Consider the following 57,671-nt stretch of genomic DNA (forward strand, 5'->3'; position numbering starts at 1 on the left):
TTGACGCGTTTTCTTCACGCGAACCGGTATCCACTTCGCTCGAAAACGCGCTAGACAATGTGCCAGCCGGGATCGACGGTGCCTGCGGCGGCGATGACGTGCGCATTCGCAATGTTGCCATTGTCCCAGATCGACGCCGACCCGTTGTCGTTGCGCCACACGATGTCGCTGTGGCCATTGCCGTCGAAGTCGCCGGTGCCGGCAATATGCCAGCTGCCGTCGACGACGCCCGCGGCGGCCACGACATGCGCGCTGGCGATCGCGCCATTATCCCAGATCGACACCGATCCATTGTCGTTCTGCCAGAGAATGTCGCTCTGGGTGTTGCCATCGAAATCGCCGACCCCTGCGATGTGCCAACTGCTCGCTACCACCCCGGCCGCGGCGATGACATGCGCCTTGCTGATGTCGCCATTGTCCCAGATCGAAACCATGCCGTTGTCGTTGCGCCAGAGAATATCGCTTTGGCCGTTGCCGTCGAAATCGCCGACGCCGGCGATGTGCCAGCTGCTGTCGACCGTCCCTGCGCCGGCGATGACGCGGGCGCCGTTGATGTCGCCATTATTCCAGATCGACACGGACCCGTTGGTGTTCTGCCAGAGGATATCGGTGCGGCTGTTGCCATCGAAATCCCCGGTTCCGACGATGCTCCAGCTCGGCGCCACGACGCCGGCGCCAGCGACCACATGGGCGCTCGCCATCGCGCCGTTGTCCCAGATGCTTACCGTGCCGTTGTCGTTGTGCCAGAGGATGTCGCTCTGGCCATTGCCGTCGAAATCGCCCGAACCTGCGATGTGGTAGCCGCTCGGAATGCTGCCGGCCGATGCGATGACGTGCGCCTGGTTGATCTGGCCGTTGTTCCAGATCGACACCATGCCGTTGTCGTTCTGCCACAACAGGTCGCTGTGGGCGTTGCCGTCGAAATCGGCCTTCTGTCGCGCCAGGATGAAATCGGCGGCCGTCAGCGTGGTCTTGTCGACGTTGTACAGCGTCAGCGAGTCCGCCCCCAGCGTGAGCGTCGCAGGCGAACCGGGATGGGTGTTGTTCAGCACGTCATTGAAGCTGTGCAGCGAAAAAAAGTTGGCGAGATAGATCCTGTCCTCACCATGGGTAAAATCGAGGATCGTGTCGGCCGAGCTGCCCGGACTGAAGACGAAGGTGTCGGGGCCGTGGCCGCCGGTGAACACGTCCGACAGCGAGTCACCCCGCAGCGTTTCGTTGACGCCGTTGGTCCCGATGGTCTCCCGCACCAGCCCATCGATCTGCATCCCGATGTGCGACCCGCCCGGATCGGTATTGCCGTCGGCGATGGCGGTGTTCAGGTCGGTCCATGCGGTCGCAAATTGTCCGCCGGCAAGCGCGGTCACCGCCGGCTGGTACTGCGTCCCGTCCTGTGTCTCGAGGTCGGCGCCTGCCACCTTGGTCATGGCGGTGGGATCGAAGATCGCAGCCGATATGTTGTCGTTCGCATCCCGCGTGCCGGCAAGCGTGCTGCTGACCCAGGTCAGGTCGAGAAAGCCGTTGGACAGGAGGGAGAGTGCCGGGTCGATGTGGTTACTGGTGTAAACCGTCCCGACCGTCTGATCACCGCGAAGCGCGCCGGTTGCAGTGTAGAAAGCGAGATGAAGATTGGCAGCGGACCCGCTTGCCGGCTGCACGTAGGCGATAGCGAAGCCACCGTCCTTCAGCGCGACGATATTCGAGTTGGAAAGGCCGCCGAGGTTGTTCAGCGCTGTCGGTGCGAGAACTCTTGCGCCGCTTGCGGTGTCGATTTCCATGAAGGCGTTATGCGCGCCATTCTGGTTGGATTCCGTAAAGGTCGTGACAATGTTGCCACCGCTGAGAACGGCAAAATTCAGCGAGGTCGGATCGATGTAGCCCGCGCCATCCCCGACCTGCCAGTGCGTCACCAAACTGAAATTGTAGGCGCTATCATAACCAACGATCGAAATCTGGGCTGGACCGTCCTCGGCCGTCAGGACAGCAAGCTTGTTGCCGGGCAACGCGGCGAGACGATCGGATGAATTAGAACCGGTCGCGACAGGCAGTATGCCCTCTTTGCTGAAAACGTGGTCGTAGCCCGCGCTACCTGTCCCCGACGGCGTGTAAATACCGAAGCCGGTATAACTGCCCGACAAGTCGCTCATCCAAACGGCAATGTAGTTGTTCGTCCCCGGCAGACTGAGGAGTGCCGGATTGAAGGAATACGAACTGATGTCGCTGCCACCGTAGCCGGCCGCTTGCGAGCCGTCGGAATTGAAGCGATTGACGAAAATGCTGTTCAGGATGGTTTCGAACGACGCCGGGTAGTAGCCATAGCCGAGGGCAATCGAGCCGTCGCCAAGCGTCGCCAGCGACGGCGCCACCTCCGATCCCTGGAAGACGTTGGCATTGATCGAACCGTCGAACTCCGATTTGACGTTCGCGATGTAATAGGAAACCGTGGTCATCCCAATTCTCCACGCAGTCGGAAATCGCCGGTGCGGCAAAGCCAGGCAATGAGCCGCCAATGAAGCGGCATTCAAGATGCGCGGACATGCGATGTCATCACCCGGGCGGGTGACGACGGGCGCGCAGGTGACCGCGGCTAGTGCGGTGCGGCAGCCGCCATCACAGCATCGGCTCTGATGCGATCAGAACCGACGTGCCGGCAGGTTTGGTAAGGATGGAAAGCTTCGTCAGTGCGCCGCCGGCTTCGCCGACTTCTTCGGCTTGCGCGGCTTGACGACCCTGTGCCTCTCCGCAACCGGTCGCCGCGCAGGACGCTCGACGACTTCGCGCGGTTCGGGCCCAAAGAACGCCCTGCACTGCGGCGACAACAGCGCCTTGTTCCTGATCATGCAGGCCGTGACACGATCGACGTCGGGGATATCAGAGTTGCAAAGCCGGAACGCATCCGGCGTGCACGCCTGCTGCTGATCGGCCGTGTAGGCTTGTGACGTGCCCGGCAGCAGCGCGATGCCGGCTGCCAGCGAAAGCGTCAACGCAAACGAAAATGTCCTCGAACCCGATATCCCCATGCGCGTCCCCCAACACGTCGTTTCGCGGGGAGTGTGGGTGAAGGGAGGGAGAAGTGCAAGCGGGCGAGATGACACGCGTGACGTGCCGCGAGCGGCGTGTCGGCCGGTGCTTTGGATGGTACAGTTGGGTGGGCTCGAACCACCGACCTCCTGTTCCACAGACACAACAAGGGCTCCGCCGGTGCTACGCTACTCTCGCCAATAATACGAAAATAGCAGCACTATCAACGAATAAGCTCGCCGTCCCCCGCCTTGCCCGCGCTGCAATTGGCGCTATGGTGGTAGCTACGTGGTAGCTACAGAGGCGATCAATGGCGGTTTCGAGTATAACGATCCGAGCAGTGCAAGCCCTCAAGCCGGGCCAGATTATTTGGGACGCAGACCATCGTGAAGCGGTCCGGGGCTTTGGCGTTCGGCGTCAGCGCGACCAGGCGACTTACGTCCTCAAGTACCGAGTGTTCGGTCGGCAGCGCTTCGTCACCATCGGTCCTCACGGTGCTCCGTGGACGCCCGAGCTGGCACGCAAGGAGGCCAAGCGGCTTTTGGGCCTGGTGGCCAATGGCAAAGACCCGGCGGACGAGAAAGCCAAGGCGCGCCTGCAGGCAGCTGACACGCTCCGGACAATCGCGGATCAATATCTCCGGAGTGCCCAACAAAGATTGAAACCCACGACCCATTCAGAAATTAAACGATACCTATTGGTCAGTTGGAAACCCCTGCATTCGATCTCCGTTTTCCAGATCACCCGGCGTCATATCGCGGCTCGTGTCGCTGGCCTCTCATCAGGTCATGGAACGGTTTCAGCAGCACGCGCCCGCACAGCCCTGTCGTCAATGTTCAACTGGGCTATTCGCGAAGGTCTCGACATTCCCGCTAATCCCGTTCTCGGCACTAATCGACCCGCCCAGCCGGGAAGCCGCGAACGGGTCCTCACGGAGACGGAGCTATCTGCAGTCTGGCGGGCCTGTGGCGACGACGATTACGGTCGCATTGTGCGCTTGTTGCTGCTCACAGCCCAACGCCGTGATGAGGTAGGCAGTATGCAATGGGCCGAACTTGATACCAGTTCGGGGCTCTGGACACTGCCAGGCGCCAGGACCAAGAACCATCGCGAGCACTTGCTGCCATTGGTTCCCGCCGCATTGGCCCTGCTCCCACCCCGCCGGGACGGCCGTGACTTCCTATTTGGTGACGGTCCCCGACGCATCGGTGACCCGCATCGTGGGTTCTCCGGCTGGTCGAAGTCGAAGACGGCGCTTGATGCGCGCATCGCGGAAGCCTTGGGCGAACCTCTGGCTCATTGGACAGTTCACGATCTTCGGAGATCTGCGTCCACGGTGATGGCCGACCGGCTTGGCGTGTTGCCACACATCGTGGAGGCGATCCTAAACCACGTCAGCGGCCACCGGGCGGGCGTTGCCGGGGTGTATAACCGCGCCCGGTATGCGGCCGAGATGCGCGAAGCGCTTAAACGCTGGGCAGAACACGTCGCAGCATTACCAGCCCAAAAGCCTGGACGTGCTGACACTGTGATAGCCGGCGCCGGCCTCTCTCATCCTGGTTTCTCCCAAGAGGCTACCGGGGTCCATTCTTAGTTCAAGGCCGGCCCGCGAGCGGTCGGGGGTTCGAGTCAGGAGACCGCTACAGTCCAAAACCCACTTTTGGGGATAGTGGGTCACGCATGGTAGCGGGGGACCGCTACATTGTTAGACCCACTATCTTGGATGCCCTGTTTTCCTATCGGCGGGCAGCCTAAGGCGCGAATCAGCCTGTTGACAGCTCGTCAAAGGCCGCCATCCACGCGCAATTCTTCGCCCCCAGAATAGTGCTCGAATAGTTCAAATCCCAGAGACGCAACCACCGATGCCGACATTCGCTGATGGTAGCCATTTGAGCCGTGAAGGCCGCACCGCTACGAGGAGCCGAACCGAATGGCGGAATCAAAACCTGCTTGATTTTCAATGATTTCAAAGCGCATTTGGAAAAACTGACGGAATTGGTATCCAATGATATCAATAGCCTAGCGGCCATTTCCAAATGAAGGTTCGCCACCCATGACCAGCCAGCGAAGCGTTCGGTCACGGTCCGTCCCTTGCGGACACATCGACAGGCGTAGTCAGCGCGAAGCGGTAGTGGAGCGCGGACAACCGGGCTTAAGGCTCTGCCGATTGATCAACGCCTTTGCAGTCAGCGCTCACGCGGCGGCGCGTTCATGCCGGGAGCCAGTCCGGGAATGATCTGCTCGGCGGACTTTGCCTCCGGCGCGACTTCGACAGGAATGGTTGCTGGTTGCGCCAGTTCCGGGGTTGTAACGGGCAGGCAATTTGGACGGGGCTGCGCCCCGGTGAAGAGATCGGCGACTTGATCCTCGGCGTTGTGCAGCAAGCGGCCGATCCAGTATGGGTGAATTCCCTCTGTTTCCTGCCCAACCGTGATGGTCGCGGTCATTCCGGAAACCAATGGGACGCCAGGCGGAATCCGATCGATGGCGATCCGAACGGGCACGCGTTGAGCGAGCCGTACCCAGGTGTAGACCGGATCCACATTTGGCAATCCTTGCGCCCCCGACGCCGCGTTCGATGCGCTGATGCCTCGAGTGACGGTGCTGACATGGCCAATGATCGGCTGAGCATAACCCATCAACTTCGCCTCGGCATGATCGCCAACACAAACCAGCGCCATCTTGGTCTCTTCGAAATAGCCATCGATCCAGAAGCTGTCCGCGTCGATGACCGAGATATTGCTCGTTCCCGCGTGCGCGAAATCGCCGACCCGCATCAGCATATTGGTGACATAGCCGTTCACGGGACTTAACACTTTGGTTCTTCGCAAATTGATCTCGGCTTGCGCGAGCTGCTGTTGCGCGACATCAAGCGCAGCTTTAGCCTGAACGGCATTGCCAGCATAAATCTGCTGTTCCTCCGGCGTGGTCGCCAGATCAGTCAGGTGCTGGCGGCGCTCGGACTGGAGCTGCTTGACCTGGAGGTCGGCTGCTCGCTGCCGCAGGGTTGCAGCGCCAGTAAGCCGGGCGACTTCAAAGTCGAACGGGTCGACGGTGTAGAGTACATCGCCCTTGTGAACGAACTGATTGTCGGCGACCCGTATGTCGACGATCTGTCCCGATATCTGTGGCGCGATATTGGCGACTTGCACGCGCACCGTGCCGTCGCGCGTCCAGGGAGCCATCACATATCGCTGCCACGTCAGAAGCGCCACAAGGATCGCCGCACGCGACCCTCAGCGTCGTGCAATGGTTCGCCACGCACGTTGAACCATCGATAGGCACCATCTGCGCCTCGAAATCGGCAATTGGCGGCGTGCGACGCCGTGGCTTCGAGGTTGCGCAACCAGGTTTCTACCTTGAACGCGATGTCGTCCGGATGAACCTTGTCCATCCACCCCCAACCGATGATCTCCTCGACGGGTGATCCAAGGTATTCGAGCAAACCTCTGCTGACGTAGTCGATGTCGCCGTCCGGCCTCGCTCTCCAAACAAGGGCAGGTATCGTCTGAATGGTTTCACGGAGCGTTAGCTCACTCTGCCGCAGTGCATCCTCGGCATGCCTGCGTTCCGTTACGTCGGTTGCAGTGCCGATGAACTCGATGAGCTCGCCGTCGTCACTGAGAACCGGATGACCTGAGGCATTAACGTGCCTGACTGTTCCGTCTGGCAGACGAACCCTGTACTCGGCGAAGGAATCGACTCTCTCGCGAAGCGCCTTCTCAAATCTCTCCTTTACCCAATCGCGATCCTCGGGGTGGATTTGCTGTCGAAAATTGTCTCGAGATGGTACGCTCTCCCGCGGATCCAATCCGAAAAGTCGGAACATTTCCTCGGAGCAGGACCTTTTCGGAGCGCGGATCCCAAGCCCAACTGCCCGTATGCGTCAGCTTCTGCGCTTCGGACAAGTAGGCCTCACTTCGCATCAGAGCATGCTCTGCGCGTTTGAGCTCTTCGATATCCAGGTTCACCCCGACCCATTGCAGCAAGGTCCCGTCGCTGGCCCGGAGCGGCTCGGCGCGACTGAGAAACCAGCGGTAGCCCCCCTGCGCGTTGCGAGCTCGGAAACTTACTTCACCTGCTTCGCCTGTGCGCAGGCAGGTTGACCAGACCTTGCGGGTTTCGTCGTGATCATCAGGATGCAAGAACGGGATATGGGCGTCCCACGCCGCGCCGGTATCGATGCCGAAGCGCAAGGCATGATCTTGCGGAAGACCAAGGTAGTCCGCCGTCCGCTTGTTCACAAAGGTAAGCCCGCCGGACGAGGTCGCGTACCATGTGTACGCTGGAATCACATTCAGCGTGGCTCGCAGTTGTTCCGGATCCGCAAGTACTCTGTTGTCACTGTTTGACATAGGTCTCTCGATGCCCGAACCCAACGTCGATCCTAGCAGGCGGCTTCATTCGGGCAGACCCGCACGCCTCATTGCGTCTTCGTATCGCAGTAGATCCTCCTGCCGATAGGGGCCGAGCACCTCTTTCAGATTCGATATGCGAAGTGTTGGGTTGACATGGCGCAACAGGGCCACCGCTTCGCGTGCCTCCTCTGTTCTTCCGGCCAGCACGTTGCTGGCCGCTTTGATCCGCAAGACCGCTTGATTGCTGGTACCGTCCTGGAAGGCCAAGGCCGACCAAGCGATCGCTTCGTCGTAGCGGTCCAGATAGAAGTAGCAATGCGCCATCCCGGCCTTGGCTATCGCGGTCAGCGGATCCAAGGGGCTTAGCCGGACCGCGCGCACGAACCGCTCGAGTGCGGCTTCACGCTCGCCCAACCAGTTCTTTATCCATCCGCCATAGTGCCAGGAATCCGCCAGGTTGGAATTCATCGCAAGTGCGCGATCAATCAAGCTTGAACCCGACTGCAGGTCGCCCGCACCGTATGCGAGCGCCCATCCGCTAAGGGACAGGGCCATCGCATCGTCTTTGCCCAGCACGACCGCCCGTTGGCTGAACTGCTTCACCTCGACGATCTCGTCCGAGGGTTCGGCGCTCCAGCCAAAAGCTTTTGCGCTCACATGACACAAAGCCACTCGTCCGTGCGCCGTGGCGAAATCCGGATCGACGTCGATGGCGCTCTTGAACAAGCGCAGCGCCTCGCTATTCGCGTGTCTGCTGAATTCGTAAAACTTCGCCAACCCTCGCAAATAAAGGGAGTAAGCGTCAAGACTTTCAGTCGGCTTGCGCCTGGCGCGGTCAATTTCGGCCTTCTCGATCGCAGGGGCGATAGCTCCGACGACACGCTCTGTCACCCGGTCCTGCAGCTCGAAAATGTCAGCGACGTCACCGTCGAACCGGTCGGCCCAAAGATGAGAGCCCGTTGCTGCATCAATGAGCTGTCCTGTGATTCGCAGTCGGCTTGCCGCTTTTCGGACGCTGCCCTCCAGGACATAGCGCACGCCCAATTCGCGTCCCACCTGCTTCACATCGACGGCACGTCCCTTGTAGGTGAAGCTCGAATTACGGGCGATCACGAACAGCGCCTTGAAATGGGAAAGAGCCGTTGTGATATCCTCTACGATACCGTCCGCAATGTATTCCTGTTCGGGATCGGCGCTCATGTTTTGAAACGGCAGTACCGCAATCGAAGGCTTGTCGGGCAATTGCAGCGATCTGCTGTATCGGTCCGACGATTGGATACTCTCCGCCGTCGAGGATGTAGATAAACGCGCGGCATAGATGCGCACCGGTCGATCGATGTTCTTCAGCCATTGTTCGCCGAGATCATCGAAAGCGAACGTCGTCTTGCCACGTACCTGTCGATACGCATCGTCCGAAAGGCACACCTTTCCGGGCTCGCATTCAGTCTCAACGCGCGCCGCGATGTTGACGCCGTCGCCATAAATGTCGTCGAGATCGACAATGATATCGCCGACGTTTATTCCAATCCGGAATTGGATACGCGGTCCCTCCTCTTTGGCTACTCGCTCGGCCATCTTCTCCTGGACCGCCATCGCGCACGTCACAGCATCGATCGCGCTGGCGAACTCAACCAGCATGCCGTCACCGGTGGTTTTGACGATGCGGCCATGGTGTTGGACAATGGACGGATCGACCACTTCGCGGCGGTGCGCTTTCAGAGCGGCAAGCGTTCCGACCTCATCGGCGCCCATGAGGCGCGAGTAGCCTGCGACATCAGCAGCAAGTACCGCCGCCAGTCGACGTTCGATGCGCTCCTTTGCCATAGAGGTCACCCAAACTCAGGTCAGCGCAGCATAGCCGCAAGTTCGAATTTTAGTGGCCGTGTTCGGCATCACTAATTCGCTTGACATTCTTCACTCCGAGCCGATCCGGTTCGGCATCACAGTAGTCGAGCTTGTTGAACTTCCGCAACGCCTCTATTGACGAAAAGCCGCAACAGGGAAAATTCAACCGCCGCACTCCCCGTTCATGAGCGATCGGAATCACCGCGGATATCACTCGGAGACTTGTTCGTCCACCGGTGGAACGCGCGCCTGAAATTCGCTGCATCGCTGAAACCGAGAGCCAGCGCGATATCTTCGTTGGCCAGCGCGGTGCTGCGGAGATATTTCAGCGCGATCTGCGTTCGCAGTTCGTCTCGCAGTCCGCGAAAGGAGAAGCCCTGCTGACGAAGCTGGCGCCGCAGCGATCGTTCGTTCATGCCGAGCAGCTTCGCGACGGCCTCAAAGCTCGGCGGGTTGGCGATATCGCGGAGCAGGAGCGCTCGGACCCGTCCGGCCACCCCCATCCGCAGCCTGAGGTCCCCAAGCAGGTCGTCGCATAGGGCCACGATGGTCGGGTACGTCGTCTTGTTGCCGAGATCCGCGCTCCGATCCAGCCATTGCGCCTCAAACACGATCTGGTTGGCCGACTGATCGAAGCGCACCGGGCATCCGACGATATCAAGCGGAAGATCGAAGTCCGGCGCCTGCGGATAGGCGAGCCTGATCTCGGAAGGCGTAAAAGTCGGCCCCATGATATCGCGCATCAGCGATATGTGGATGCCGATCTGCATTTCGGCGATGAACCGATAGAGCGCGGAATCGGCAAGCGCGTGCAGATTCGGTTCGATGGTCCATCGCGCGGACGTCTTGTCCTCCTGGAACTCGATCGTCGTCAGCGGCGCGGCGAGTGCGTGGCAGCGCATCGCGAATTCCATCGCCTTGCGAAAGTCGGGGCAGCAGAGCAAAGCGTAGCCGTACATTCCATAGGTCGAGATGTGGATCGATCCGCCGATCCGATAGGGCAAATGGCGATCCGTGGACAGGCGCAGCGCATTTCGACAGACGGCAATGAGCTGCGTCAGGGAAATCCGCGCATCCGGTGAATGGACGTCCGCGGCCGGGATATTCACGTCGCGCAGGATGTCGTCGGCCGGGACGCCATGATTCACCAGCATGTCGAAGACCGCGCCCAGCTTGGTGGTCTCATAGACCTTGTCGCTCGCGCCGACAGTCAGGATGTCGCTGCGGGAGCCCAAAGATGTCTTCAATTGCGTGGTTCGTCGCAAAGTGAACCAGCCTTTCGTCCAGTCCGGACACACGACACAACAGCACTCCAACCAAACCGTTCGCGAATACCGACGAACATAGCCGGTTCGCGGAACAACCCAAGGCATATCAACGAACCATTCTTGCTGCGAAGCAACAAGAGAACCTGCGACCAAGAACGCCAAATGGCAAAAGAGAGCAATCTCGGTAAAGACCGTTGCCCTCGATGAGAGCAGTCTGACCGGTTCAGACCCGGTCGCCGTCCGTTTCGGACCTTCACAAATCTCGGGCATCACGCGACGCTTCGGACTAATGTCGCGCGGTGGGACCGTCGTGAGACAGGACGGCAGACAGGCGATCCGCTCCGGACGCTGCCACGCCCGGGGAGTGACAAGTCGAGGGAGGCCGCCATGGTCGGAAGGCTGATTCAAACCACCAAATCTGCGTATCAGTATCCACTGATCTTCAAGCAGCTCTGGCACACGCCGCGCGTGCAGGCGCCGGACCAGGAGGTCGTCTACCGCGACCAGAAGCGCTTCACCTATCGCCAGACCAAGGAGCGGATCGGCCGGCTCGCCTCGACGCTGCGCAAGGCAGGCGTCGAGCCCGGCGACACCGTCGGCGTGCTCGAGTGGGACAGTCACCGGTTTCTTGAAGCTTTCTTCGCGATCCCGATGATGGCGGCCGTGCTGCAGACGGTGAATGTCCGTCTCTCGCCGGAGCAGATCGCCTACACGATCGGCCACGCTGGTGCCACGACGCTGCTCGTCAACGAGGAGTTCGTGGGATTGCTCGAGGGGATGAAGGGCCAACTGCCCAAGGTCAAGCGGATGATCGTGATGTCGGATAAGCCGACGCCGCAGACCGGCAGCCTGTGCTTCATCGGCGAATATGAGAGCCTGCTCGCCGCGGCCTCGCCGGACTACGACTTCCCCGACTTCGACGAGAACACCCAGGCGACCACCTTCTACACAACAGGCACAACTGGATTGCCCAAGGGGGTCTATTACAGCCACCGCCAGCTCGTGCTGCATTCGATCGCGGGGTTGGCGCTGTTCGGCATGGCGGGCTCGCAGGGCCGCTTCTCGCGGGACGACGTCTACATGCCGATCACGCCGATGTTCCACGTTCACGCCTGGGGTTTTCCGTGGTCGGCGACGCTCGCCGGCGTCAAGCAGGTCTATCCCGGCCGCTACGAGCCGGCGATGCTGGTCAAGCTGATCAAGAGCGAGGGCGTCACCTTCACCCACGGCGTGCCGACCATCTTGCAGATGCTGCTCAACGCCGCCGCCGCGGCCAATGTCGATCTGAACGGCCTCAAGATGGTGATCGGCGGCTCCGCCCTGCCGAAAGCGCTGGCCAAGCAGGCACTCGAGGCCGGCATCGACATCTTCGCGGGCTACGGCATGTCGGAGACCGGTCCGCTGGCCGCGGTATCGCACGTCATGTCCAAGGATCTCACTGGTGATCCCGACGGAGAGGTCGAATTCCGCGCCAGGGCCGGCATCGCAGGTCCCCTCGTCGACCTGCGCATCGTCGACCCCGACATGAACGACGTGCCGCATGACGGCAAGTCCGCCGGCGAGATCGTGCTGCGCGCGCCCTGGCTCACCCAGGGCTACTACAACAATCCCGAAGGCTCCGAGCAGCTCTGGGCCGGCGGCTATCTGCACACCAGCGATATCGCAGTGGTCAGCCCGGGCGGCTATGTCCACATCACCGACCGTATCAAGGACGTGATCAAGACCGGCGGCGAGTGGGTCTCCTCGCTGCAGATCGAGGACCTGATCACGCAATGCGCCGGCGTTGCGGAAGCCGCCGTGATCGGCGTCAAGGACGAGAAATGGGGCGAGCGGCCGGTGGCGCTGGTGGTCAAGAAGCCATCCGCCGCCGAGGGCCTCAGCGACGCTGCCATCAAGGACCACCTCAAGACCTTCGCCGACAAGGGCGTAATCTCGAAATACGGCATCCCCGGGACGATCCTCTTCATCGACAGCATCCCCAAGACCAGTGTCGGCAAGATCAACAAGAAGGAGCTGCGCGAGCAGTACGGCGACATGTGACGCCTCGGGCGCAACCACGACGAGAACGCGGAGGACGACGACATGAGCAACCTCACAATGGCTGGCCTGGGTGAGCGCGTCGGACAGGAGCTTGGCACCTCCGACTGGGTCACGGTCGACCAGCCGCGCATCGACACCTTTGCGGCCTGCACTGGCGACAACCAGTGGATCCATGTCGACATTGAACGGGCGAAGCGGGAGAGCCCGTTCCGCGGTCCGATCGCGCACGGCTATCTGACGCTCGCCATGGTGGCGCCGCTGTCGATGCAGGTCGGCGTCATCCCGCGCGATGCCGCGGCCGGGTTGAACTACGGCATCGACAAGGTGCGCTTTCTCGCGCCGGTGCCGGCCGGTGCGCGCGTGCGGCTGCGCGTCGTGCTTGCCGCGATCGAGCCCAGGGAAGGCGGCCAGGTGATCATGAAGACCCAGAACACGCTGGAGGTCGAGGGGTCGGAGAAGCCCGCCTTGATCGCCGAAACGCTTGCGCTTCTGATTCCCGCGACGGGAGCACGGCAATGACCACGCAAGATCCGGCTTCCCCGGCAACTGAGATGTCCGAGGAAGCATCGCGAACCACGCTGGCGCTCAATCCGCTGGTCGGCATCCAGAGCCAGGACCTGGTCGAGAGCGCCAACATCCTGTTCAAAGCCGTGATGAACGAGCCGAAGGTCGCCACCGAGCAGTGGCTGTCCTTTGTCGGCGAGCTCGGTTCGATTATGGCCGGCAAATCCGAACGCGCGCCGAGGGCGGGCGACAAGCGGTTTTCGGATCAGACCTGGAAGGAGAGCTCGCTGCACTCTGGCCTGCTCAAGGCCTATCTGGCGTGGGGGGAGGCGGTCAGCGGCCTGGTCGACAAGACCAGCCTCAGCGACGTCGACAAGCAGCGCGCGCACCTGGTCACCGACATCCTGATCGACGCCGTCGCGCCGACCAACACGATGCTCACCAATCCGGCTGCGGTCCGCAAGTTCATCGACACCGGCGGACAGAGCCTATGGAGCGGCTTGAAGAACTACATGGACGACCTGACGCGCAACCGCGGCATGCCGTCGATGGTCGACACCAGCGCGTTCAAGGTCGGCGAGAATCTGGCGACCACCCCGGGTGCGGTGATCTTCCGCAACGAGCTGCTCGAGCTGATCCAGTACACGCCGATGACGGCGACCGTGCGGAAGCGGCCGCTCGTGATCACGCCACCGCAGATCAACAAGTTCTACTCGCTCGATTTGTCGCCGGACAAGAGCATGATCCGCTTCCTGCTCGAGAGCGGATTCCAGATCTTCGCCATCAGCTGGCGCAACCCGACGGGAGCCCATCGCGATTGGGGACTGGACACCTACGTCGCGGCGGTCGACGAGGCGGTCGACGCGGCGCGCGAGATTTCCGGCAGCGAGGACATCTCGATGATGGGGGCCTGCTCCGGCGGCATCACCTCGACAGCCTATTTCGCGACGCTCGGCAGCACGAAGATCAAGAACCTGGTGCTGGCGGTCTGCCTACTCGATCCCAATTCCGCCGACGAGAGCGCGTTCGGCTGCCTGATGACGCCCGAGACCATGCGCGCGGCAAAAGCGTCGTCGCAGCTGCGCGGCATCGTCGACGGCCACGACCTGGCGCGGATGTTCGCCTGGATGCGACCGAACGATCTGATCTGGAACTACTGGGTCAACAACTATCTGCTTGGCAACCAGCCGCCTGCGTTCGACATCCTGTACTGGAACGCCGACACCACTCGCCTCCCTGCGGCGCTGCATGGCGACTATCTCGACCTCTATTTCTCAAACCCGTTCGTGAATGCCGACAAGCTGACACTCAATGACAAGATGGTCGACATGAGCAAGGTCAAGGCCGACAGCTATGTCGTCGCCGGGGTCACCGACCACATCACGCCGTGGAAGGGGGTCTACAAAACGGCGCAACTCATGGGCGATGGCACCACCTTCGTGCTTTCGAACAGCGGGCATCTGCAAAGCCTGCTCAATCCGCCGAGCAATCCCAAGTCGTCCTTCATGATCGGTCCGGTCGGCAGCGACAAGCCCGACGCCTTCGTCGCCACGGCCGAGAAACGCAAGGGCAGCTGGTGGCTCGATTGGCGCGACTGGCTGCAAGCCCGTTCGGGCGACGAGGTGACCGCATCCGCCTCGCTCGGCAGCGCGCACCATCCGAGCCTTGCTGCTGCACCGGGGACCTATGTCTTTGACTGAGCACCTCACCAGCGCGGATCAGGCGAGGCCGGTCCCGGACGGCAAGCGCGGCACGATCGAGGCGCGCCAGATCACGATTGACGGTCAGCCGCTTGAGGTCGCGATCAGATATGGCGACGGCAGCGGGCCGCCGCTGCTGCTGTTCAACGGGGTCGGCGCCAACTGGGAGCTGGCAAAGCCGTTCCTTGAGGCGCTCACCAGCACGACCGCTGTCATCTTCGACGTCCCCGGCGTTGGCGGATCGCCGCGACCGGGATGGCCCTATCGCCCGTCGACGTTGGCGCGGTTGGCAGCCGATCTCGTTGCCGAGCTTGGTTACGCGGAGGTCGACGTCGCCGGCGTGTCCTGGGGCGGCGGCATCGCGCAGCAATTCGCGCACCAGTTTCCCAAGCGCTGCCGGCGGCTGGTGCTCGCCGCGACCGCACCCGGCTTCACCATGGTGCCGGCAAGCCCTTCGGTGTTGTGGAAGATGGCGACGCCGCGCCGCTACACCGACAAGGCCTATATGGACCGGGTCGCGGCCGACATCTATGGCGGCGCGTTTCGCCGCGACCCGTCGCTGATCGGTCGGCATGCGGCCGGGATGCATGGTGCGCGCAACATGGGCTATTTCTATCAGTTGCTCGCGATGGCCGGCTGGACCAGCCTGCCGTGGCTATGGTCGCTGCCGCAGCCGACGCTGGTCTTGATGGGCAGCGACGATCCGCTGGTGCCGCCGATCAACGGTCACATCCTGGCCGGGCTGATTCCGAAGGCCGAGCTGCACATGATCGACGACGGGCACCTGTTCCTGGTGACGCGGCCGCAGGAAACCGCTGGCCTGATCGAGGCGTTCCTGACCAGCGAGAGCCGCGAGGCCGCGCCGTCGTCGCTGCTGTCGCGAACGGCCGGCCGTCTCAAGGATCTCGTTCCGATGTCCGGAGGCGAGCGGGAGAAGTCTTAAAACACGGCAACAAGGGAGGATATCATGGCAGACAACACCTCATACATCGAGATGCTTCGCAAGTTTGGCAGCGATCTCGGCCTGCCGAAGCTGAATGTGGAAGAGCTGCTGCAGGCCCAGAAGAAGAATCTCGAAGCGCTCGGCCAGAGCGCGAAGGTCGCAGCGCAAGGCGCGCAATCGGTTGCGCAGAAGCAGCGCGAGGTGGTGGAGGCTGGATTGCGCGAGGCCGCGACCTTGGCGCGCGAATACAAGCCCCTCAAGATCCAGGAGAACCTCGCGCTGCAGACCGAGTTTGCCCGCAAGATGTTCGACATCGCGGTGAAGGGCGCGCAGGACAGCGCGTCGACGGCACGGCAGTCGACCACCGATGCGGTCAAGATCATGCAGGACCGCATGAAGGAGAGCTTTGAAGAGTTTCGTGCGAGCGTCCGCCCGAACAAATCGTCCTGATATCGCACGCCGCGACGCCGCAACGAGATTGATCGGCCTCGGCAACCAAGCCCTGCCGGGGCCGCGACATGGCAAAGGCGAAACATCGCCACGCATCAGGGAAGAAACCATGGCGAACCCCGCACGGGCTACCAAGCCGGACTATGCGCCGCCGCCGATCAACGGCGATTTCTACAGCATTGCCAACGTCCTGAACGAGCAGGAACGCGCGCTGCTGCGGCGTGTGCGCGAGTTCACGGAAGGCGTGGTCGCGCCCGTGATCGAGGACTATTGGGCGCGCGATGAGTTTCCGTTCGCAATCATTCCTGACATGGCCGGGGTCGGCATCGGCGGCGTCGGCTACCAGGGCTATGGTGCGGCCGGCGGCAGCTGGCTCCTGAACGGCTTCGTCGCCATGGAGCTGGCGCGGGTTGATTCGTCGATTGCGACCTTCTGGGGCGTGCACACCGGGTTGTCGGCTGGCTCGATCTATCTGTGCGGCGACGACGCGCAGAAGCAGCGCTGGCTGCCCCAGATGATGCGCTTCGAGACAATCGGTTCGTTCGGCCTGACGGAACCGTTGGTCGGCTCCGCCACATCGGGCGGGATGCTGACGACCTGCCGGCGCGAGGGCGATGCTTGGATCCTCAACGGCCAGAAGAAGTGGATTGGCAATGCCACTTTCGCCGACATCAATGTGATCTGGGCCCGCGAAGAGAGCTCGAACCAGGTCAAGGCCTTCGTCGTCGGGAAAGACAATCCGGGCTTCGCAGTCGAGAAGGTCAAGACCAAGATGGCGCTGCGCGTGGTGCAGAACGGATTGATCACCCTGAAGGACTGCCGCGTGCCGGAGGCGGACCGCCTACAGAACGCCAACACGTTCAAGGACACCGCCAAGGTGCTGCGAATGACCCGCACCGGCGTGGCGTGGTTCGCCGTCGGCTGCCAGATGGGTGCCTATGAGCATGCGCTGCGTTACGCGACCGAGCGCAAACAGTTCGGTAGGCCGATCGGCGGCTTCCAGCTCGTTCAGGATCTGCTGGTCAGGATGCTCGGCAATGTTACGTCGACGCAGGCGATGATGCTGCGGCTTGCGCAGCTGCAGGACGAGGACGTGATGCTGGACGAGCACGCCTCGCTAGCGAAAGCGTTCTGCACCGTCAAATGCCGCGAGACGGTCGGCTATGCGCGCGAGCTGCTCGGCGGCAACGGCATCCTGCTCGAGAACCACATCGGCCGCTTCGTGGCTGACGCCGAGGCGATCTATTCCTATGAGGGCACAAGGGAGATGAACACCCTGATCGTCGGCAAGTCGATCACGGGATTGAGTGCTTTCGTCTGAAAAATCACACGACGGAGAAGTGGCATGAACGGCGCGGAAAGTCTTTTGCGAACGCTGGTCGAATCGGGTGTCGAGGTCTGTTTCGGCAATCCCGGCACGTCGGAGATGCACTTCGTCGCCGCCCTCGACAGAGTCGAGGGCATGCGGACCGTGCTCGGCTTGTTCGAAGGCGCGGTGACCGGCATGGCCGACGGTTATGGTCGCATGGCCGAGAAGCCGGCCGCAACGCTGCTGCATCTCGGACCGGGACTGGCGAATGGACTGGCCAATCTCCACAACGCGCGTCGGGCCGGGACGCCGGTCGTCAATATCGTCGGCGACCACGCGACCTATCACGCGCAATATGACGCGCCGCTCACGTCCGACGTCCACGGCTTCGCGCGGCCAGTTTCCGCCTGGGTGCATTCGTCAGCCAGTGCCCGGACTGTCGCCGCTGACGGCGCTCTCGCGGTACAGGCAGCGTTGCAATATCCAGGTCAGATTGCGACCTTGATCCTGCCCGCCGACACCGCTTGGTTGGAAGCGGATCGCCCGGCGCCGGCGTTACCGAAACCAATGCCGGCGGAGGTTTCCGCTGACGCGATCGACCACGCTGCGGCTGCGCTCCGGTCGGGCAAGAAAACCATGATCCTGATCCGCGGGGCCGGGCTGAAGGAGCGCGGGCTCAACGCCGCTGGTCGCATCGCCAGAGCGACCGGCGCACGAATCGCCTGCGATACCTTCGCGCCGCGTTGCCAGCGCGGCGCCGGCCGCGTGCCGATCGAACGCATTCCCTATTTCGCCGAGCAGATCGTGGAGTTCATGCACGGGACGGAGCAGCTCATCCTGGTCGGTGCCAAGCCTCCCGTCAGCTTCTTCGCCTATCCGAACAAGCCATCCTGGTGCACGCCGGAGGATTGCAGGATTCTCTATCTCGCCCACGAGCACGAGGACGGCACAGGCGCCCTGGACACTCTTGCCGAGGCCGTGAAGGCCCCGGGTCAGCCGGAGCAGGTCGGCGTCTTGAACAGGCCGGACCTTCCGACCGGATCGCTCGATGCGCGGTCGGCCGGCCAGGTCATCGCCCATTATCTTCCGACTGGGACCATCATCTCCGATGAAGGCGCCACGGCCGGAGGCGGCGTGCATCGATTTGCCGCCAGTATCGAGCCACACGACCACCTGGCACTGGCCGGCGGTGCGATCGGACAGGGTATCCCCCTCGCGACAGGCGCCGCCGTGGCGTGTCCGGACCGCAAGATCGTCTGTCTCCACGGTGATGGCGGGGCGATGTATACGCTGCAAGCGCTATGGACGCAGGCGCGGGAGGCGCTCGACGTCACCACGGTGATCTTTGCCAACCGCTCCTACGCGATCCTGAACATTGAGCTCGGGCGCGTCGGGGCCGGCAACGCCGGCCCCAAGGCCTTTTCAATGCTCGATCTCCATAACCCCGAACTCGATTGGGTCAAGCTGGCGTCCGGCATGGGCGTCGAAGCAACCCGCGCTACCTCAATTGAGGAATTCGCGAGCCAGTTCGGCAGCGCGATGAACAATCGCGGTCCTCGCCTGATCGAAGTCGTTCTATAGTTGCCTACGTCCAATCGAGAGAAATCGTCAGTTTCGTTGGGCAGTCCAGTAGCTTTGCGGAATTGACCTCCAATGATATCAATAGCCTAGCGGCCATTTCCAAATGAAAGCTAGCTACCCACGACCAGCCAGCGAAGCATTTGGTCAGGGTCCGTCCCTTTGCGGGTACATCGACAGGCGCAGTCAGCGCGAAGCCGTACTGGGGCGCGGACAACTGGGCTTAAGGCTCCGCCGATTGATCAACGCCTCAGCGGCCAGCGCTCACGCGGCGGCGCGTTCATGCCGGGAGCCGGTCCGGGAATGGTCTGCTCGGCGGACTTTGCCTCCGGTGCGACCTCGACAAATGTGGTTACTGTCTGCGCCAGTTCCGGGGTTGTGACGGGCAGGCAATTTGGACGGGGCTGCGCCCCAGCGAAGAGATCGGCGACTTGATCCGCGAGCTTGACGCAACAGCAGGATCTGGCCAAATCCCTATATTAGAGACGGTGCGCTTCTGGCCCCGTTCTCTACTGCTCTCATGATCCATCCGTCTCGGTGAGAAAAGCAAACCAATACGAGGCTTCGTGACCCATGCACTTGCGCCCGACAAATAAGCCACCGAGATTGGTGTCGCCCTATTCCTCTATCGAGGTTGCGATGGCGATAGGAATTTCACTAGATACCTTCTATCGCACACGCCGAGTTCGGCACCTGCGCGACGGTTTGCCTGCACCGATCAGCGAACGCGGTCCACTTAAATGGGAGCGCACCGGCTTCGACGCCTGGCTAACTCGCCACCACCCCATGCGCGCCAAAGACACATTCGCACCACCGCCTGCAGCAAGCGATGAAGAACATCGTGAGCGCCTGAGAACGGCCTACGGCCATCTCGGCGTTCGATAGCCGCGATCGCGCTAGAGTCCAATCGATGTCGCCTTAATGCTGTACTGAGCGCCGCTCGTCGGATCCGCGCCACGACCGGCCCGGATCGTGATTCCGTCGAGTTCGGCCTCGATGATCCCGGCACCCGCCTTGGCCTTGCAGCGCAGCGCTTTGCGCTCCCGGCCAACAGCAGGCGTCGGCGCCACGGCATCCACCACCGCTGGCACAAACTGCACTTCTTCCGCTTCGGAATGACCGCTCGCTGCTTCTCGCAACTGACGTCGCCAGCCAAACAACTGCTGCGGCGACAATCCATGCCGTTCTGCTACCGAACAGACCGAGTCACCGCTGGCAATGATCTCAGCAACAATCTGCGCTTTGTCCTGTCGCTCCACTTCCGTCGACGACCGGCTCTGGTGAAGACCTCAAGCCGCCGCACTGGCTCCGTGATAGCAGTATGCACTGTGTCCATTCTAAGCCCGCAGGTCACCCCGTCATTCGGTAGGTGACCCTTGAACAGCGCTTACCATCGCACGGTGTGCGGCCACGAAAAACGTCGCACGAGCGCAATTTGTTCGATCGGCCAAAATGTAAGAAGCCCCGCAGGGCCAATCTCTTGAGGGTAGTTGCGCACCAGGGCTCGAACCAGGGACCCGCTGATTAAGAGACAGCCCCGGGTTGAGAATAATCAATGACTTACTGATCGCACCACCGAGCTTATCCGACCGAAAGTGGGCATTCGTCGCACGATCACAGTCATCGCACTGTCTGATATCTGAACACGCGCTATTCTGACCTTACAGGTCAACTGCGACTACAAGGCCATCGATCGATAAGTTCAAATCGACAAGGCGCAAGGCCCGGCCTCTCCGAACTAGTTCCCAATACGCGAAAGGCGATCCTTCTGCGTCGCCCGCGCCGATCTCGCAAGAATCGGTGGTTGCGGGGGCAAGCAACACCCGGTTCTCGTGATTGATTGAACAGGGATTCCGAAACAGTTGACATGAGGTCGATGTGGAGGAGAGAGTGTCAGTCAATCCCCATTGATTTGCTAGCGGTTTTCCATTTCCGCAAGGGAGAACCTACGGTCCTGGCCGCGGCAATTGGCGCATCCCGTACGCCCGCTGCGCACCAAGCCTCTGCGCCAACTTCCGTTGGACACGGCCGCTGGCCGGGCTATCCGCCGCGGCGACGCTCGCAAGCTGGTGGAGGAGTTGATCGCGGCCAACAACTCCTTAGGGCCTAGGTTCGAGGGCAAGGGTGGCGGCATGGAGAACCCTGACCTCCCAGTCAGCATGTGCGGCTCTGGTTCTGCACGCCACCAGCTGCTCAGCAGCGTTACTTCGCAGTCATCGAATGCAAGCCGTTCCAACGCCCGGCCAGATCGATATCGATATCGAAGAGGTCCAGCACGCGGCCAAGCGTGTAGTCGATCATCTGCTCCAAATTCTCCGGTTTCGCATAGAACGCTGGGACCGGAGGAGCAATGATGGCGCCCATTTCGGTAACGGCAGTCATGGCGCGAAGATGTCCCAGGTGGAGTGGCGTTTCCCTCAATAGGAGAACGAGCCGCCGCCGTTCTTTCAGCACGACATCGGCAGCCCGGGCAAGCAGCCCCTCCGCTCCGCCCGCCGCGATACCGGACATCGTCCGCACTGAACAGGGTGCGATGATCATTCCGGCGGTCCGAAAGGAGCCGCTTGCGATGGGTGCCGACAAATCCTTTTGACCATAGCTCTGATCGGCAAGCGCCCTGACGTCGGACAAGGGCTTCCCGACCTCATGGGAAAGCGTGACGCCTGCCGCGTTGGACATGACCAAATGTGTTTCCACTCCGGCCGTGCGGAGCAACTCCAGTAAGCGAACACCGTAGATTGCGCCGGAGGCACCGCTGATTCCAACTATCAGTCTCTGCTTCGCCACCGGGCTATCAAGGCGCTTGTCTCGCGATGCAACGTGACCGGGGTTAACAGTGGATCCCGAGCTTGAGCTCAGGCTGGCGGAATCGGGCGCAGCGCCGTTCGTGTCGAGGATCGCCATCGTGCCGAGCCGAGTCAGAGGAAGTCCGAAAGCTTGACTTTGCCCCAATTCATCGGCCAGGCGCGCCTGAAATCCTTGCGGTCGTGTCGCGACTTGATGGTTGCATCGATCCCCATCTTGCCGACTACGCGAAACGGATAGAACTCGTCGGGTAAAGGCGCAGCCGACGGATCGTAGAGCGAGCCGCGCGTGCGAGGGACCACGAACGTATCGCGTTCCGGGTCACATCGCGTAGCGATGGCGTGATAGACGTCGGCCGGATCATCGAGGTCGGTATCGGGACTGACCGCAACGACGAGTTTCGTATTGATCCAGGGAGCACCCATCACCATCATCAACGCATCGTTCACGAAGCCATCGTGTCGGTAGTCGAACTGTATGATGCAGGACAGCGCCGCCCCCCAGGTCGGAAAGCGCACATCCTTGACCGCAAGCCCCATCTCGCTCAGGCGATTGTAGAGAACCGCCTCGTGGCAGAGCCGCGGCAACGTCTGGTGGTCGGTTGCCGGACAAGTCTGATGATTTCGATAAATCGGCCTGTCCTCCCGCATGGTAATCGCGGTAACTTCCAGGGTCGGCACATGCTCGTACTGAGGGATGTGATACATGCTCGGGGACGTCACTGCGCCCACCGTTTGCGCGGCGAAGTGGACGTACCCCTCGATGATGACCTCCGCCTGAGTTGGAACCGGAAGAGGAACAGTCTCGGCATCCGTGACCTCGATATCGCGATCCATGATCGTGCCGATCATGTCGAATTCGCCCCAGACGTCGAGATGCAGACCGGAATAGTTGGCCATGATCTCATAGGCCGGAGGTATGCCGCCCATCATCACGATCGGCATCTTGGTCTCGCCCATCTGGCGGTATTTGTTCATGATGCGGACGCTGTGCGGCGTTGCGAAGCTGATCGCCCCGCCATGGCGGCCGGTCACGGTCGTGCCGGCGTGGTTCGAGTTGAGAAATCCGGTCTCGGGATCCCGGATGATGTTCGCGAGCGTGATGTAAGGTCTTGCATCGTCCTCCTTGTGAAAGGGGATCGGCAGCCGCGTCAGATCGGCATCGGCGCCGACCCAGCGCACCTCCTTGACCGGTCCGCCGGAAACCCTTACCGGAGGACGCGGCGGCAGCCTGAGCCGATAGGCCAACGTCCTGAGATAATCTTCGCGTGAAACGCCGAGCGCGCGTGCCTGGTTTTCGCGATTTTTGACCAGGATATCTGCGACACGGAAGCCGGGAGCCTCGATGATGTTCTCGAACAGGATCGGATCATCCGTTTGGGCGGAAAGAGCGCCAATGTCGCGGATGCCAACAGGCTTGCGGATTCGGACGACGGCGTTTGAGTGAGTGTGAAGATAGTCACGCAGGCTCGCTTCGAGCGGCTGGAACGGCTTGGCCACCGGAAGGTCGCTCGGCGTGAATACAATTGCTTCGGCCATTTCGTACCTCTTGCCTCGTTTTCGATCGGACACGACTTGATATCTCAGGCGGTCTCGCTCGGTCGCAACATGGCCTCGACGCTGCACGCAATCTCCAGGAGACGCCGGTCCGCGTTCCTGCGGCCGATCAGCATCAACCCAACAGGTAGACCATCGATCGGCAAAGGCAGCGAGATCGACGGACAGTTGAGGATATTCGCGATGCGAGGATTGCGCAGGACGAGCCCATTGAACTCGTGAAATGCTGCATCATCCTCGAGCGCAGACAGCAGCGGTGCGCGGATGGGTGTCGTCGGCAGAATGAACACCTCGTTCTCGGCAAACGACCGTTCGAAGGACTTGATCGCGGCCTGCCGAAGCCGCGTCATGCGCACATAGTCGACGGCGAGAACACCTTCACCCGCCTCGATGCGAACCCGCGTCTTCGGATCGACCCCCTCGAGGCTCGCAAGGCCTAGATTGCGGAGCGTCGCGCAGACCTCGATTGACGTAAATGTTCCGATCTTGTCGATCTGCGCAACCTCGTCGAGCGTCCTGTCGATAGATCCATCCGCAATCGGCACACCATGCGATCGCAGCCGTTGGATTGCATTATCGAATGCAGCCGCGATCTCCGGCTCGCACCGCTCAAAGAGCCGACCACGGGCGATCGTGAGAGAGAACGTTCCGACAGATGCGGGCCGCAACCCTGACCGGATCTGCTCTCCCGAAAGCACCATGTCGGCGGCGGCACAATCTACGACGCGCAGAGCGATTGGACCGATCGTGTCGAGGCTGGACGACAGCGAGAAAGCACCGGCCGTTGACACACGCCCGCTGGTCGGCCTGAAGCCGACCGCCCCCGAAAGCGCCGCGGGAATCCTGATCGAGCCCCCGGTATCGCTGCCGATTGCGATCTCGGCCATGTTGTCGATGACGGACACTACGGCCCCCGATGAGGAGCCTCCGGGAGCACGGCTGGCATCTCGTGGATTACCCGGCGTACCGTCATGGGGATTGGTGCCGAGCGCGGAGAAGGCAAACTCGGTCATCTGGGTCTTGCCGATGATGATTGCGCCCGCCGCACGCAGACGCGCCACAACAGCTGCGTCCTTGACAGCCGGCGACTGCCCTCTCAGGACGGCGGAGCCAGAACTCGTCACCGATCCGGCGATATCGAACAGGCCTTTGATTGAGACGATCCGGCCGTCAAGCGGCCCGAGCGTCGCCCCCGATGCGCTACGTCGGTCAGCGGCATCGGCTTCGCGTCGGGCGCTCTCCGCGAACACGTCAGTGAAAGCCTTCTCACGTCGCTCTTCCGGCGAACCGATCCGGGCCAGAGCGGCTTCCAGTCGCCTGGCTGCATATAACGGTTGCGTGTCAGATTTGGCCATCATGACGATCAGGAGACCACCGGCAGGACATCGACATCGTAAGCATGCGCAAGCGAACGGCTGAGGACCGGATCCTTCAGTTCCATCTCAAAGCGCGTCGCCGGCCGTATGCCGCCGATCGTGCCGGGCGTGCCGCAAAACATCAGCGTGCCGGCCGGCAGCGTGTCCGAGCCGGTGTGGCGACGAACGAGATCGCGCGGCGTCCTCAACGACGACACCGCGCTCTCCTGGTAGAGCACCCGCTTACCGTCGAACGTGGCCCATGAGCGAAGAACCAATTGATCCCAATGCGCTTCGACATCCGCGTAGCACCAGAGTTGTGAGCCGACCGGCTTGCCGCAGAGCTGCTTCGATAGCGCGATGCCCGAAGCTTCGGCCTTGCGATCGGTATGGTCGGACCCGATTCCAATCCAGAGACCGTCGGCCATGGCGACCACGATGGGTTCGACCTCACCGGAACTGTCCGGACCAAGCACGGCCAGGCGATCTGTCTGCGTCAGTCCCTGTGCCGCAACACGGTAATAGAGCGGCGTCGTCGATGGGCGCGGAATTCCGAGAGCCGCGAGCTCCTCGATATGGTGCTCGATCGACGCGGCATCCCTGCCCGCCCAGCCCGCGATCACGAGCGCTTCGATTTCGATGCCGACGTGATCGGCACGGTCCTTTGCGACACGATCAAACTGCATGAACATGGACTTTGCCATCCTTGGTGAGCGGAACGAGAATTTCGCCGCGCTCGATTTGTAATGTGCGATCGGCGATACGATCGAGCAGGGCCGGCGACGATTCGGTGATGAGCATTGCTAGCTCCGGCCGGTGCTTGCGCAGCTCACCGAGCGTGCGCGCATAATCGAGCGCCAGAGCGGGCGCCAGGCCCTGGAAAGGTTCATCGAGCAACAGGACCTTGCACGCCACGGTCAGCGCGCGGCCCAGCGCGACTATCTTGCCCTGGCCGCCGGAAACGCCACCGGCGGGCCTTGATCGCATCACGGTCAATTCCGGTAATAGCGCATAGATTTCATCGAGCCTGCGCGCGATCTCGGTCCGGTCGAGCTTCAGCGCTAGCGCCGGAAGTCGGATGTTTTCCTCGACGCTCAACTCCGGAATCAGACGGCGATCTTCGGGCGCATATCCTATCCCGGCGCGAGCGCGGGTGTAGGCGGGGCTGCTGCCGAGATCATCAGCATCGAGCCGAATCGAGCCCTCGTCGAGCGTGATAAGTCCCATGATCGCGCGGAGCGTCGTGGTCTTCCCGGCACCGTTGCGACCAATCAGGACCGTCGTTTTGCGCGCGATGATGGTGCAGCTGACCTCGCGCAACACACGTACGCCCTCGATCGAGACGCTGACCTTGTCGAGACTGAGCATCAAACGACCCCCACGACACGTTCGCGGACTTGAGCATTGCTGAACACCTCGTCGGGCCGCCCCTCGGCCATGATGTTGCCGGCGTTCCACACCAGGACGCGGCTCGCATAGCGGGCGACGACATCCATGTCGTGCTCGACGAACAGCGCGGTGATGCGGCGCTGGCGCAGCGCGCTCATCAGCGCCTCCATGAGCGGGAAGCGTTCGAGCGCACTCACGCCACTGGTCGGTTCGTCGAGCAGCAGAAGCCGCGGCTTGAGAGCCAACGCAACAGCGATATCCAGCAGTTTGCGATGCCCCTCCGGCAGCGTGTTGCTGATCCGACCGGCATCGTTGGCGAGCCCGACCAGGTCGAGCAGCCGCTCCGCCTCCTCGCGCCGCGGCTCGGTATCGAGCGGCCGGATCGCGGTCCACAGACCGTCCGTTGCCGCCAGAGCCAGCATCATGTTGTCGATCACGCGCTGCGCGGAGAACAGCTGCGGGATCTGGAAGGACCGCGCGACGCCGCAGCGCGCGATGGCGCGCGGCGATAGCCGGGTGATGTCACGGCCGTCGAGCAGCACACTGCCCGAACTTGGCCTGATATAGCCGGTGCAGATGTTGAGCACCGTCGTCTTGCCCGATCCGTTCGGGCCGATGATCGCGAGAAACTCGCCGTCATGGATCGCGACGCTCACGCCGTCGGCGGCTTTGACTCCATTGAATGCGACATGGAGGTTCTTGGCTTCCAGGATCGGGCGCGTCATAGGCTCGACGCCTCCTTGCGCACGAACAATCCGTAAAGCCCCTGCGGCATGAACATGATCACGATGATCAGCGTCATGCCGACGATTAGATTCCAGGCATCCGTGACGGTCACGGCGGCGCTGTGCAGCAGCTCCAAGAACAAGGCGCCGATGAACGCACCCGGCACGCCGCCGATGCCGCCAAGCACGGCGATCAGCACGAGGTGACCCGACGCGGTCCAGAACGCGAAGTCAGGGACGACACGCCCGACTGCAAAACCGGCGATCGCGCCGCCAAGCCCCGCAAGCGCCGCTGAGATGACGTAAGCGATCAGCAGAACCGCCCAGACGGGAATACCCAGATATTCGAGCCGGATCTCGTTGGTGTGAACGGCCGACAGCGCATGCCCCAGCGGACTGTTCAGGTAGCGCTGGACGGCAAACCCGACGAGGACCATCAGTGTCAGACTTAGGTAAAACAGGACGCACTTGAACATTGGCTCGGCGAACACGACGCCGAAAACGGTCGGGATCGGAACAGGCATTCCGTCGGTTCCGCCAGTGACGCCGTAGAGTTTGGTGCACAACGCGTAGAACACCATCGAGACTGCGAGATTCAGCATCGCGAAGAAGATCGCGCGGTAACGGACAAGAAACGATCCGGCGATCACGCCAACCAGTGCGCCGGCCAGCACCGCGAGGATCAGCAGCAGCCCGAGATCATTGATACCGGCCCGCGCCAGGAACGCGATGCCATAGGCGCTGGTAGCAAAGAACATCGCATGGCCGATCGAGATCAGCCCCGCGCGGAGCAGTACGGCGACGCCGAGCGCCGCAAAACCCTTCGCGATCGCTAGCGTCAACACGAATTGAAGCCAGGGCGCCGCCAGCGGCAGCGCCGCAAGAATGAACACCGCCGCAACGGCAACAAACGTTCGCATCATATCCTCCGCGCCGTGACCGATCCGAACAGGCCGTACGGACGGATCACGAGAACGACCAGCATCGCCGCATAGGGCGCAACAGCATCCAGCGACGGCGCCAGATAGATTGCGAGCACACGTGCCAGGCCGACGATCAGCGAGGCGACAGCGGCTCCCTCGATCTGTCCGAGTCCGCCGATCGCCGCGACCGCGAAGGCGAGCACCATGGTGTCGGCACCGAGCCCCGGTGCGATACCCGACGTCGGCGCCGCAAGAGCTCCGCCCAGTGCGGCAAGGAACACCCCGAGCGAGAACGCCAGGATGAAGATCCGGTTGGTGTCGATGCCGATCGACTGCGCCATCTCGCGGTCGGTCACGACGGCCGTGATCAGCCGCCCAAGTCGGGTGCGATTGATCAACAGCCGCAGGCCGACGACGACGAGAAGAGCCATGCCGATCAGGAGGATTTGATAGTTAAGATAGACGACACCACCGATGCTCGACGTACCGAGCAATCGCATCGGCGCGTCTTCGTAGAAGGACTGCACGCCGAAGATCATACGCTGGACGTCCTCGAGGATGAGGAACAACCCGAACGTGATCAGGATCTGCACCCCTTCCGACTTGCCGTAGGTCCATCGAACCAAGCTGCGCTCGATCAGCGGACCGAATATGGCCGCGACGAACACGGCACTGAACAGCAACGCGGCGAACGACAAATACGGACTGAGCTGCCGGCTCGAGATGAACAGGCAAGCCGAGGCCGCGATATAGCCGCCGATCGAATAGAGGCTGCCATGGGCAACATTGAGGACGTGCAGGACGCTGAAGACCAGCGTCAGGCCGACCGCCGCGAAGAAGATCAACGCGGCGCTGGCCAGGCTGTCCAGCAGCAAGGGGATGATTGCATTCGACATCGGCCTGCGCCTTACGTAGTTGGGGTGAAGCGAACCTGTCGTCGGGGTTATTTGTAGCTTCCCGGCTTCGGTAGCCCCTTCGCGAACTCGGGCTTGAGAGTCGATATCCAGGCGAGCGGATCCTGACCGGCTTGCGGCATCAGGCTATCGCCGGGGTAGCGGACCATGTCGCCGATCACGGGAAACGGCTGCGCCGGTGTCTTCACCGTGACGCCGATGATCTGGTCGACGAGGCCGTCATTGTCCGCGCGCGTCTGCATGGTGCCGGTCAGGGTCTCGACCTTGCTACCCTTCATGGCATCCGCGAGCTCGGCCCGCGTCGGCCACCGTCCGCCGTTGTTCTTCATCGCGGTCCGGTAAGCGGACTTTACGTAGATCAGCGCGTTGGCCATCTTGACGGACGGGAACACGGGGTACTCGCCGAACCGCGCCTTGTACGTCTCAGCAAACTTCACCGTCTCGGAATTGGCCTTGGCATCCGGCGACATCCACCAACCGTCACCGAGAACCCCAACGATCACGCCGTCGGGCAGCGGCACCCGTTGCAGCACAGTCTCGCCGATCGCGAGGATCACCTGGCTGGATGTGAAGAGTCCACGCGGCGTGGCCTGACGCACGAAGTTCTCGAGATCGGCGCCCCACAGATTGGAGAACACGACATCCGGACGCGCGGTGGCGAGGCGCGAAATCTCCGTCTGGTAGTTCGGTGAGCCGAGCTTCGGATAGAGCTCGGCAACGATCTCGACGTCTGGCTTCAACGCCTTCAATGCCGCGGTAAATATCTTAGCCGCATCATGGCCGAACGCGTAATCCGGATTGATGATCGCAACTGTCTTCACGTCCGGCTTGCGATTCAGGAGGTAGATCGCGTAGGCGATGAATTCAGGCACGGTGTTGCCGTTGGGACGGAACACGTATTTGCTTTTGCCGTCCATAAGGAGCTGATGCGTGTCGCAGTTCCAGCCTACCGTCGGAACCTCGAGTTGCTCCGCGATCGGCGCCAGTGCCAGGCAGTTCGCGCTCGACAAGGCAGCGATCATCACCTGGTTCTTCGCATCTCCCGTCAACCGGCGATATTCAGCGATCACCCCTTGCGCTCCCTGTGCCTCGTCGACGTAGGTCGCTCTGACCGGCACGCCTTCGATTCCGCCGGTCGCGTTGATCTCGTCAATCATGACGTCGGCGGCATTCTTGCCTGGCATGCCGAAGGCTGCGGCGGGACCGGACGTGAACGTGAAGATACCCAGGCCGAGCGAGCTCGGCTTTTCCTGTGCGGCGGCCGGAGTGGTCGCCATGACACCGAGGGCGAGTGCACCGGCGAGACCATCGACGACCAATCGGAGGTTGGATTGCGGCAACCTGCGATCCAGTCTGAAGAGCCGGTGAAGTGACGAAAGGCAGCGCGCGACTGCTATGGAAATGCCTTCGAAGGCCATCTGTCTTCTTTCCCTTGGCCGGTCAAATGACTTTGTTGGCGACAACGATCTGGGATCAAACCGGATCGAAATAGTGCATTTCCAGAAGCAGGCAGCCGGTGACCGACTTGAACGGCCCATGCGGTGCATGCGGCGGCCGGCAGGCGTAGGTGTTCGGCGGGAAGCTCTTTCCGCCCTCGCCTTTCACATCGTTGCCGACGATCAGGTCGCCCGAGACGAGATAGACCTCTTCCCAGTATTCGTGAGAAAACGGTGCGGTCGTATAGACGCCCGGCGCGAAGCGAAGCAGCCGGGTTCGAGTCCCGTGCCGGTTCTGCTCGTCCAAGCCGCCGGCAATGATCTTCTGCTGGATGCCCGCTGGATAGCCCGCGGGCGTTTCCCAGCCGCTGGCCATGTCGAGCGTGTAGAATTCGTCGTGCGTCTTGTTGACAGGCATGAATTGTCTCCCCTGGATCAGGCGGCTTTACGGGTGGTCGCGATGCCATTGAGGTCGTAGGAATCGAGCATGGTCTGGACCAGCCGATCGGCACCGGCCCAGTCGTAGGTACGATAGGAATGTCCCTTGGTGACGAACGTCGCGCCGGCGTAGAACATCTCGTACTGTTGGTGACGTGACCCAAACTCGGAGCCGACAGCATCCCACGCGAGCTTGTAGAACTTCACGCGATCATGTGAGTTGGCCTTCGGCGACTGCTGGGTCTTGCCGATCAACGCGGCGATCTCCGGGTTGCCTAAGTCGGCGACTGATGAGGGCAACATGATCATGCCGCCGCCGGCGAGCTCACGGAGCGTATTGACGATGTGCGCGTAGAGCTGCTGCGTGAGCACCTGTGCCGAATAGAGGGTGTGCCGGTCCGGGATGAAATAAGGACCAACCTGCGTACCTTTCGCCTCCATCGCCGCGACCAGCGCCTCCACCATGCCGGTCTCGGCCGCCAGCTGGCCGAGCATCTCGCGCACCTGCGGGAACTGGGTGACGCCGTTCATTTCGGCGGTCCGATGCGCAAGACCGGCCAGGAACTTGAGCTTCACGCTCAGGCGCACCATCGCCTGGTAGTTCTGATAGACGTGGCAAGGCGTGGCGTGAAACTGCTTCTGGCACATTTCGACGTTGCCCTCGATGAAGACACGATCCCAGGGGACCTTGACGTCGTCGAAATAGAGAACCGAGTCGTTCTCGTCGAAGCGGCTCGACAGGGGATTGTCGAATACTGCGCCGGCGGTGTCCTCGTAGGACTTGCGCGATAGCATCTTGAGGCCCTTCGTCTTCATCGGGATCGCGAAGGACATCGCATAGCGCTCTTCGCCCGGGCGCATCGGTTGGATGGTCGTGACGAACACCTCGTCGGCCACCACGCCCCCGGTGGCGAGCATCTTGGCGCCACGGATTGTAATGCCTTCGGCGTCACGATCGACCACGCCGGCGGTGAGGAACGGATCGGCCTGCTCGGCCGCGCCCTTGGAGCGGTCGGCCTGCGGATTGATGATGACGTAGGTGAGGTAGAGATCCTTGTCGCGCGCGTAGCGGTAGTAGCTCTCGAGCGCTCCGGCGCGGGCCGGATCGTATGCTTTGAAGACGTCGAGACCCATGTAGAGGCCTGAGATACAGGACGCGACGTGATCCGGGGCGCGGCCCATGAATCCTGCATGCAGCGATGCCCACACTTCCAGTGCCTTCCGCCGCTCGACGAGGTCGGCGTAGGACGCCGGAAGCTGCCAAATCCGGTTGGCCCGTCCGGCATCGGTCTCGAAAGTCATGAGATCGGCGTTCTCCCTGGCGTTCGCAAAGTCGAACAGCCCGGCCATGGAGCCCGCCAGGTTGCGGAAGGCATGATGCGTTGTCACGTCGCCCACCGAGGCGCCGTTAATGTAGATGGTCCGGCCATCCTTCAGGCCTGACAAATATTCCTTTGCGCTACGCATCGCGTTTCTCCGGTTCGAAGCTAGTAGTGAATGGGAAGCGGCCAGGTCGGCACGCGCTCGGTTTCATCGACGAGATCGCGGTAACGCCCGCGAAAGAAGATCAATGGCGAGACCGGCTCACTGCGCGCAGCGTGCCTGATGACGCGGACCACGAAGATCACGTGATCGCCGCCGTCGTAGTTTCCGAACGGCGCGCACTCGAAATGGGCCAAAGCACCGGATATCAGCGGTGCTTCCGCGTGGCCGACCGACGTCTTGACTTGATCCCACTTGTTGGAAAGCGCGCGCGCAAACTGATCGGAGATCTGCTCCTGATCGCGGGCAAGGATGTTGACGGCGAAACCCTTGGCTTCGAGCATTGCGGGCAGGCTACGGGCCTTGCGGTCGACGCTGAACAGGACCAGCGGCGGATCGAGCGAGACGGAGTTGAACGAGCTCATGGTCATGCCGACAAGCTCGTCACCCCTGCCGCGCGCGGTCACCACCGCAACGCCGGTCGCGAACTCCCCCAGCACACGCCTGAATGCACGGTCCTCCATGGGACGCCTGCCTCGCTATTCCAACCCTAATTTATAATTCTCAAGTAGCTTTCTGACAAAGCTATCTGAGAATGTCAAGCCCCTTGCTGGGCGGACGTATGCGTGCTCTTTAGGCGAACTCATAAAGCGATGATTTCGCGGGGAGAATGCCGAGTGACCGATGCGCTCTTGACGGCGTCGAAACCCGACCTGCTCGATAAAGACGGAGACCGCACGCTTCGCGGCCTGCTCTACGATTATTTCGCGTTCGGCCGCTGCCTGGAAGCTGCCCGCGAAACGTTTGCGAGCTTTGTCGACCTGTCCCCGACCCAGTATCTGATCCTGATCGCGATCAAGAATTCGACAGCGGATGAACCGATGGGCGTCAACCAAATCGCCGAACGACTGTATCTAAGCGGCGCCTTCGTCACCAACGAGATCAACAAACTGGTCTTCGACGGATTGCTCGAGAAGAGCCCTCATCCGGAAGACGGAAGGCGCGTTCAACTCACCCTCACCCAGCACGGAGTGAGCTTGTTGATCCGCCTCGCCGCCCTGCAACGACCGGTCAACGATGCGTTTTTTGGCATACTTTCTCGCGAGGAGTTCAAGCTGCTGTCCCAGCTGCTGTCTCGCCTGGCTTCCAACGCCGATAACGCGTTGAAGCTCGCCGAACATGTTCGCGCGACGCTCAAGCTTCAGGTGGATCAGCAGGCTTTCGTAGCCAGCGCGCGGATATCACGCAAGAAGCGGGGCACCACGGTTCGCGCCGTCCGACGATCACCCTCCAGCCGATAAACCGGTCGCACGAAGACGATTTGGGGACTCCTGGGCTCGAAGCCGGGATAGCTGGATAAATGAGCGTCGCCGCCGGCCTTACCTTCAGGCGCGTCCGCGCGATCCTGAACCGGACGTCGCGTGTGATCCGGCATCGGCACCCGCGTGCAGCCGCTCCCGTAAAGCATCGATCAAGGCCCTCACACGGGCAGGCATTTGCGTACGGGTCGGGAAGACCGCCCATATGCCAACTTCGAGCGGCTCGACATCGGCGAGGATGATCCGCTGCAACTCTCCGCGCTCGACTAGTTTATGCACATCCCAGTAGGTCAAATAGGCAATGCCGACGCCCGCGATGCAGGCTGCCCGCACGGCATCGACTGTGCTGGCCGACAAAGCACCGTTGACGCGGACCTGGTCCATCTCGTCGTCACGCATGAATGGCCAGGTATCCATCGCGTGCAGCTTGATGCACGGGTGCCTGACCAGGTCGCCGGTTGTCCTCGGTTCTCCAAAACGCGTGACATAGCCGGGCGACGCACAGAGGGTGAATGGGTTGTCTGCCAGCCTGGTCGCAATCATGTCGGAAGGCTTCATCACCGCTACGCGCACCGCCACATCCAGTCCTGCCGTCGCAATATCGACGACGCCGTCACTCAAGGTCAGATCGACGCGTAGTGCGGGATTGTCGGCGATCAAGTCGGCGACGACGGGGACGACAACAGAGTGCCCAATGACGTTTGGGGCCGTGATCTTCAGTACACCCGACAGGCCTGAGCCGGCGGTCGACACTGACTCGAGCGCTGAATCGCGAGCTTCAATGAGAGCAACTGCATGAGGCAAAAAGGCCTCGCCCTCATGAGTAAGCGAAAGCGAGCGCGTCGTGCGGTGAAATAGGCGCACGTCCAACTCGGCTTCCAGGCCGGCCAGCCTCCGGCTGACCAGCATCGGCGTCGCACCGATCTGGCGCGCCGCAGCCGACAGGCTGCCGACCGACACGATCGTCCGAAACAGCGCAATGTCTGCGAGATCCATATTATAACGATAATCAATATAGTGCTTATCGTCCAGCCCGGCTTCTGCACGATGCCAGCAGAAGCTAAATCGACGCCAATCGAGCTAAAAACCTTCACTTTCTGGAAGAAAGCGCATTTGGCGTCAAAGGAGACCTTGGCCATGGATATCGGCACTAGCGCACTTTTCGCGCCGATCGTTATAAAAGGCCATGCCGTGAAGAACCGCCTCGCTGTCGCGCCGATGACCCGCATCACGGCGACCGAGGACGGCCGGGCGACCGAAACCATGACCCGCTACTACGAACGCTTCGCGCGGGGCGGCTTCGGAATGGTCAGCACCGATGGCACCTACACCGATCAGGCGTTCTCCCAGGGCTATGTCCACCAGCCCGGCATGACCGATCAAGCGCAGGCCAAGGCCTGGAAGCCGGTTGCCAATAGCATCCGCGCGCAGGGGGCACTCGCGATTGCTCAGTTGATGCACGCCGGCGCGATCAGCCAAGGCAATCGCTTTCGCGATGGCACAATCGGGCCGTCTGCAATTCAGCCGAAGGGCGAGCAGATGAAATTCTATCATGGCAAGGACCGCTACGCGTTGCCGGCCGTCATTACGGAAGAGCAAATCGCCGATGCCATCACCGGCTTTGCCGACTCGGCAGCACGGGCAATCGAAGTTGCCGGATTCGACGCCATCGAAATTCACGGCGCCAACGGCTATCTGCTTGACCAGTTCTTGACCGCCTACTCCAACCACAGAGCGGACCGTTGGGGCGGTGTCACGGAAAACCGCGTGAGGTTAATCGTGGAAACTTTGAAGGCGGTGCGGGCCAAGGTCAGCGCCACCGTGCCAATCGGCGTCCGGATCTCGCAGGGCAAGGTGAATGACTATAATCATAAGTGGGCGGGCGCGGAGAGCGATGCCGAAATCATCTTCGGCAGCCTCGGCGATGCCGGCGCGGACTTCATTCATGTAACCGAATTCGAGGCGTGGAGACCGGCGTTCGCCGAGGGCGGGCCGTCATTGATGCGCCTCGCCAAGCGTTATGCTCCGAAAGCAAAGATCCTCGCCAATGGCGGCCTGCACAATATCGAGCAGGCGGTCGCTGCGCTCGACGACGGTGCCGATATCGTCACGATCGGTAGAGGAGCTCTCGCGAATCCCGACTTGCCCAGACGTCTGTCCGAACGCAGCGCCTTGAAGGAGTTCGATCCGGCCATCCTGGGTCCTATCGCCGACATCAAGGAAACCGAACTGGCAATGTGAACGAAGCCTGGTTGCGTCATCTCGCGAGCCACTGAGCCGGCAGTTTTTCCGAAGGTCGCTTCCTTAGCAGCAAGGGACGATCATGCTCGGCTCAATCTCAGATGGTTCGGTGGCGCCTTCGCTCATGCTGGAAGCGTTGAGCTTGCTAGATGGACCGGAGCACCTGAGAGCTGCGGCCCATCTTCGAGATGCGATCAACGAGCTGGCGCCGCAGAAGCAGCAAGAGCGAACTTCAACGCGTGGCGTGCGTCTCAAACGCGCATCCAGGAAGCGGCTCCGCGGGTTCATCGGCTTCATACGATCGCCGACAAGCAAGGCGCCGCTCTGCGGCTCCTCATTACAAGGCAGATGATGATCCACCTCCTGCACAACCCTCTTGAGAAGGAAATCACGATGACTAGCAAATCAACCCAGCCCACTATCGTGCTTGTGCACGGGGCCTTCGAAGACGCGTCGATCTGGAATCGGGTGATCCAGCGACTCCATCGCGACAGCTACCCGGTCGTCGCCTTCGCCAACCCGTTGCTGGGCGTGTCGGTCGACGCCGCCTACCTGCGCAGCGCGATCGACCGAATCCAGGGACCCATCATCCTGGTGGCCCATTCCTACGGCGGTGCCGTCATCACGGAGGCCGGCGGGGACGAGAAGGTTAAGAGCCTCGTATACGCGGGCTCAATCTTGCCCGCGGCAGGGGAAGCTCCGGCCCAACTGATCGAACGGTTTCCCGGCAGCTCATTCCCAACGTCGACCGATGTGATCCCCTACACCCGACCCGACGGAACCAGCGGCAAGTATGTCCTCTACCAGGCCGACAAGTTTCACAGTCAGGTCGCAGCCGATGTGCCCGCGAGCGAGGCCGCCATGTTGCTCGCCACCCAACGCCACATGGACTTCGCTTGCTTGACCGAGAAACTGACGTCCGCTGCATGGACGACTAAGCCTACCTGGCAGATCTTGACCACGCAGGATCTCGCCATTCCTCTGGCCGAACAGAAATTCGAAGCCGATCGCGCCCAGTCCACCGTCATCGAGATCAACGCTTCGCACGCGGTCACCGTCTCCAACCCGGACGCCGTGGCCGACGTGATCGAACAGGCCGCCCGCGCAGCCGCGAAGTAACGGCGGTCTGTGGCGGCTCCCACGGCGCAGCGGCCGCGACGATGGCACAGCCTCGTCGGTGGGCCGTTTGCTGGTGAGTTGTTTTCGACGGGCCGCCCCGCTAATCGGCGAGGCGGCCCTTGTATTTCTGCAGTCCGGATGTCGACGTCCAGCGCAAAGGTCCGCATCGGAGAAAACTAGCGTATGGCGGAGAGAGTGGGAGTCGAACCCACGGTACACGATCGTGATGCTGAATTCCAATAGACAGCCGGCCGCCAGGCTCGGAGCGCGGAAGCACTTGCCGCGACTCAATAGCTCAACGCAAGAAGCTGTTGCAGAAGGCCGAGCAGTTGGAAAGTTCGACTGCGATCGAAGCCTTGCTGACGATGGCGTCCAGCCGCCCCGCGTGGATAACGCGCGGGCACCACTCGACGGCGCCCATGCCTATTGCGTGTAGTCAGAAAGGCTGTAGCTCGGCTAGCACCTCGGGAAATAGACAACGAGGTGTACCGCCCCATTGAGCAGAGCTTGGTTGTGATTCATGCCGATGCCGAGTTGAATCACAGCCGGAATGCCCTGCTGGCGGAGCGCAAGCATCGCTACCCTACGACGATGGGCAGAACGGATTGTCCGCTTTACTCGCTCTACTATCCTAATCTACGACGGGCGCGTAATCGGCATGTACCGTCAGATTTGCGCGCTGTATCGAATGGGTGAAGGTACGGAAACAAAGGAAAAGTCGAACACAAGTCCGGCCGAGCAATGTTCGATCACAAGAAACCTCGCACGAGACCGGATTTGTTCTCTCAATGAAACTAAAAAAACCTTGCGGACCAATCTCTTGAAGGTGGTGGGCGCACCAGGGCTCGAACCAGGGACCCGCTGATTAAGAGACACACCGGGGTTGAGAATAATCAACGACTTACTGGTCGCACCACCGAGCTTATCCGACCGATAGTGGGCATTCGTCGCACGATCACAGTTATCGCACTGCCTGATAGCCGAAGAGCCTTGACCCAAATGCGATTGAAACCAAACACTCTGGGCGTGGAGTAAGAAAGAATTCCGCAGGCGGCATGACTTCAAACGGGCCGCTAGAAGAGTGTGGAAGCGTAACTTAGGGAGACTGCTCTGGACAAGCCGCGCAGACCACCGCCCCCGCAGATGGCTTCAATAGTGCAAACCGGGATCCGCGATATCGTTAGGTAGCCGATGACCGGATTGCAGCGCTTTCCAAACGCGCCCCTAAGCACCAGCGCCCACCGGCGTTCTTTACCACTCGGACGTCACTCTCTAGGCTGACGCGAGCCCGCAAAGCTATGCATTTTCAGGCCATGAGAGTCATTCAAGGTGGAGGACCAAACTCCACGAAATCGGGCCTGCTTCCCGCCAGATGCGTCCGCGCCTCATAAGGTGGTGGCGGCTCCAATAATTGTACTACGCAACCATCGGTGGGCGGGGACATCGTCAAAGCGCCGATGCCAGCTCATCACGTTGTGCAGAACTGGGGCTTCGAATGGCAGCTCCCTGATCTCGATCGGATAGGCGCGACGGAACTCCATCGCCAGCTTGCGTCCGAGGATGGCGACAAGGTTCGATTGTACCAAAACCGCCCCCGCGGAGAGATAGGGCACGTCAGAGGCGACAAGGCGGGCGCTCTTCCTTGCTTTGAAGAACGCATCCACAAAGTCCAAATTCTCCCCGCTCGAGCTGATCCCCAGATGCCCCAATTCGGCAAGCGCCCCCGCCGTCAGCCGTTTTCGTAGCGCCGGATGGCCGCTCCGGAGCACGGCCACGAAGCGATCCTCGATCAGCTGTTGCGAAGCGAACCGCTCACCATCGATAGCCCGCCCCGACAACGCAAGATCGAGCTCGCCGCGGTCCAATCGATCCGTGAGATTCAGGGTCCCGCTGGGCACGAGTGACAGTCGCACGGTCGGTGCTTGCGCGCGCACCGTGGCCAAGATCGGCCCCACCGCGACCACGGCTGCATAATTGTTCACCGCGATCGTGAAGCGCCGGTCCGCCGTGGAAGGGTCGAATGTGTCACCTTCGACCGCGAGCTGGAGCTCGTTGAGGGCCTTGCGAACGGGAAGCGCAAGCTGCTCGGCTCTCGGAGTCGGACTCATTCCCGCGGGGGTGCGGATGAACAGCTTGTCCTTCAGCGCATGGCGCAGCCGGTTGAGTGCGTGACTGACGGCCGGCTGGCTGATGGCGAGGCTCTCCGCGGCCCGCACCGCGCTGCGCTCGCGCAGCACCGCGTCGAACACCAGGAGCAGATTGAGATCGAGGTTGCGAAGTCTCATGGCATTCTCGGGCTTCGATGCACAATGTGAATTGGAACATTATCTCAATTCATTTGAATAATAGTCCCACTGCGGCCAGCTTCAAGTCATGTCAACACGCTCGCCATACGGGATCGCCGCCCGACCATCGCGCATCGCCGCGAAGGTCACCGTCGCAGTCATTGCCGGGCCGGACGCCCCGCTGATTGCGACGCCTGCGGAGCTGCGCCGCTGGCGCCGTCTGACGCCGCTCGCTTTGTGGTCGCCCGTTTCCGTCCGCAGTGACCCTTCTGATGAGAATTTGCCCGATGAGATCCTGCGCGGCGTTGCCGCTGAGCTGGCGCGGCAAGACATCGAGGCGGACCGGCTGATCCTGCTTGCAGAGGGTCAGGCGGCCCGTGCCGCCCTCGAGCTTGTGCTGCGGGGAGACATCGGCTGTGCCGGCCTGCTTGCGATCGCAGTTCCCTGCGCGGCGCCGTCGTTTCGTATCGTCCCCACCACCGCGGCGATCCGGCTTGTCGTGCGGCGTGAGGATCGCGGGGGCACGCAGCTCGATCTCATTGCCGCGCTGCGCGCTGCCGATATCGACGCACGGATCATCGGGTTCGATTCGACCGCGGCGAACGACGCGCGGACCGCGGGGAACGCAGCCGAAACCTTCGTCCTGGAGCTGGTCGCAAATGCCAGCCGCCAACACCGTCATCATGGAGCGTGAAGCGATGCCGTCCAGAAAGACTCTTCTCCTCGCCAGCGCGGTTCTCCTGATCGGAGCCGGGACCGGCGCGTATGTCCTGCACGTCCCCGCGCCGAGCCATGCGGCTGAGCCCAAGGCTACACCCAAGGCCCTATCCACGGCCGTGCCACTCGTTCCGGTGACGGCGGCGCATGCGCACAAGAGCGACGTGCCCATCGTGCTCGAAGGGCTCGGCACCGTGACGCCCATCAACACCGCGACCATCCGCACCCAGGTCCAGGGGACGCTCGACAGCGTCGATTTTGTGGAGGGCCAGGACGTGAAACGCGGCGACATGCTGGCCAAGATCGATCCGCGCGTGTTCGAGGCGCAGGTCGACCAGGCGGAGGCCGCCCTTGCCCGTGATCAGGCGAGCCTGAAGAACGCGCAAATCAACCTTGCGCGGACACAGCCGCTTGCCGCGCGCGGATTTGCCACCCAGCAGCTGCTCGATACGCAAGATTCCCAGGTGGCGCAGGGCCAGGGCACGGTCGCGCTGGACAAGGCCGCGCTAGAGGCTGCGCAAACCCAGTTGAGCTACGCCACGATCAGCGCGCCCTTCGCCGGGATCACCGGCATCCGCCGCATCGATCCCGGCAATATCGTGCACCCAACTGACACGACCGGGCTCGTAACTCTCACGCAACTACAGCCGATCTCGATCATCTTCACCCTGCCCTCGACCGACATTCCCGACGTACAGAAAGCGATCACATCCGGCGAGGCGTCCGTCGATGCCTATGACGCGGCCAACACGCACAAGCTGGACCATGGCAGCCTGATGCTGATCGACAATCAGGTGGATGCGTCCACCGGCACGGTGCGGCTGAAGGCGTCCTTTCCGAACGAACAGAAGAACCTCTGGCCGGGATCGTTCGTCAACATCCATCTCACCGTCGCGATCCGCCATGACGCCGTCACCGTGCCACTGACGGCTGTGCAGCAGGGACCGGGCGACAACTTCGTCTATGTTGTCGATACCAACCATGTCGTGAGCGCGCGCGAGATCAAGGCCGGCCAGTCGCGCGACGGCAAGGTGCTGATCGACCAGGGCCTGTCCGGGGACGAAACCGTTGTCACCGCCGGTCAGTACCGGCTGAAGCCCGGGACATCGGTCGAGGTCGTACCTGACAGTCGCAAGGACTCGGTTCAGAACGCCACCACCGCAAGCGCAGGTATGCTGCCATGAGCATCTCCCAAGGCTTCATTCGCAAACCCGTCGCCACAGTCTTCTTCGCGATCGGCATCACGCTGATCGGCTTGGTTGCCTTCTCCCGGTTGCCCATTTCGGCCCTTCCGACGGTCGACACGCCAACGATCCAGGTCACCGCGCAACTGCCAGGCGCCGATCCTCAGACCATGGGCTCGTCGGTCGCCACGCCGTTGGAGCGCCAGTTCGGTCAGATCGCCGGCCTCACCGCCATGACCTCGTCGAGCGGCTTCGGCAACACCGAGATCACCCTGCAATTCGCGCTGAACCGCAGCACTGATGCGGCTGCGCAGGACGTGCAGGCCGCCATCAATGCGGCGGCGGGGCAATTGCCGAAAACCATGCCGTCGCCACCGATCTTCCGCAAGGTCAATCCGGCCGACGTGCCGGTGCTCCTGATCGCGCTGACGTCGGACACCGAACCGCTCACCAAGGTCGATGACTATGCCGACAGCATCCTGGCGCAAAAGCTGTCGCAGGTGCCGGGCGTGTCGTTGGTCACAATCGGCGGCATGCAAAAACCCTCGATCCGTGTCCAGGTCAATCCGGCGAAGCTTGCCGCGGCCGGCATCGACCTCGAGCAATTGCGCGCGACACTCGGCAACGTCACCGTCAACCAGCCCAAGGGCGTCCTCTACGGCGATGAACAGGCCTACACGCTCGCGACCAATGACCAGGTGCTGACGGCCAAGGGCTATGAGAATCTGATCATCGCCTATCGGAACGGCGCACCGGTACGGCTGCGCGACATCGGCCAAGCCGAAGTCGCGGCGGAGGACGTGACGCTGCACGGATGGTACAACGACAAGCCGGCGGTGGTCCTCGCCATTCAGCGTCAGCCGGGCGCCAACGTGATCGGTACGGTGGATGGCATCAAGAAGCTGCTGCCGCAACTGGTTGCGGGCCTGCCCTCGGACATCAAGGTCACGATCGCATCAGACCGCACGCAGACGATCCGCTCCAGTGTTGCCGACGTGCAGTTCACGCTGCTCCTGACCATAGCACTCGTGGTCGGCGTCATCTTCCTGTTCCTCCGCAATTTCTGGGCGACCATCATTCCCGCGATTTCGGTGCCGATCTCGCTGATCGGCACGTTCGGCGTGATGTATCTCCTGAACTATAGCCTCGATAATCTGTCGTTGATGGGTCTTTCGATCGCGGTCGGCTTCGTCGTCGACGATGCGATCGTCATGATCGAGAACGTCTCGCGACACATCGAGGAGGGACTGTCGCCGCTGGAGGCCGCGCTGAAGGGTGCCGGCGAAATCGGGTTCACGATCATCTCGATTTCAGTGTCGCTGGTTGCGGTGTTCATTCCGCTGCTCCTGATGGGCGGCGTGATCGGACGTATGTTCCAGGAGTTCGCGGTCACCGTCTGCGTTGCGATCGCCGTCTCCGTTGTCGTGTCGGTGACGTTGACACCGACGATGTGCGCTTACCTGCTTTCCAGCCACGGCGCGGGTACGGGCGTGGCATCGCGGACGCTGGAGCGCGGTTTCGTGGCGATCCAGCACGGCTATGAGGCTCTTCTGTCCGTTGCGTTGCGCTTCAAGCTCGCGACGGTGACGGTCATGCTTGCGAGCGTGGTGGCGACGGGCGTGCTGTTCGCCGGCATCCCGAAAGGATTCTTTCCCCAGCAGGACACCGGCATGATCACCGGCATCACGGAAGCCTCGGCCGACGTCTCACCGACAGAGATGGCCGAGCTGCAACGGGGCGTGATCGACGTGATCGCAAAGGACCCTTCGGTCGCCAACGCCACCGGTTATATCGGCCCGGGCGGCCCTACCGTGACCGAGAATAACGGCCGCCTGTTCGTGTTGCTGAAACCGCGGAACGAGCGCCAGTTCAGCGCCGACGAGGTAATCCGGCAGCTCGATGCCAAGCTCGCCAAGCTGCAGGGGATCGCCGTGTTCATGCAGGCGACGCAGGACATCAATCTTGCCAGCCGCCTGTCCAAGACCCAGTACCAGTTCACGCTCACGGATGTAAACCAGGACGAGCTGAACACCTGGGCCAGCAATTTGTTCGATAAACTGAAAAAGCGGCCGGAGCTCGCCGACGTCGCCAGCGACCAGGCCAATGCTGCGCGTCAGCTCAAGCTCAAGATCGACCGCGATGCCGCCTCCCGCCTAGGCATCGATCCGGCGGCGGTGGACAATACGCTGTACGATGCGTTCGGCCAACGTCACGTCGCCCAGCTCTTCACCACGTTGAACACCTACTACGTGATCCTCGAGGTCGATCCGTCGTTTCAGTCCGGCCCCTACGCGTTGAACCGCATCTACGTCCGCTCGTCGAACGGATCGGTGGTACCGCTCAGTCAGTTCACGACCATCGAATATGGCTCGGCGGCGCTGGCGGTAAACCATCAGAACCAGTTTCCGTCGGTCACGCTAAGCTTCAATCTGTCGCCCGGAACGGCTGTTGGCACGGCGGTCGCCGCCGTACAGCAGGAGGCGGCCGCGCTGCATATGCCGTCGACCGTTGCGACGAGCTTCCAGGGCAACGCCCAGGCTTTCCAGTCTGCGCTCGCCTCCACGCCCGTCTTGATTCTGGCCGCGATTGTCGCGGTCTATCTGATCCTCGGCATGCTCTATGAAAGCACGATCCATCCGGTCACGATTCTGTCGACGCTGCCGTCCGCCGGGCTCGGTGCGCTCATGGCGCTCTGGACTTTCGGCTTCGGGCTCGACGTCATCGGGTTGATCGGGATCATCCTCCTGATCGGCCTCGTGCAGAAGAACGGCATCATGCTGATCGATTTCGCGCTCGAGGCCGAGCGCCACAGGGGAATTTCGGCCGAACAGTCCGCGCTGGAGGCCTGCAAGGTCAGGTTCCGTCCGATCCTGATGACGACCATGTGCGCGATGCTCGGCGGCGTTCCGCTGATGATCGGCACGGGGACCGGATCGGAATTAAGGCAACCGCTCGGCTTCGCGATCGTCGGCGGCCTGATCGTCTCGCAGCTATTGACGCTGTTCACAACGCCGGTGGTCTATATCTATCTCCAGAACGTCAGCGACTGGTTCGCACGTAAGCGCAAGACGCATCGCGCTCCCCTTCCCGCCGTCAAACCGGAGCTCGCAGGATGAACAGCAAGAGAAGGGGTGGCCCGAGGGCTCGGAATGGCGTGCCATCCGTCCGCATGAGCATCGTTCCGGAGCTCTCGGCCACTTTCTGGATCAATTGGCTACTCGCGGCTATGGCGGGCGAGACCGCTGGCCATGCACTCAATCATATCTACCTTCACCGTTCGGGAAGGGTGATCGTCGCGCTGATGCTAAGCTTCCTTGCGACGTTGATATTGCAGGGAACGACCGGGCGGCTTCGGCGGATGATCTTTTGGTTCGCCGCATTTTTGCTGAGTCTATTGGGTGCAGTGCTGGCAGAGACAACCGATGTCTCGATGGGAGTCGGTGACAACGGCGCGATTTTACTCGTCGCTATCTTGCTCGTCTTCTCCTTCGTGATCTGCTATCGCCTCACGGGAAACCTGCCGGGTCCCGCGGATGACACCGATGTACGCGGCTTCTTCTGGGCCACGGCAATGCTGGCCCAAACCGTCGCCAGCGCATGCGCAGACTGGATCGTTGACCCCGGCGGTCCGTCGGAGCGCCTGGCGATCGCCGTGATCGCGCTTGGCATCGCAGCGACCATCGGGATCTATTCGTGCACGCGCATGCCGCGCTCGGTTATGTTTTGGCCCGCTTTCGTTCTATCGGGGACCGTGGCCGCGCTCGCAGGAGACGTCATTCTGAAATCGATCGAATGAAGCACTCAAAATGCTGGAGTAGCCAAATTTCCGGCTAAGCGCTGCTTCGACAGCATGGCGTCCCGCCGATTCCTTAGCGAATTGAAGATGCATCTGCGCAACTAGAGCAAGCAGGTCGTCTCCGCGGGCCTTGCCGCAGAGCCCGAACCGGAACAGACGGATGCTGCGGATTCGTCGCGCAAGCCCGCAAGCTCGGCGAGCAGGACGCACCGGGCAAAGGCGTAACTTACCGAACTACCTGGACGGCCACGCCGACACAGCTCTATTTCCACATGCCTCCCGCAATGAAGGGCGTGGCTCTCGACGCTTTTGTCGGATTAGAGTCACGCCTGATATTCAGGCGAATGGTACCACCTCAGTGCATTCTGCAAGCTGTCGAACTCGATGATGACGAAACGGCCGGACGCCTCGCCTTCGAGATTCTACAGCTTTCCTCCGCGAATAGCGAACCGGCCACCGTAAGGCGCCAGAGTTGCCGGCACCTTCGGCCCGTATTCCTTCTCGACATCGTGGATCGATTTGATCGCTACCACGAAGGCATGAAGTGCCGCTTCCACGTGCCGCGAGGCTGGCGGCGGCCCACGCCCGAAGCGATCCAGACACGGCATCAACGGCCGTTAGACCCTTTGTGATCGTCGCAGCGCCCCCGGCGATCCTGCCGGGGTCGCCGCGCAACCCCCTCAACGCGAAATGTAGCCGGCAGCCTCGGGCTTGAAGCGGTAAATCAGGTACGGCGTCTTGTTCTCCGCCCTGCCACCGTGGAACATTGCGGCGGCCGACACTTGGGATGCGGACACATACATGTACCCGTCCGGCGAGGCCGTGATCCCGTCAGGCCACACCATGTCGGGATCGTTGAGATAGGTGCGGTACTTGCGATCCGCTCCGATAATCCCGATCGACTTGGTCTCGACGGCGGTAAGATAGAGGTTGCCTGCGTAATCAATCGACAGGCCGCCATTGTTCGGCTTGTCCGAGTAGCGCTCGACCTTACTGCTTAGCTCTTCGGGACTGACCTTGTCGTTGCTCAAATCGGCCGCCTTGATGCGGTACAGTGATCGGCCGCTGAGCGGTGCGAAGTAGACCCACTCCGACTTGACGTCCATCGTGATGCCATCGCAGCCGACCTTGATGATCGACGGCTTGCCGTCCTTGCCCGGCACCGTCAGATCGTTGCCGTCGACGGTTATCGGCACATTCTCCGGGACGGTCGATTTATCGCCATCCAGCACGCGCCGCGCGACGCCAGTATCCATGTCGATGACAATGATGGCTGCATGCGAGCCATCGCCGCCCGGTCCGATATTCTCGTCAGCGATGTAGAACTTCCGATTTTTCTGATCGATCACGATATCCTGCGGCTGGGACCCCTTCACCGTGACCGGTTTCGGCATATAGTAGATGCGCTCGAGCCTGTTTGTGCGCGTATTCCAGCCGACCAGCTTTGGTGTGATCTGCGTGCGGAAGCCCATGTCGATGATCCAGACGACGCCGGCTTCGTCGGACCGAAGGCCCAGCACATTGTCGAGGTACTGATCCGTGCCCTTGCGCGGCGTATTCCACTCGACATTCGGGAATGGCTCGAATGTCGTCGCCGAGGTCAGCCGCGCGACCCGGACGTCGGGGCTGTAGAATGGATGATGGCTGAAGATCAGCTGGTTGTCCGGCGTAAAGGCAATATTGCCTACGGACTGCGGTAGTTTGGCGATAACCTCCGCTTTCTTGCCTCCGCTATCCGCATGCACCGCCGTCGCCACGATGGCTGCGGCAGCCAAGGTGACAAATCGGATCCCTCTTCTCACGCTCTTCACGTTGCTCGCTCCTTGTGACTTCTTGAATTGCTATGCGCGCTGCGCCGATCTTTGCCGGTTGTCGCCTGCTGGAATGATGGCAAGGTCTCCCTGGACGCCGCAGCTGCCGCTTATTCGACAGTCACCGATCCATATCGATCTTTGCGCGCGTCACGTTGCGCGCTAATCTAGGTGCTGACAATTACGCACAGGTCTGTCCCCTAGTATCACGGAGTGAACCATGAAGAAGCTCGGCGGCAAGACCTATGATTGCGCGGCTGGATGTCCGGTGGAGGCGACGCTCGATCTGATCGACGGCAAGTGGAAGGCGGTGATTCTCTATCATCTCCTCAGCGACACCATCCGCTTCAACGAGCTGCGACGGCGCCTATCTCGCATCACGCAACGCATGCTGACGCGACAACTCCGCGAGCTCGAGGCTGCTGGCCTCATCCATCGCGAAATCTATGCGGAGGTACCGCCGCGGGTTGAGTATTCGTTGACCGCGCTCGGGCGCTCGCTCGAACCCGTCGTTCGCATGCTCTGGACGTGGGGCGACCAGTATCTCGCGGGGCGACGTTCGCGCGCCCCTTCTCTAAACGGAGCAGCCTCCCCGCCTCAATTGGCCGATCATTGAAGGCGAGCTTATTTTCCACCGGGCCGGCATGCCTCGAGTACGTTGCACGCGTACAACGCCGCGTCTCCGATTTCGTTTGTAGTCGAAGGAACCAGACGTATCGAGAGGCCAGAAGAGAGTTCCAGCCAGATGAGTTGGTCGCAATGACCACCACGTCTTCGATCGATGAATTCACCATCGCTACCTCAGGCACCTCGATGGCCGGGTCTCTGGAAAACGCCAACGTATGGAGAGGCCAGAGACATTTCTGTTGCCAGCCTGGTCCCTCACGAGACCACCGCAGTCGCTTCGATTTCAGCACGGGCCGCGAGCGCTAGATTGATCCCGTTATTCGATCGCCGCTCGACGTCCTTGCGCTGCATTCGAATTGGCATCAGGTGGTCTTCAACGCTCGCAGAGCCTGCGTCGAGGCTAACGGTAAGCGGACAAGCGGATCCTTGCCGAGATACTCACCTTTCATCGCCGATTGATAAAGTCGTGCTTGAACGAAAACGTCTCACGCATAACGAGCATCCCGACGAAGGACAGCTCGCCAGCTGAGTCGTCTATGAAGGTACCCATCACGCCAGAGCTGCCAAGATGGCTCTTAGTTGCCAGTCTGAGCTCGGATCTCGGGAGAGCGTAGCCATTCGCTAATCTGCGCGCCGCTCTCAGCCTGCCGCGCTCGCTTTAGCAGCGCGTCTTTCTCGACCCCGTGCGGCATTACCTTCGCCCTGTCGCGGAGGTCTTTGGCCCGACCTGCTAGTCGCTCCTCAAAGGTCTCCGTTTGGATGACCCGATGTCGTATCTGCGTCATGAGCTTCCCTACGAGTTCCCTGCACGGAACGAGGACTCTAAGTCGACGCCATAGGTAAAGTTCCTAGTTGGATGCCTTTATAGCCACCTCGACCTCATCGGCCAGCGCCCGGTGATGAGCGGCTAGCTTGGCGAAAAGCGCCTTCTTCGTCCCATTGGTCGCAAGCCTGCTGATGAGTTCGCACTCCTCGGCTTCAATGCGGAGCTTTTCCAAGTGAGCCTTCATGTCCTGCATCTGGAAACAGTAAACGCAATGAGAGGCCTCCGCTATCTGATTCGAAGCTACCCCGAGCTGCGAAATGAATGCGGACAGGACCGAGAGCGACCATCTGGTCTTGCCTGCAAGTTCAACGGTTGGCCTGCGAAGCCCCAATTTCGGTTGAGGACTTAAGATCGGCTTCTATGCCCTCCTCCCGGCCCGATTACCTCGATCCTCTCCAACCCGGCCACCGCAGTGCAGCAATATAATGGAGGCGCTTCGAGAGGCCGCAACAATGTGGGCCGTCGAAAGGGTCACTAGCCGATGTTGGATCAAACTCAGCTCCAATTTACCAAGGGCCAGAAGACAAAACCGCAAATGCGGATGACATCACAACAAGGCTACCGCAGTTTCGACCCCACAGGTGCCTCAGCAAACGCTCTTCGAAAAGCGGGCAGCCTGTCTGGAAGACCCATGTTTTCGGTGGCTCGCTCTAAATCGCGCCAAAACTCGCCACGCACAGACGTGAGATGCCCGAGTTCTTCGAGCATATCGAGGACTAGCTCAGGTTCATTGTGCTCCACGAACTTGTGGTATCGGGTCAAAAGTGCTGCGTAGTTGGGCTCGTGTCGTACGGCAAAGCGCGTCGCGCACGCTCAAGCAGCGCTTCGGCAAGCTTCCAGCTTTTGCCTAGATTCACGTCCGGCATTTGGTCTCGCCAACAGGAACTGCGTCTCGCCTCGTCCGCTCAGGTATTGCGGGCATTTGCCATGATTTTTCGAATGGCGACGGATAGCTCGGCCTGACTGAAAGGCTTTTTCAGAAGAGCCTGTTCACCTGTGGGCATTTCGGGAATGGCTCGTTGAGCCGTGTATCCAGAGGTGAGCAACACCGGCAATTCCGGGCGCAGCAGTCCAATCCGCCGCGTTAGCTCCACACCACTCATGCCGTCCGGCATGACGACGTCGGTAAAGACTAGATTTAGGCTGGCGGTTCCCTGAACTATCTCAAGCGCAGCACTTCCAGTTGCTGCGGACAGAACCGAATAGCCGAGATCCTCGAGCATTCCGCTGGTCGTGACTCGCACATCGGCGTCGTCCTCGACAACCAAGACTAATCCAGTCCCAGCCTCCAACTTCGTTTCGGTTGGTTTGCGGACAGTTTGGACCGGATCGTTAGATCGCTTCAGAAACACTTCGATGAGTGTGCCTTGTCCCGGCATGCTGGCCACTGCGACAAAACCTCCGGATTGTTTGGCAAATCCGTAGACTTGGCTCAAACCCAATCCTGTGCCTTTTCCGACATCCTTCGTCGTGAAGAATGGTTCAAAGACATGTGCGAGCACTTCCGCCGACATTCCAATCCCCGTATCCTGGACGGAAATCATGGCGTATTCGCCAGCCGATGCTTCCCATCGGGAAGCCAACGCCTCGTTAACGCGCCGGTTAGCGGTCTTGATGACCAGTTCACCTCCATGGGGCATCGCGTCGCGCGCGTTGATCGCAAGGTTAACGATGGCGGTTTCTAGCTGGTGCGGGTCGGTACGGCATTCCCAAAGGTTCAAGTCTTTGATGAACTTTATCTTGACGATCTCACCTACCGCACGCTCAAGAAGGTGTTCGAACGTTGGGATGAGATCATTGATCTGGACCACCTCCATTTGCAGATCCTGACGGCGAGAGAACGCCAGCAGCTGATGGTTCAATTTTGATCCACGAGCTACGGCCTGTCGCGCGGTCTCGAACAGACGAACAAGCTTTGCGTCGTCCGGCAAACGACGGCGCAGCATATCGAGGCTGCCACCGATGATCATCAGAAGATTATTGAAGTCGTGCGCAACACCGCCAGTCAATTGTCCGACCGCGTCCATTTTCTGGGCTTGCCGCAATTGCTCGTCAACTTCGCGTCTTTGCGTGACGTCTGCTGTGACGCCGGTGATCCGAATGGGATGTTCTCCGTCATAGAAGGTTCGGCCCTTCACACTGACCCAGCGCACTGCGTTGTCGTTAGCCCTCCGAATCCGACGTTCAAACTGGACGTTACCCGTCTCGCGGGCTCGCTCGAACGCCTCGTGCACCTTGGTTTGATCTTCCGGTACGAAACGACTTACCAGCGCCGGCAGGTCGAAGGAAAGCAGACCCGTGTCGCCGAAAAGTCGGTCGTGCTGCGGTGAGCGGCTCAGTCGACCGTCGAAAAGATCAAGCTCCCATATTCCCATTTCTGCAGCGTCGAGGGTCAGCTGAAGATTCTCTTCCGTCTTGCGCCGTTCGTCTATCTCGCCGGCGAGTTTCTCGTTCGCAGCACTCAGTTCACGGGCTCTCATATGGCTGAATGTCAAATCCGTCACGATGCCGCAAACCAGCCTGGGCATCGCGTTGTCCACCTTCAAATCGACAAGCGAAATGTTGACGGGCACTTCTTGTCCGAATTCATTCACAATCGCAAACTCTCCGGAGACCCCCGAGCCGGCTCCGGTCGCAATCATGCTGGAAAGGCTCTCAGCCTCGTCAGCCCTGAAATATCTGACAAACGGTTGGCCGACGATGCCATCATGCGGACCAGCGACCAACGTCGCGAAACGCGCGTTGCAATACAGAATTATCCCTGTCTCTGACAGAGTAATCGCTCCTTCCTGCATTTGCTCAACGAGCACTCGGTAGGGCCGATCGGCATTTTCGAGCGTATAGACCTGCTGCCCCTGCGATCCAGCAATCACGACGGCGTCGACTGCGCCGGTGCGGATGGCATCTAGAGTTTCTTCTGCCTCCCGAAGGCGAGAGATCAGCTCTTCGTCGGTGAGTGATCCGTAATCCGTGTCGTGGGTCGCGCGTTCCGCCATTGGATGGTTAGCCCGCCGGCTTGACAGGCGTCAGGTTCAATCCCGCAAGAACTCTCTCCTTGTCGGAGAGATCCCCGATGATTCGACGCAGCGGTTCAGGCAAAACCTTGACGAGTGTGGGTGTAGCAACGATCTGCAGTTCCCGAGTAGAATTTGGATTTTCGTATACATCGACGACCTCAAGATCGTACCGGCCCTCAAGATTCTCCTCACATATCCTGCGCATGTTGGCTATGGCTCGGGCGGACCGTGGCGTAGAGCCCGTTACGAAAAGGCGCAACTTGTATCGGTCCCCTGAGCCGTCTGCAGAAGTCATGCCGGGCTCTTTCCTATAGGTCGCAGATCCAAACCGACAATGACCCGCTCGGAGTTGGAGAGGTCACCAATCATTCGCTTGAGCGGTGGCGGTAGCCGGCGAACAAGGGTCGGAATCGCGACGATTTGGTCGCCTGCAGCCAGTTGCGGTGAAACGACGAGATCAATCACTTCAATCTTGTATCGGCCAGCAAGATTTTCCTCGCATATCTTCCGGAGGTTAGCGATTGCCGCTAGGGATTTCGGCGTCTGGCCTGCCACGTAGAGACGCAAATTAAAGTCGGTGGTGTCGTCGTCGCCGTTGGAATCTGTCATCGGCTAGCTCCGCGCTTCTGTGCCATCGCAGCCCGATCGGAAGCGGCAGATGCGGTCCGAACGTCTTGATGCGCGACGACCTTTGAAACCTCTTCCTCCTCGGCATCGAGTTCCGCTCGCATTTCCGCGATTTGCCGCTCCAGCGCCTCTCGCTTGCGCATTAGCTGGCGTTTGCGTTGCTCAGTCTGTTCGTTGCGTTCGCGGTCGGTTTCACGCTCGCGTGCTTCCTGCGCCATTCGAGCAGCCCCCGTCAGTACGCCCTCCGGCCCGAGGTAAGGCTCTGTCAGATGAATGCCATCGTCGGCGAGCTCGTACTCACGAATCTGCTTCGAATGACTCATACCGCGCGATTTCAGCAAATACAGGGTGCGGTTGCGCTCGCCATCCGCCTCGACGTCCCGCAACGATATCCATGTATCCATAAGCGAGGAAACACTTCGCTCGCTTTCGCTCATCAAATCGTCGACGCCCGACAAGCTGGTGAATACGGCCGTGATCCCTTTGGTCTTGCAGACATCGGCGAGCCGAACAAGTGTCGCATGGATCTCTGCCGCGGGACCGCGAAAAGCGGATATCGGGTCAACAACTATCGTAGCGGGTCTAAATCTCTCGATATCCCGGTTCATACGAGCCAGGTGCATCTCAAAACCGAAAAGGCTCGGCCGGGCCGCTTCGAACCGTAGCAAGCTGGAGTTCAAATGTTTCTTCAGATCGATTCCGACCGATCGCATATTCCTCACGACCTGATCCGGAGATTCCTCGAAGGCGAAGTAGAGGCTGCGTTCACCTCGGCCGCACGAGGCATCTGCAAAAGCTGCGCCGAAAGTCGATTTACCCGTTCCCGCCAGCCCAGAAATCAACACGCTTGAGCCCTTGTAATAGCCTCCCTTGCCGAGCATAGCGTCCAAGTCCTCAACGCCCGTAGGAACGGCCTCGTCCGAAATGGAATGACTGAGACCAGCCGACGTAATCGGCAGGACACTGATTCCCTCGTCGTCGATTAAAAACGGATACTCATTCGTACCGTGCGCCGAACCTCTGTATTTGACGACCCGCAGCCGACGCGTAACCACCTGCTCCTGGACCCGGTTGTCGAGAAGAATCACGCAATCCGAAACGTACTCCTCGATACCGAAGCGAGTGAGCTGGCCTTCACCGCGCTCCGCTGTGATGATGGCGGTTACGCCTTTTTCCTTAAGCCAGCCGAACAAGCGCCGCAGTTCCGCTCGGAGGATCGTGGTATCGGCGAGCCCCGAGAAGAGCGCCTCGATAGTATCGAGAACAACGCGCTTCGCCCCGATCGTGTCGATCGCGTGCCCCAACCGGACAAAAAGACCTTCCAGATCGTACTCACCGCTTTCCTCGATCTCGGCGCGCTCGATCCGGACGTAGTCAATCGCCAACATCTTCTTCGATATCAAACCTTCGAGGTCGAAGCCGAGCGAATGCACATTCGCAGCCAAATCCTGTTCGCGTTCTTCGAAACTCATAAAAACGCCAGCCTCGTCGAACTGAGTCGCTCCGTTTACGAGGAACGTCATTCCAAAGAGCGTCTTTCCGCATCCGGCTGAGCCGCATAGAAGCGTCGGCCGACCGACGGGCAAGCCACCGAGAGTCAGATCGTCTAAACCATCAATGCCCGTCGCCGTCTTTGGCAGACGAACTGACGATCCTGGCTCGGTGATCGAGGATTTGCGATTTGGCATTCAAGACTCTTTTAAACCGGAGCGGCCAACTCTGCGGCTAGCGGGCTGACGTTTCGACGCTTGAGATGGTCGGGATAAGCCAATCCGTTCCTTTAGTGCCGTCTCGAGAAAATTGGTCAAAGTTCGATTTTCCTGTTTCGCATGAGCGCGCGCGACAGCCAGTAACTCAGGATCAATTCGAACCGTGATCGCCTGCTTCATGACTTCGCGCCTTCGCTCCTAAAAACGTATTGTCCTCGTATTTCAGAAGCAATACGTCCGCAGTCGCGATTTTTCTCCGGATTTTAGGAACAAATGTAAGACTGAGCGACAGTGCTTCGGCACGCGATCGTTCGCAATTCGATCTCATTAAGCCAGCCGATCCGGCAGAGGGACTCCGTTGTAGCGCACTCCTGAGGCAGGTTGGCCGCCTCCGAATGCCGTCGACACCGGGCTCGACTTGAACGAGGTGATCGGCTTCAGGCAAGGCGTTTGCTCAAGCATTTCGCGTAGGAACCAACAGCGTCGTTCAACGTTTCATCCGGCGGACAGATTTGTGGGGCAACGCGCAATGACCGCCGAGAGACCATTTCAAATCGCGACTTTCGGGCTTCTTGCTTTCTCCACTGTTCTGGCTTCGATGCTGGTCATGACTGCGTGATGAAATCGCCCCTCATCATCATTGACGTATCAAACCCCAACGCCTTTTCGGGGAAAGGCAGCCAGATCATTCTGGAATTTTCAGATGAGGATGCCGCCATAAGGGTAGCGCTAACAATCGCACGCGAAACCGGCCGTGCTGTCACGGTACGGACTGAGGATGCGCGTGTGATCGGCACCATTTCCGCGTCCACTGCTCACTAACGTTCGCCGAAGTTCAGCTCGCGCTGTTGGATTTCGAATGTCATGTCGAGCAGGTCAGGCCCCCGCGGGGATTTGCGGTCGAGTAGGATGATGCCGCGCTCGATCTGAGCCCAAAGTGAGAGGCCCCCAAAGTCTGATACGCAGATGCCCGCGCCCCTACGAGAAGGTCCCCGGCATTCCGATCGTGTGCTTCGATATCGTCGCAGCTAACGGGATCAAAAATGGGGGATTGAAATCGAACTCGCTTGCCGACATCTCATTCCGAATGCGGATGGGCCGTCGATATCAAGCTCGCAACAACAGTCGGGATTCGATGCACTCCTGATCCGAGTACACCTCCCGAACCTATAATCCGAGTACACCTCCCGAACCTATAAGCTGAGTCGCAACCGCGCCGCCTCAAGCTTATTTAGGATCTCATTTACGACTCAGGAACTGCCTACGTCGGGCGCGTATCCGCCCGAGCTCGAATCGAGGCCTGAACCGGCGACAAGCAGAACCCGATGCGGATGGCATCGCAGTTGGCTGGCGGAGGCTTTTTTCCGAAAGCGAGCCTCCCGATGTGTCAAGGATGTGCTCAAATCACGGACGTGCAACGACCTCAAATTGCGTTTCAGGCAGTAGGCCAGCGCCAAGCGTCCCGAATGCGGTTTTAAACCTACTGCTATGATAGTGCCTACCCTCGCGTTTTGTTCACGCCCACCCAGCTTGCTCCGAGCGGACGTCGCCGATCCGATGCTCAGGGAAGTGCGGCCCAAGCGCTTGCCGAACGACGTTTGTCTCCAAATCGGCTCTCGGCCTCCCGCGACAGTCGTTGGATAAACTTCGGCTTGTGCAATGGCGGTCAACTGTCCGTCTTCGCCATGCGCCGATACTCGCGCGGAACAACACCAAATGCTGATCTGAAGCTCCGCCCAAAGTGCGTCATATCGGCAAAGCCCCATCGCCGGGCGATGTCACTGATGGTCCTATGGTCCTGCTGCCTATCTTCGAGGGCCCGTCTACAGCGTTCCAGCCGCATCGCGAGTGCGAGCCGCATGACCGAGGTGCCGTCCTCAGAGAGCAGTGCATTCGCATAACGTAGGCCCATGCCGGCGGCAGCGGCGACACCTGCCGCATCAAGATTCGGATCGCTTAGCCGGTTTTCGATGGCCGCGCGAAGATTGAGCCGAGCGAGCGATCGTGCCGAGCTCCTGTCTGGCTTCTCAGCATTTAGTAGCGAACTGGCGACAAGGTCCATGAATTGAGTTTGCGCAATTCCTTCCGAGGTCTTGCCCTGACGGCCCGCGATTGTCGGTAACATTGCCAGTAAGGACGAGGTCCATCGATGTTCGGGCTGCTCGGGCGTCAGCGCGATCGCGAGCAACCTACGGGCCTCACCTACGCGGGCCTCTAGTCCTCGCCGATGTATTTTCGCCACCAGAAGCTTAGAGCCGGATGAAAACCGAGCGGTATAGGGGCGCAACGGATCGAGCAGTGTCATGTCGCCGGTTCCAAGAACCGCGCGGCGATCATCCTGCTCAAGAGCCAGGTTGCCGGCGGTTTGGCGACAAATGAACAGATCATCAGTCTCAGCCTGAGCAATATGTTGGGCTGTGCGAGAAACAGCCATAGGCGACGTCGCGAACGACACGAGGCCGATGTCGCCGAATGTTCCAGTTTCGATCTCTGCCTCGAATGTTCGGCGGCTCTCAGGCGTGGACGAGTGCCTCACAATGGTCTGACAGGCGACCGCGTGCCAGAGGTCAAACCGCTCGTAAGGTCGCACGCTGGACGTCGAGAAGAGTTTTTTCATGCACTCTGGTGCCATGGTGGCCGAGTCACCGTGCCAACATAGCCGATTTTGAGGCGCTTCAGGCAGTGGATACGCTGCAGCGGCGCCACGATGGGGAACGTACTTCGGCGCGAAGGACCCATCTTACCTCGTCTTTCTATCCCCGCAAGCCGGGGCCATGGTGTTCGACAGCCTAGGACAGTCGTGGGTTCGTTCTCTTAAATGTCTGTTAGGCCCAGTAAAGACTTGCCTCAAGCGTTCAATCTTCTCTTATTGCAACCGTGGCATTCGGGGACAACGATATCTTGCGGAATGACTCCATGGCGCTGACGGCTACGCTGATCTACTGGGTTATCATCGTCATGTGGCTCGCGGTCATGGTGACCGTCTGCCTAGCCTTCGTCCGCAATCCGCGAACCTTCGGCGCCGTTCGGCTGCTGCTGTCGGTCATCGTTATCGATACTGCTCGTAACATCGTTGAGAACCTCTACTTCGGTCTGTATTTCGGCGCGAAATATGGAATGCTTCCGGCTTCGCTCGGTGAACTGCTTGGCAACCCCGCTTATCTCATCATGCCGAAGGCTTTGAATGTCGTGGCGGCGTGCGCCGTGCTCGGACTCCTAGTGCTGCGATGGCTACCGCTGGCGTCGAAAGAGCGACACGATGCGGACGAGGACATGCAGCTGAAGGCGAAAGCGCTGAATCAGGAAACTGAGGAGCGAACGCGTTTGTTCGAAACCTCGCTCGATCTCATCCTGATCACCGATCGGAGAGGCAACTTCACGCAGGTAAGCCCGAACTCGCTGGCAACCATCGGCTATCATCCTGGCGACATGATCGGGCGCTGCGCCAGCGAATTCATATATCCCGCGGATCTGGATCCGACACGCCGCGAAATGAAGCTCGCCCGCAGTGGTCGACACACCCTCAATTTCGAGACCCGGTACGTTCACGAAAACGGTAGCGTCGTCCCCTTGGCATGGTCCGGCGTCTGGTCCGAGCCCGAGCAGAAGTATTTCTTCGTCGGGCGTGATATGACCGAGCGCAGACTCGCCGAGGAGCAGCTCCGGCGGCTTGCCTTGTTTGATCAGCTCACCAGCCTTCCCAACCGGGCGAGCCTGCACGGTGATCTGCGGGCAATATTGGAACGCGATGAGAGCGAAGCCTTGCGGCATGTCACGGTTGCGGTGATCGATGTCGACGGCTTCAAGGATGTGAATGACACGCTTGGCCATCCGATCGGTGACCTGCTGCTGCGGGAAGTCGCGCGCCGCATGACTTCGGCGCTCACCTCCGCGCGGGTCTACCGGCCGGGCGAAGATGAGTTCGTGCTGCTATTCGAGAACTGCGGCGATCCACTGGTTGGAGCCGCCGCGATCGACACGTTGTTGCGCAGCCTGGGGGGTGCCTTCGACCTGGAGGGGCAAAGGGTATTCATTACCGCGAGCGCCGGTCTCGCGATCGCGCCGGAACATGGCTCGACCGTAGATGAGCTGCTGGCGAATGCTGAGCTCGCGCTCTACGACGCCAAGAAGGCCGGCGGCGGGATATCCCGAATGTATGTCCAGAGGTTGCGCGCAGATGCGATGCAGCGCCTTAAGCTCGATGGCGAGCTTCGGCGTGCCTGCGAAAACCGGGAATTCGTGTTGTACTACCAACCACAGGTGCGCACTGCCGATGGCCACGTCACCGGGGCGGAGGCACTGCTGCGCTGGAATCACCCTCAGCGCGGTGTCCTCGCGCCGGGTACGTTCATCG

At 60.8% G+C, this 57,671-nt stretch carries 50 protein-coding genes (1 of these 50 only partly in view); 18 read left to right on the forward strand and 32 right to left on the reverse strand.

Features of this window, described 5'->3' with window-relative positions; genetic code table 11:
- Nucleotides 1-50: 50 nt before the first annotated feature.
- Both IC762_RS29375 and IC762_RS29380 read right to left on the reverse strand, forming a co-directional pair.
- A complete protein-coding gene (locus IC762_RS29375; protein ID WP_195785647.1) occupies nt 51-2,450 on the reverse strand; it encodes a hypothetical protein in 2,400 nt (799 codons plus the stop codon).
- A 228-nt stretch (nt 2,451-2,678) separates the two neighbouring features.
- Nucleotides 2,679-2,984 (reverse strand): hypothetical protein, encoded by a 306-nt coding sequence (locus tag IC762_RS29380; protein WP_246801286.1) that lies wholly within the window; start codon nt 2,982-2,984, stop codon nt 2,679-2,681.
- 347 nt (nt 2,985-3,331) lie between these two features.
- On the opposite strand from IC762_RS29380, the gene IC762_RS29385 reads away from it, so the two are divergent.
- On the forward strand, nt 3,332-4,615 hold the full coding sequence (locus tag IC762_RS29385) for a tyrosine-type recombinase/integrase (protein WP_246801287.1): 1,284 nt from the start codon (nt 3,332-3,334) through the stop codon (nt 4,613-4,615).
- Nucleotides 4,616-4,784: 169 nt separating this feature from the next.
- Here the strand turns inward: IC762_RS29385 and IC762_RS29390 are convergent, their stop codons facing one another.
- From IC762_RS29390 to IC762_RS29415, 6 genes are all read right to left on the reverse strand, one after another.
- Nucleotides 4,785-5,102, reverse strand: coding sequence for a hypothetical protein (locus IC762_RS29390; protein WP_195785649.1), 318 nt, complete (start codon nt 5,100-5,102; stop codon nt 4,785-4,787).
- Nucleotides 5,103-5,207: 105 nt separating this feature from the next.
- A complete protein-coding gene (locus IC762_RS29395; RefSeq protein ID WP_433995856.1) occupies nt 5,208-6,236 on the reverse strand; it encodes an efflux RND transporter periplasmic adaptor subunit in 1,029 nt (342 codons plus the stop codon).
- Nucleotides 6,224-6,832 carry a PAS domain-containing protein gene (locus IC762_RS29400; RefSeq protein WP_195785650.1) on the reverse strand — a complete coding sequence of 203 codons (609 nt, stop codon included), beginning with the start codon at nt 6,830-6,832 and terminating at the stop codon, nt 6,224-6,226. Before IC762_RS29400 ends, IC762_RS29395 begins: the two co-directional genes overlap by 13 nt.
- Nucleotides 6,744-7,376, reverse strand: coding sequence for a PAS domain-containing protein (locus IC762_RS29405; protein WP_195785651.1), 633 nt, complete (start codon nt 7,374-7,376; stop codon nt 6,744-6,746). The genes IC762_RS29400 and IC762_RS29405 overlap by 89 nt, the downstream gene beginning before the upstream one ends.
- Nucleotides 7,377-7,421: 45 nt before the next feature.
- Nucleotides 7,422-9,203, reverse strand: coding sequence for an adenylate/guanylate cyclase domain-containing protein (locus IC762_RS29410; RefSeq protein ID WP_195785652.1), 1,782 nt, complete (start codon nt 9,201-9,203; stop codon nt 7,422-7,424).
- Nucleotides 9,204-9,406: 203 nt separating this feature from the next.
- The gene (locus IC762_RS29415) at nt 9,407-10,762 is read right to left on the reverse strand and encodes an AraC family transcriptional regulator (RefSeq protein WP_246801709.1); all 1,356 of its coding nucleotides are present in this window, start codon (nt 10,760-10,762) and stop codon (nt 9,407-9,409) included.
- Between the two features lie 117 nt (nt 10,763-10,879).
- Here IC762_RS29415 and IC762_RS29420 point away from each other — a divergent pair, with 117 nt between their 5' ends.
- The 7 genes from IC762_RS29420 to IC762_RS29450 all read left to right on the forward strand — a co-directional run bounded on the left by IC762_RS29420 (nt 10,880) and on the right by IC762_RS29450 (nt 19,019).
- Nucleotides 10,880-12,532: a fatty acid--CoA ligase gene (locus IC762_RS29420; RefSeq protein WP_195785654.1), complete on the forward strand. Its 1,653-nt coding sequence runs from the start codon at nt 10,880-10,882 to the stop codon at nt 12,530-12,532.
- A gap of 42 nt (nt 12,533-12,574) precedes the next feature.
- Nucleotides 12,575-13,051, forward strand: a complete 477-nt coding sequence (locus tag IC762_RS29425) for a MaoC family dehydratase (RefSeq protein ID WP_195785655.1) — start codon at nt 12,575-12,577, stop codon at nt 13,049-13,051.
- Nucleotides 13,048-14,736: an alpha/beta fold hydrolase gene (locus tag IC762_RS29430; protein WP_195785656.1), complete on the forward strand. Its 1,689-nt coding sequence runs from the start codon at nt 13,048-13,050 to the stop codon at nt 14,734-14,736. Before IC762_RS29425 ends, IC762_RS29430 begins: the two co-directional genes overlap by 4 nt.
- Nucleotides 14,729-15,679, forward strand: a complete 951-nt coding sequence (gene phaZ, locus IC762_RS29435; protein ID WP_210338396.1) for a poly(3-hydroxyalkanoate) depolymerase — start codon at nt 14,729-14,731, stop codon at nt 15,677-15,679. The genes IC762_RS29430 and phaZ overlap by 8 nt, the downstream gene beginning before the upstream one ends.
- 24 nt (nt 15,680-15,703) lie before the next feature.
- Nucleotides 15,704-16,129, forward strand: a complete 426-nt coding sequence (locus IC762_RS29440; protein ID WP_195785658.1) for a phasin family protein — start codon at nt 15,704-15,706, stop codon at nt 16,127-16,129.
- Between the two features lie 109 nt (nt 16,130-16,238).
- Nucleotides 16,239-17,450: an acyl-CoA dehydrogenase family protein gene (locus IC762_RS29445; protein ID WP_195785659.1), complete on the forward strand. Its 1,212-nt coding sequence runs from the start codon at nt 16,239-16,241 to the stop codon at nt 17,448-17,450.
- Between the two features lie 24 nt (nt 17,451-17,474).
- A complete protein-coding gene (locus IC762_RS29450; protein ID WP_195785660.1) occupies nt 17,475-19,019 on the forward strand; it encodes an acetolactate synthase large subunit in 1,545 nt (514 codons plus the stop codon).
- A gap of 893 nt (nt 19,020-19,912) precedes the next feature.
- Here the strand turns inward: IC762_RS29450 and IC762_RS29455 are convergent.
- The 13 genes from IC762_RS29455 to IC762_RS29515 all read right to left on the reverse strand — a co-directional run bounded on the left by IC762_RS29455 (nt 19,913) and on the right by IC762_RS29515 (nt 32,563).
- The gene (locus IC762_RS29455) at nt 19,913-20,275 is read right to left on the reverse strand and encodes a transposase (protein ID WP_246801289.1); all 363 of its coding nucleotides are present in this window, start codon (nt 20,273-20,275) and stop codon (nt 19,913-19,915) included.
- Between the two features lie 943 nt (nt 20,276-21,218).
- Entirely contained in the window at nt 21,219-21,920 is a 702-nt protein-coding gene (locus IC762_RS29460; protein ID WP_195785661.1) for a UbiX family flavin prenyltransferase, read from the reverse strand.
- Between the two features lie 14 nt (nt 21,921-21,934).
- Nucleotides 21,935-23,359: a UbiD family decarboxylase gene (locus tag IC762_RS29465; protein ID WP_195785662.1), complete on the reverse strand. Its 1,425-nt coding sequence runs from the start codon at nt 23,357-23,359 to the stop codon at nt 21,935-21,937.
- Between the two features lie 44 nt (nt 23,360-23,403).
- On the reverse strand, nt 23,404-24,732 hold the full coding sequence (locus IC762_RS29470; protein WP_246801290.1) for an amidase family protein: 1,329 nt from the start codon (nt 24,730-24,732) through the stop codon (nt 23,404-23,406).
- 8 nt (nt 24,733-24,740) lie between these two features.
- Complete coding sequence (locus tag IC762_RS29475) at nt 24,741-25,424, reverse strand: DUF2848 domain-containing protein (protein WP_195785664.1); 684 nt, start codon at nt 25,422-25,424, stop codon at nt 24,741-24,743.
- On the reverse strand, nt 25,408-26,100 hold the full coding sequence (locus tag IC762_RS29480; RefSeq protein WP_195785665.1) for an ABC transporter ATP-binding protein: 693 nt from the start codon (nt 26,098-26,100) through the stop codon (nt 25,408-25,410). Before IC762_RS29480 ends, IC762_RS29475 begins: the two co-directional genes overlap by 17 nt.
- On the reverse strand, nt 26,100-26,846 hold the full coding sequence (locus IC762_RS29485) for an ABC transporter ATP-binding protein (RefSeq protein WP_195785666.1): 747 nt from the start codon (nt 26,844-26,846) through the stop codon (nt 26,100-26,102). Before IC762_RS29485 ends, IC762_RS29480 begins: the two co-directional genes overlap by 1 nt.
- Nucleotides 26,843-27,739 (reverse strand): branched-chain amino acid ABC transporter permease, encoded by an 897-nt coding sequence (locus IC762_RS29490; protein ID WP_246801291.1) that lies wholly within the window; start codon nt 27,737-27,739, stop codon nt 26,843-26,845. The genes IC762_RS29485 and IC762_RS29490 overlap by 4 nt, the downstream gene beginning before the upstream one ends.
- A 26-nt stretch (nt 27,740-27,765) precedes the next feature.
- Nucleotides 27,766-28,665 carry a branched-chain amino acid ABC transporter permease gene (locus tag IC762_RS29495; RefSeq protein ID WP_195785668.1) on the reverse strand — a complete coding sequence of 300 codons (900 nt, stop codon included), beginning with the start codon at nt 28,663-28,665 and terminating at the stop codon, nt 27,766-27,768.
- A gap of 47 nt (nt 28,666-28,712) precedes the next feature.
- On the reverse strand, nt 28,713-30,101 hold the full coding sequence (locus IC762_RS29500; protein WP_246801292.1) for an ABC transporter substrate-binding protein: 1,389 nt from the start codon (nt 30,099-30,101) through the stop codon (nt 28,713-28,715).
- 55 nt (nt 30,102-30,156) lie between these two features.
- Entirely contained in the window at nt 30,157-30,537 is a 381-nt protein-coding gene (locus IC762_RS29505; protein WP_195785669.1) for a cupin, read from the reverse strand.
- A 17-nt stretch (nt 30,538-30,554) separates the two neighbouring features.
- On the reverse strand, nt 30,555-32,024 hold the full coding sequence (locus tag IC762_RS29510) for a 4-hydroxyphenylacetate 3-hydroxylase family protein (RefSeq protein ID WP_195785670.1): 1,470 nt from the start codon (nt 32,022-32,024) through the stop codon (nt 30,555-30,557).
- A gap of 20 nt (nt 32,025-32,044) precedes the next feature.
- The gene (locus IC762_RS29515; RefSeq protein ID WP_195785671.1) at nt 32,045-32,563 is read right to left on the reverse strand and encodes a flavin reductase family protein; all 519 of its coding nucleotides are present in this window, start codon (nt 32,561-32,563) and stop codon (nt 32,045-32,047) included.
- Nucleotides 32,564-32,716: 153 nt separating this feature from the next.
- On the opposite strand from IC762_RS29515, the gene IC762_RS29520 reads away from it, so the two are divergent.
- Nucleotides 32,717-33,340 carry a MarR family winged helix-turn-helix transcriptional regulator gene (locus IC762_RS29520; RefSeq protein ID WP_246801293.1) on the forward strand — a complete coding sequence of 208 codons (624 nt, stop codon included), beginning with the start codon at nt 32,717-32,719 and terminating at the stop codon, nt 33,338-33,340.
- An 84-nt stretch (nt 33,341-33,424) separates the two neighbouring features.
- Here the strand turns inward: IC762_RS29520 and IC762_RS29525 are convergent, their stop codons facing one another.
- On the reverse strand, nt 33,425-34,354 hold the full coding sequence (locus IC762_RS29525) for a LysR family transcriptional regulator (RefSeq protein ID WP_195785673.1): 930 nt from the start codon (nt 34,352-34,354) through the stop codon (nt 33,425-33,427).
- A 141-nt stretch (nt 34,355-34,495) separates the two neighbouring features.
- On the opposite strand from IC762_RS29525, the gene IC762_RS29530 reads away from it, so the two are divergent.
- Together IC762_RS29530 and IC762_RS29535 are read left to right on the forward strand one after the other, a co-directional pair.
- The gene (locus tag IC762_RS29530; RefSeq protein ID WP_195790336.1) at nt 34,496-35,599 is read left to right on the forward strand and encodes an NADH:flavin oxidoreductase; all 1,104 of its coding nucleotides are present in this window, start codon (nt 34,496-34,498) and stop codon (nt 35,597-35,599) included.
- Nucleotides 35,600-35,950: 351 nt separating this feature from the next.
- The gene (locus IC762_RS29535; RefSeq protein WP_246801295.1) at nt 35,951-36,718 is read left to right on the forward strand and encodes an alpha/beta hydrolase; all 768 of its coding nucleotides are present in this window, start codon (nt 35,951-35,953) and stop codon (nt 36,716-36,718) included.
- 1,385 nt (nt 36,719-38,103) lie between these two features.
- On the opposite strand, the gene IC762_RS29540 is transcribed toward IC762_RS29535, so the two are convergent.
- Nucleotides 38,104-39,003, reverse strand: a complete 900-nt coding sequence (locus IC762_RS29540) for a LysR family transcriptional regulator (RefSeq protein ID WP_195785674.1) — start codon at nt 39,001-39,003, stop codon at nt 38,104-38,106.
- 88 nt (nt 39,004-39,091) lie between these two features.
- Here IC762_RS29540 and IC762_RS29545 point away from each other — a divergent pair, with 88 nt between their 5' ends.
- The 4 genes from IC762_RS29545 to IC762_RS29560 are packed head-to-tail and all read left to right on the forward strand — an operon-like array spanning nt 39,092 to nt 44,700.
- Entirely contained in the window at nt 39,092-39,697 is a 606-nt protein-coding gene (locus IC762_RS29545; protein WP_246801296.1) for a hypothetical protein, read from the forward strand.
- The gene (locus tag IC762_RS29550; protein WP_246801297.1) at nt 39,663-40,904 is read left to right on the forward strand and encodes an efflux RND transporter periplasmic adaptor subunit; all 1,242 of its coding nucleotides are present in this window, start codon (nt 39,663-39,665) and stop codon (nt 40,902-40,904) included. Before IC762_RS29545 ends, IC762_RS29550 begins: the two co-directional genes overlap by 35 nt.
- Nucleotides 40,901-44,020, forward strand: a complete 3,120-nt coding sequence (locus tag IC762_RS29555) for an efflux RND transporter permease subunit (RefSeq protein WP_195785675.1) — start codon at nt 40,901-40,903, stop codon at nt 44,018-44,020. Before IC762_RS29550 ends, IC762_RS29555 begins: the two co-directional genes overlap by 4 nt.
- Before the next feature lie 53 nt (nt 44,021-44,073).
- A complete protein-coding gene (locus IC762_RS29560) occupies nt 44,074-44,700 on the forward strand; it encodes a hypothetical protein (RefSeq protein WP_195785676.1) in 627 nt (208 codons plus the stop codon).
- A gap of 323 nt (nt 44,701-45,023) precedes the next feature.
- Here the strand turns inward: IC762_RS29560 and IC762_RS35820 are convergent, their stop codons facing one another.
- Both IC762_RS35820 and IC762_RS29570 read right to left on the reverse strand, forming a co-directional pair.
- The gene (locus IC762_RS35820) at nt 45,024-45,089 is read right to left on the reverse strand and encodes a DUF1330 domain-containing protein (RefSeq protein ID WP_210338474.1); all 66 of its coding nucleotides are present in this window, start codon (nt 45,087-45,089) and stop codon (nt 45,024-45,026) included.
- A 291-nt stretch (nt 45,090-45,380) separates the two neighbouring features.
- Nucleotides 45,381-46,511, reverse strand: coding sequence for an L-dopachrome tautomerase-related protein (locus tag IC762_RS29570; protein WP_210338397.1), 1,131 nt, complete (start codon nt 46,509-46,511; stop codon nt 45,381-45,383).
- 220 nt (nt 46,512-46,731) lie between these two features.
- Between IC762_RS29570 and IC762_RS29575 the strand changes: the two genes are divergently transcribed.
- The gene (locus tag IC762_RS29575; RefSeq protein ID WP_195785677.1) at nt 46,732-47,127 is read left to right on the forward strand and encodes a winged helix-turn-helix transcriptional regulator; all 396 of its coding nucleotides are present in this window, start codon (nt 46,732-46,734) and stop codon (nt 47,125-47,127) included.
- An 859-nt stretch (nt 47,128-47,986) separates the two neighbouring features.
- Here the strand turns inward: IC762_RS29575 and IC762_RS29580 are convergent.
- The 6 genes from IC762_RS29580 to IC762_RS35825 all read right to left on the reverse strand — a co-directional run bounded on the left by IC762_RS29580 (nt 47,987) and on the right by IC762_RS35825 (nt 53,497).
- Nucleotides 47,987-48,136, reverse strand: a complete 150-nt coding sequence (locus IC762_RS29580; RefSeq protein WP_195790438.1) for a hypothetical protein — start codon at nt 48,134-48,136, stop codon at nt 47,987-47,989.
- Between the two features lie 733 nt (nt 48,137-48,869).
- Nucleotides 48,870-50,960, reverse strand: coding sequence for a hybrid sensor histidine kinase/response regulator (locus tag IC762_RS29585; protein ID WP_195785678.1), 2,091 nt, complete (start codon nt 50,958-50,960; stop codon nt 48,870-48,872).
- Between the two features lie 7 nt (nt 50,961-50,967).
- The gene (locus tag IC762_RS29590; protein WP_195785679.1) at nt 50,968-51,276 is read right to left on the reverse strand and encodes a circadian clock KaiB family protein; all 309 of its coding nucleotides are present in this window, start codon (nt 51,274-51,276) and stop codon (nt 50,968-50,970) included.
- The gene (locus IC762_RS29595) at nt 51,273-51,590 is read right to left on the reverse strand and encodes a circadian clock KaiB family protein (RefSeq protein WP_195785680.1); all 318 of its coding nucleotides are present in this window, start codon (nt 51,588-51,590) and stop codon (nt 51,273-51,275) included. The genes IC762_RS29590 and IC762_RS29595 overlap by 4 nt, the downstream gene beginning before the upstream one ends.
- Nucleotides 51,587-53,296: a circadian clock protein KaiC gene (kaiC, locus tag IC762_RS29600; protein ID WP_195785681.1), complete on the reverse strand. Its 1,710-nt coding sequence runs from the start codon at nt 53,294-53,296 to the stop codon at nt 51,587-51,589. The genes IC762_RS29595 and kaiC overlap by 4 nt, the downstream gene beginning before the upstream one ends.
- Complete coding sequence (locus IC762_RS35825; protein WP_195785682.1) at nt 53,297-53,497, reverse strand: YlcI/YnfO family protein; 201 nt, start codon at nt 53,495-53,497, stop codon at nt 53,297-53,299.
- A gap of 438 nt (nt 53,498-53,935) precedes the next feature.
- On the opposite strand from IC762_RS35825, the gene IC762_RS29610 reads away from it, so the two are divergent.
- Entirely contained in the window at nt 53,936-54,139 is a 204-nt protein-coding gene (locus IC762_RS29610; protein WP_195785683.1) for a hypothetical protein, read from the forward strand.
- Nucleotides 54,140-54,983: 844 nt separating this feature from the next.
- Here the strand turns inward: IC762_RS29610 and IC762_RS29615 are convergent.
- Nucleotides 54,984-55,934, reverse strand: coding sequence for a helix-turn-helix domain-containing protein (locus IC762_RS29615; RefSeq protein WP_195785684.1), 951 nt, complete (start codon nt 55,932-55,934; stop codon nt 54,984-54,986).
- A gap of 299 nt (nt 55,935-56,233) precedes the next feature.
- On the opposite strand from IC762_RS29615, the gene IC762_RS29620 reads away from it, so the two are divergent.
- Nucleotides 56,234-57,671 carry the 5' portion of a putative bifunctional diguanylate cyclase/phosphodiesterase gene (locus IC762_RS29620; protein ID WP_195785685.1) on the forward strand. The gene runs 650 nt beyond the window's last position, so 1,438 of the gene's 2,088 nt are visible here — the first part of the coding sequence; its start codon is at nt 56,234-56,236; its stop codon lies beyond the right edge, outside the window.

Origin of the sequence: Bradyrhizobium genosp. L, from assembly GCF_015624485.1 — a bacterium.
In the GTDB taxonomy this organism is placed as follows: Bacteria; Pseudomonadota; Alphaproteobacteria; order Rhizobiales; family Xanthobacteraceae; genus Bradyrhizobium.

What these genes read in the sequence shown, in the direction of transcription:
- IC762_RS29375 (WP_195785647.1), bottom strand. Translation starts at nt 2,450, where the DNA reads ATGACCACGGTTTCCTATTACATCGCGAACGTCAAATCGGAGTTCGAC.
- IC762_RS29385 (WP_246801287.1), top strand. Translation starts at nt 3,332, where the DNA reads ATGGCGGTTTCGAGTATAACGATCCGAGCAGTGCAAGCCCTCAAGCCG.
- IC762_RS29405 (WP_195785651.1), bottom strand. Translation starts at nt 7,376, where the DNA reads ATGTCAAACAGTGACAACAGAGTACTTGCGGATCCGGAACAACTGCGA.
- IC762_RS29410 (WP_195785652.1), bottom strand. Translation starts at nt 9,203, where the DNA reads ATGGCAAAGGAGCGCATCGAACGTCGACTGGCGGCGGTACTTGCTGCT.
- IC762_RS29415 (WP_246801709.1), bottom strand. Translation starts at nt 10,762, where the DNA reads ATGCCCGAGATTTGTGAAGGTCCGAAACGGACGGCGACCGGGTCTGAA.
- IC762_RS29420 (WP_195785654.1), top strand. Translation starts at nt 10,880, where the DNA reads ATGGTCGGAAGGCTGATTCAAACCACCAAATCTGCGTATCAGTATCCA.
- IC762_RS29425 (WP_195785655.1), top strand. Translation starts at nt 12,575, where the DNA reads ATGAGCAACCTCACAATGGCTGGCCTGGGTGAGCGCGTCGGACAGGAG.
- IC762_RS29430 (WP_195785656.1), top strand. Translation starts at nt 13,048, where the DNA reads ATGACCACGCAAGATCCGGCTTCCCCGGCAACTGAGATGTCCGAGGAA.
- IC762_RS29440 (WP_195785658.1), top strand. Translation starts at nt 15,704, where the DNA reads ATGGCAGACAACACCTCATACATCGAGATGCTTCGCAAGTTTGGCAGC.
- IC762_RS29445 (WP_195785659.1), top strand. Translation starts at nt 16,239, where the DNA reads ATGGCGAACCCCGCACGGGCTACCAAGCCGGACTATGCGCCGCCGCCG.
- IC762_RS29450 (WP_195785660.1), top strand. Translation starts at nt 17,475, where the DNA reads ATGAACGGCGCGGAAAGTCTTTTGCGAACGCTGGTCGAATCGGGTGTC.
- IC762_RS29460 (WP_195785661.1), bottom strand. Translation starts at nt 21,920, where the DNA reads ATGGCGATCCTCGACACGAACGGCGCTGCGCCCGATTCCGCCAGCCTG.
- IC762_RS29465 (WP_195785662.1), bottom strand. Translation starts at nt 23,359, where the DNA reads ATGGCCGAAGCAATTGTATTCACGCCGAGCGACCTTCCGGTGGCCAAG.
- IC762_RS29470 (WP_246801290.1), bottom strand. Translation starts at nt 24,732, where the DNA reads ATGGCCAAATCTGACACGCAACCGTTATATGCAGCCAGGCGACTGGAA.
- IC762_RS29475 (WP_195785664.1), bottom strand. Translation starts at nt 25,424, where the DNA reads ATGTTCATGCAGTTTGATCGTGTCGCAAAGGACCGTGCCGATCACGTC.
- IC762_RS29480 (WP_195785665.1), bottom strand. Translation starts at nt 26,100, where the DNA reads ATGCTCAGTCTCGACAAGGTCAGCGTCTCGATCGAGGGCGTACGTGTG.
- IC762_RS29485 (WP_195785666.1), bottom strand. Translation starts at nt 26,846, where the DNA reads ATGACGCGCCCGATCCTGGAAGCCAAGAACCTCCATGTCGCATTCAAT.
- IC762_RS29495 (WP_195785668.1), bottom strand. Translation starts at nt 28,665, where the DNA reads ATGTCGAATGCAATCATCCCCTTGCTGCTGGACAGCCTGGCCAGCGCC.
- IC762_RS29500 (WP_246801292.1), bottom strand. Translation starts at nt 30,101, where the DNA reads ATGGCCTTCGAAGGCATTTCCATAGCAGTCGCGCGCTGCCTTTCGTCA.
- IC762_RS29505 (WP_195785669.1), bottom strand. Translation starts at nt 30,537, where the DNA reads ATGCCTGTCAACAAGACGCACGACGAATTCTACACGCTCGACATGGCC.
- IC762_RS29510 (WP_195785670.1), bottom strand. Translation starts at nt 32,024, where the DNA reads ATGCGTAGCGCAAAGGAATATTTGTCAGGCCTGAAGGATGGCCGGACC.
- IC762_RS29515 (WP_195785671.1), bottom strand. Translation starts at nt 32,563, where the DNA reads ATGGAGGACCGTGCATTCAGGCGTGTGCTGGGGGAGTTCGCGACCGGC.
- IC762_RS29525 (WP_195785673.1), bottom strand. Translation starts at nt 34,354, where the DNA reads ATGGATCTCGCAGACATTGCGCTGTTTCGGACGATCGTGTCGGTCGGC.
- IC762_RS29530 (WP_195790336.1), top strand. Translation starts at nt 34,496, where the DNA reads ATGGATATCGGCACTAGCGCACTTTTCGCGCCGATCGTTATAAAAGGC.
- IC762_RS29535 (WP_246801295.1), top strand. Translation starts at nt 35,951, where the DNA reads ATGATCCACCTCCTGCACAACCCTCTTGAGAAGGAAATCACGATGACT.
- IC762_RS29540 (WP_195785674.1), bottom strand. Translation starts at nt 39,003, where the DNA reads ATGAGACTTCGCAACCTCGATCTCAATCTGCTCCTGGTGTTCGACGCG.
- IC762_RS29545 (WP_246801296.1), top strand. Translation starts at nt 39,092, where the DNA reads ATGTCAACACGCTCGCCATACGGGATCGCCGCCCGACCATCGCGCATC.
- IC762_RS29550 (WP_246801297.1), top strand. Translation starts at nt 39,663, where the DNA reads ATGCCAGCCGCCAACACCGTCATCATGGAGCGTGAAGCGATGCCGTCC.
- IC762_RS29555 (WP_195785675.1), top strand. Translation starts at nt 40,901, where the DNA reads ATGAGCATCTCCCAAGGCTTCATTCGCAAACCCGTCGCCACAGTCTTC.
- IC762_RS29560 (WP_195785676.1), top strand. Translation starts at nt 44,074, where the DNA reads ATGAGCATCGTTCCGGAGCTCTCGGCCACTTTCTGGATCAATTGGCTA.
- IC762_RS29575 (WP_195785677.1), top strand. Translation starts at nt 46,732, where the DNA reads ATGAAGAAGCTCGGCGGCAAGACCTATGATTGCGCGGCTGGATGTCCG.
- IC762_RS29585 (WP_195785678.1), bottom strand. Translation starts at nt 50,960, where the DNA reads ATGGCGGAACGCGCGACCCACGACACGGATTACGGATCACTCACCGAC.
- IC762_RS29590 (WP_195785679.1), bottom strand. Translation starts at nt 51,276, where the DNA reads ATGACTTCTGCAGACGGCTCAGGGGACCGATACAAGTTGCGCCTTTTC.
- IC762_RS29595 (WP_195785680.1), bottom strand. Translation starts at nt 51,590, where the DNA reads ATGACAGATTCCAACGGCGACGACGACACCACCGACTTTAATTTGCGT.
- kaiC (WP_195785681.1), bottom strand. Translation starts at nt 53,296, where the DNA reads ATGCCAAATCGCAAATCCTCGATCACCGAGCCAGGATCGTCAGTTCGT.
- IC762_RS35825 (WP_195785682.1), bottom strand. Translation starts at nt 53,497, where the DNA reads ATGAAGCAGGCGATCACGGTTCGAATTGATCCTGAGTTACTGGCTGTC.
- IC762_RS29610 (WP_195785683.1), top strand. Translation starts at nt 53,936, where the DNA reads ATGAAATCGCCCCTCATCATCATTGACGTATCAAACCCCAACGCCTTT.
- IC762_RS29615 (WP_195785684.1), bottom strand. Translation starts at nt 55,934, where the DNA reads ATGAAAAAACTCTTCTCGACGTCCAGCGTGCGACCTTACGAGCGGTTT.